The organism is Mesorhizobium sp. WSM3866 (genome assembly GCF_002294795.1).
Lineage (GTDB): Bacteria > Pseudomonadota > Alphaproteobacteria > Rhizobiales > Rhizobiaceae > Mesorhizobium.
Map to the genome: position 1 here is coordinate 57672 of NZ_NSGC01000013.1, position 56461 is coordinate 114132.

At 63.7% G+C, this 56461-nt stretch carries 51 protein-coding genes and 3 pseudogenes (2 of these 54 only partly in view); 41 read left to right on the top strand and 13 right to left on the bottom strand.

Going from position 1 to position 56461, the window contains the following annotated elements; all coding sequences use genetic code 11:
* From CK222_RS25245 to otsB, 7 genes are all read left to right on the top strand, one after another.
* Positions 1-395, top strand: the 3' portion of a protein-coding gene (locus CK222_RS25245; RefSeq protein WP_095802295.1) for an SDR family oxidoreductase. Its footprint begins 334 nt before the window's first position; 395 of the gene's 729 nt are visible here — the last part of the coding sequence; the start codon falls outside the window, past its left edge; the stop codon is at positions 393-395.
* Positions 396-435: 40 nt separating this feature from the next.
* Positions 436-1194, top strand: a complete 759-nt coding sequence (locus CK222_RS25250) for a glucose 1-dehydrogenase (RefSeq protein WP_095802296.1) — start codon at positions 436-438, stop codon at positions 1192-1194.
* 40 nt (positions 1195-1234) lie between these two features.
* Positions 1235-2005, top strand: a complete 771-nt coding sequence (locus tag CK222_RS25255; protein WP_095802297.1) for an L-iditol 2-dehydrogenase — start codon at positions 1235-1237, stop codon at positions 2003-2005.
* A gap of 93 nt (positions 2006-2098) precedes the next feature.
* The gene (locus CK222_RS25260) at positions 2099-3157 is read left to right on the top strand and encodes a glycosyltransferase family 4 protein (RefSeq protein ID WP_095802298.1); all 1059 of its coding nucleotides are present in this window, start codon (positions 2099-2101) and stop codon (positions 3155-3157) included.
* 41 nt (positions 3158-3198) lie between these two features.
* Positions 3199-5361: an amylo-alpha-1,6-glucosidase gene (locus CK222_RS25265; protein ID WP_095802299.1), complete on the top strand. Its 2163-nt coding sequence runs from the start codon at positions 3199-3201 to the stop codon at positions 5359-5361.
* A 188-nt stretch (positions 5362-5549) separates the two neighbouring features.
* Positions 5550-7343: a trehalose-6-phosphate synthase gene (locus CK222_RS25270; RefSeq protein WP_067328827.1), complete on the top strand. Its 1794-nt coding sequence runs from the start codon at positions 5550-5552 to the stop codon at positions 7341-7343.
* A complete protein-coding gene (gene otsB, locus CK222_RS25275; protein WP_095802300.1) occupies positions 7340-8122 on the top strand; it encodes a trehalose-phosphatase in 783 nt (260 codons plus the stop codon). Before CK222_RS25270 ends, otsB begins: the two co-directional genes overlap by 4 nt.
* A gap of 93 nt (positions 8123-8215) precedes the next feature.
* On the opposite strand, the gene CK222_RS25280 is transcribed toward otsB, so the two are convergent.
* Positions 8216-8521 (bottom strand): hypothetical protein, encoded by a 306-nt coding sequence (locus tag CK222_RS25280; RefSeq protein ID WP_095779425.1) that lies wholly within the window; start codon positions 8519-8521, stop codon positions 8216-8218.
* Positions 8522-8748: 227 nt separating this feature from the next.
* Positions 8749-9780, bottom strand: coding sequence for a hydroxyacid dehydrogenase (locus tag CK222_RS25285; protein ID WP_095802301.1), 1032 nt, complete (start codon positions 9778-9780; stop codon positions 8749-8751).
* 138 nt (positions 9781-9918) lie between these two features.
* Between CK222_RS25285 and CK222_RS25290 the strand changes: the two genes are divergently transcribed.
* The 5 genes from CK222_RS25290 (at position 9919) to CK222_RS25310 (ending at position 14793) form a co-directional block, all read left to right on the top strand.
* On the top strand, positions 9919-10992 hold the full coding sequence (locus tag CK222_RS25290; protein ID WP_095802302.1) for a LacI family DNA-binding transcriptional regulator: 1074 nt from the start codon (positions 9919-9921) through the stop codon (positions 10990-10992).
* 77 nt (positions 10993-11069) lie between these two features.
* On the top strand, positions 11070-12059 hold the full coding sequence (locus CK222_RS25295) for a substrate-binding domain-containing protein (protein WP_245433255.1): 990 nt from the start codon (positions 11070-11072) through the stop codon (positions 12057-12059).
* A 112-nt stretch (positions 12060-12171) separates the two neighbouring features.
* The gene (locus tag CK222_RS25300) at positions 12172-13164 is read left to right on the top strand and encodes an ABC transporter permease (RefSeq protein ID WP_066992192.1); all 993 of its coding nucleotides are present in this window, start codon (positions 12172-12174) and stop codon (positions 13162-13164) included.
* On the top strand, positions 13161-13937 hold the full coding sequence (locus tag CK222_RS25305; protein WP_095802303.1) for an ATP-binding cassette domain-containing protein: 777 nt from the start codon (positions 13161-13163) through the stop codon (positions 13935-13937). The genes CK222_RS25300 and CK222_RS25305 overlap by 4 nt, the downstream gene beginning before the upstream one ends.
* Before the next feature lies 1 nt (position 13938).
* Complete coding sequence (locus tag CK222_RS25310; protein ID WP_095802304.1) at positions 13939-14793, top strand: sugar phosphate isomerase/epimerase family protein; 855 nt, start codon at positions 13939-13941, stop codon at positions 14791-14793.
* A 6-nt stretch (positions 14794-14799) separates the two neighbouring features.
* Here CK222_RS25310 and CK222_RS25315 read toward each other — a convergent pair whose 3' ends face one another.
* Entirely contained in the window at positions 14800-16458 is a 1659-nt protein-coding gene (locus tag CK222_RS25315; RefSeq protein ID WP_095802305.1) for a sulfatase-like hydrolase/transferase, read from the bottom strand.
* Positions 16459-16603: 145 nt separating this feature from the next.
* Here CK222_RS25315 and CK222_RS25320 point away from each other — a divergent pair, with 145 nt between their 5' ends.
* From CK222_RS25320 to CK222_RS25340, 5 genes and pseudogenes are all read left to right on the top strand, one after another.
* On the top strand, positions 16604-17593 hold the full coding sequence (locus CK222_RS25320) for a TIM barrel protein (RefSeq protein ID WP_095802306.1): 990 nt from the start codon (positions 16604-16606) through the stop codon (positions 17591-17593).
* Positions 17590-18459: a MurR/RpiR family transcriptional regulator gene (locus tag CK222_RS25325; RefSeq protein WP_095802307.1), complete on the top strand. Its 870-nt coding sequence runs from the start codon at positions 17590-17592 to the stop codon at positions 18457-18459. Before CK222_RS25320 ends, CK222_RS25325 begins: the two co-directional genes overlap by 4 nt.
* A gap of 13 nt (positions 18460-18472) precedes the next feature.
* Positions 18473-19408, top strand: a complete 936-nt coding sequence (locus CK222_RS25330) for a PfkB family carbohydrate kinase (protein ID WP_095802308.1) — start codon at positions 18473-18475, stop codon at positions 19406-19408.
* 55 nt (positions 19409-19463) lie between these two features.
* Entirely contained in the window at positions 19464-20279 is an 816-nt protein-coding gene (gene pcaD, locus CK222_RS25335) for a 3-oxoadipate enol-lactonase (protein ID WP_095802342.1), read from the top strand.
* Positions 20280-20338: 59 nt separating this feature from the next.
* Positions 20339-20500 (top strand): annotated as a pseudogene (locus CK222_RS25340) (4-hydroxybenzoate 3-monooxygenase); the annotation flags it as partial.
* A gap of 13 nt (positions 20501-20513) precedes the next feature.
* On the opposite strand, the gene pcaF reads toward CK222_RS25340, so the two are convergent.
* Genes pcaF through CK222_RS25355 form a run of 3 tightly spaced genes read right to left on the bottom strand, consistent with a single transcriptional unit; the run spans position 20514 to position 23373 of the window.
* The gene (pcaF, locus tag CK222_RS25345) at positions 20514-21719 is read right to left on the bottom strand and encodes a 3-oxoadipyl-CoA thiolase (RefSeq protein ID WP_095802309.1); all 1206 of its coding nucleotides are present in this window, start codon (positions 21717-21719) and stop codon (positions 20514-20516) included.
* Positions 21719-22519: a CoA-transferase subunit beta gene (locus tag CK222_RS25350; protein WP_095802310.1), complete on the bottom strand. Its 801-nt coding sequence runs from the start codon at positions 22517-22519 to the stop codon at positions 21719-21721. Before CK222_RS25350 ends, pcaF begins: the two co-directional genes overlap by 1 nt.
* Entirely contained in the window at positions 22516-23373 is an 858-nt protein-coding gene (locus CK222_RS25355; RefSeq protein ID WP_095802311.1) for a CoA transferase subunit A, read from the bottom strand. Before CK222_RS25355 ends, CK222_RS25350 begins: the two co-directional genes overlap by 4 nt.
* A gap of 182 nt (positions 23374-23555) precedes the next feature.
* On the opposite strand from CK222_RS25355, the gene CK222_RS25360 reads away from it, so the two are divergent.
* From CK222_RS25360 to CK222_RS25410, 11 genes are all read left to right on the top strand, one after another.
* Complete coding sequence (locus CK222_RS25360) at positions 23556-24281, top strand: GntR family transcriptional regulator (protein WP_095802312.1); 726 nt, start codon at positions 23556-23558, stop codon at positions 24279-24281.
* A 2-nt stretch (positions 24282-24283) separates the two neighbouring features.
* On the top strand, positions 24284-25315 hold the full coding sequence (locus tag CK222_RS25365; RefSeq protein ID WP_095802313.1) for an ADP-ribosylglycohydrolase family protein: 1032 nt from the start codon (positions 24284-24286) through the stop codon (positions 25313-25315).
* Positions 25312-26286 carry a PfkB family carbohydrate kinase gene (locus CK222_RS25370; RefSeq protein ID WP_095802314.1) on the top strand — a complete coding sequence of 325 codons (975 nt, stop codon included), beginning with the start codon at positions 25312-25314 and terminating at the stop codon, positions 26284-26286. Before CK222_RS25365 ends, CK222_RS25370 begins: the two co-directional genes overlap by 4 nt.
* 38 nt (positions 26287-26324) lie before the next feature.
* Positions 26325-27389: an ABC transporter substrate-binding protein gene (locus tag CK222_RS25375; protein WP_095802315.1), complete on the top strand. Its 1065-nt coding sequence runs from the start codon at positions 26325-26327 to the stop codon at positions 27387-27389.
* A 28-nt stretch (positions 27390-27417) separates the two neighbouring features.
* Positions 27418-28287, top strand: coding sequence for an ABC transporter permease (locus CK222_RS25380; protein ID WP_095802316.1), 870 nt, complete (start codon positions 27418-27420; stop codon positions 28285-28287).
* Positions 28287-29075: an ABC transporter permease gene (locus CK222_RS25385; protein ID WP_095802317.1), complete on the top strand. Its 789-nt coding sequence runs from the start codon at positions 28287-28289 to the stop codon at positions 29073-29075. Before CK222_RS25380 ends, CK222_RS25385 begins: the two co-directional genes overlap by 1 nt.
* On the top strand, positions 29075-30139 hold the full coding sequence (locus CK222_RS25390; protein WP_095802318.1) for an ABC transporter ATP-binding protein: 1065 nt from the start codon (positions 29075-29077) through the stop codon (positions 30137-30139). Before CK222_RS25385 ends, CK222_RS25390 begins: the two co-directional genes overlap by 1 nt.
* A gap of 94 nt (positions 30140-30233) precedes the next feature.
* Positions 30234-31337: a Gfo/Idh/MocA family oxidoreductase gene (locus tag CK222_RS25395; protein WP_095802319.1), complete on the top strand. Its 1104-nt coding sequence runs from the start codon at positions 30234-30236 to the stop codon at positions 31335-31337.
* A 35-nt stretch (positions 31338-31372) separates the two neighbouring features.
* Positions 31373-32287 carry a sugar phosphate isomerase/epimerase gene (locus CK222_RS25400; protein ID WP_095802320.1) on the top strand — a complete coding sequence of 305 codons (915 nt, stop codon included), beginning with the start codon at positions 31373-31375 and terminating at the stop codon, positions 32285-32287.
* 5 nt (positions 32288-32292) lie between these two features.
* Entirely contained in the window at positions 32293-33387 is a 1095-nt protein-coding gene (locus CK222_RS25405; protein WP_176477739.1) for a fatty acid desaturase family protein, read from the top strand.
* A 45-nt stretch (positions 33388-33432) separates the two neighbouring features.
* Positions 33433-33747, top strand: a complete 315-nt coding sequence (locus CK222_RS25410) for a MocE family 2Fe-2S type ferredoxin (RefSeq protein WP_095802343.1) — start codon at positions 33433-33435, stop codon at positions 33745-33747.
* A 239-nt stretch (positions 33748-33986) separates the two neighbouring features.
* Here CK222_RS25410 and CK222_RS25420 read toward each other — a convergent pair whose 3' ends face one another.
* From CK222_RS25420 to CK222_RS25430, 3 genes are all read right to left on the bottom strand, one after another.
* Positions 33987-34976 (bottom strand): glycosyltransferase, encoded by a 990-nt coding sequence (locus CK222_RS25420; protein ID WP_127334914.1) that lies wholly within the window; start codon positions 34974-34976, stop codon positions 33987-33989.
* Between the two features lie 194 nt (positions 34977-35170).
* Positions 35171-36676, bottom strand: coding sequence for a histidine ammonia-lyase (gene hutH / locus CK222_RS25425; protein WP_095802323.1), 1506 nt, complete (start codon positions 36674-36676; stop codon positions 35171-35173).
* The gene (locus CK222_RS25430) at positions 36673-37674 is read right to left on the bottom strand and encodes an ornithine cyclodeaminase family protein (protein ID WP_095802324.1); all 1002 of its coding nucleotides are present in this window, start codon (positions 37672-37674) and stop codon (positions 36673-36675) included. Before CK222_RS25430 ends, hutH begins: the two co-directional genes overlap by 4 nt.
* 111 nt (positions 37675-37785) lie before the next feature.
* Between CK222_RS25430 and CK222_RS25435 the strand changes: the two genes are divergently transcribed.
* Together CK222_RS25435 and CK222_RS33045 are read left to right on the top strand one after the other, a co-directional pair.
* Positions 37786-39231 (top strand): DHA2 family efflux MFS transporter permease subunit, encoded by a 1446-nt coding sequence (locus CK222_RS25435; RefSeq protein ID WP_095802344.1) that lies wholly within the window; start codon positions 37786-37788, stop codon positions 39229-39231.
* Between the two features lie 5 nt (positions 39232-39236).
* Positions 39237-39335: pseudogene (locus CK222_RS33045) on the top strand (amidohydrolase); the annotation flags it as partial.
* A gap of 126 nt (positions 39336-39461) precedes the next feature.
* On the opposite strand, the gene CK222_RS25445 reads toward CK222_RS33045, so the two are convergent.
* Positions 39462-40460 carry an ABC transporter permease gene (locus CK222_RS25445; RefSeq protein WP_066992267.1) on the bottom strand — a complete coding sequence of 333 codons (999 nt, stop codon included), beginning with the start codon at positions 40458-40460 and terminating at the stop codon, positions 39462-39464.
* Between the two features lie 41 nt (positions 40461-40501).
* Positions 40502-41245 (bottom strand): ATP-binding cassette domain-containing protein, encoded by a 744-nt coding sequence (locus tag CK222_RS25450; protein WP_095802345.1) that lies wholly within the window; start codon positions 41243-41245, stop codon positions 40502-40504.
* 451 nt (positions 41246-41696) lie between these two features.
* Here CK222_RS25450 and CK222_RS25455 point away from each other — a divergent pair, with 451 nt between their 5' ends.
* Both CK222_RS25455 and CK222_RS25460 read left to right on the top strand, forming a co-directional pair.
* Positions 41697-42686: a sugar-binding protein gene (locus CK222_RS25455; RefSeq protein ID WP_066992270.1), complete on the top strand. Its 990-nt coding sequence runs from the start codon at positions 41697-41699 to the stop codon at positions 42684-42686.
* A gap of 171 nt (positions 42687-42857) precedes the next feature.
* On the top strand, positions 42858-43625 hold the full coding sequence (locus CK222_RS25460) for a FadR/GntR family transcriptional regulator (RefSeq protein WP_067328889.1): 768 nt from the start codon (positions 42858-42860) through the stop codon (positions 43623-43625).
* Positions 43626-43643: 18 nt separating this feature from the next.
* On the opposite strand, the gene CK222_RS25465 is transcribed toward CK222_RS25460, so the two are convergent.
* Positions 43644-44582, bottom strand: a complete 939-nt coding sequence (locus CK222_RS25465) for an NAD(P)-dependent oxidoreductase (RefSeq protein WP_095802346.1) — start codon at positions 44580-44582, stop codon at positions 43644-43646.
* A 156-nt stretch (positions 44583-44738) separates the two neighbouring features.
* Here CK222_RS25465 and CK222_RS25470 point away from each other — a divergent pair, with 156 nt between their 5' ends.
* A complete protein-coding gene (locus CK222_RS25470; RefSeq protein ID WP_095802347.1) occupies positions 44739-45635 on the top strand; it encodes an NAD(P)-dependent oxidoreductase in 897 nt (298 codons plus the stop codon).
* A gap of 101 nt (positions 45636-45736) precedes the next feature.
* A pseudogene (locus CK222_RS25475) lies at positions 45737-46506 on the top strand (FadR/GntR family transcriptional regulator).
* A gap of 45 nt (positions 46507-46551) precedes the next feature.
* Here CK222_RS25475 and CK222_RS25480 read toward each other — a convergent pair.
* Positions 46552-46839, bottom strand: a complete 288-nt coding sequence (locus CK222_RS25480; protein ID WP_067328896.1) for a DUF3175 domain-containing protein — start codon at positions 46837-46839, stop codon at positions 46552-46554.
* Positions 46840-47032: 193 nt separating this feature from the next.
* On the opposite strand from CK222_RS25480, the gene CK222_RS25485 reads away from it, so the two are divergent.
* The 7 genes from CK222_RS25485 to CK222_RS25515 all read left to right on the top strand — a co-directional run.
* Entirely contained in the window at positions 47033-48265 is a 1233-nt protein-coding gene (locus tag CK222_RS25485; RefSeq protein WP_067329145.1) for an MFS transporter, read from the top strand.
* Between the two features lie 236 nt (positions 48266-48501).
* A complete protein-coding gene (locus CK222_RS25490; RefSeq protein WP_095802325.1) occupies positions 48502-49584 on the top strand; it encodes a substrate-binding domain-containing protein in 1083 nt (360 codons plus the stop codon).
* Between the two features lie 81 nt (positions 49585-49665).
* The gene (locus CK222_RS25495; protein ID WP_095802326.1) at positions 49666-51915 is read left to right on the top strand and encodes an ABC transporter permease; all 2250 of its coding nucleotides are present in this window, start codon (positions 49666-49668) and stop codon (positions 51913-51915) included.
* On the top strand, positions 51908-52690 hold the full coding sequence (locus CK222_RS25500; RefSeq protein WP_066990523.1) for an ATP-binding cassette domain-containing protein: 783 nt from the start codon (positions 51908-51910) through the stop codon (positions 52688-52690). Before CK222_RS25495 ends, CK222_RS25500 begins: the two co-directional genes overlap by 8 nt.
* Before the next feature lie 192 nt (positions 52691-52882).
* The gene (locus CK222_RS25505) at positions 52883-53911 is read left to right on the top strand and encodes a LacI family DNA-binding transcriptional regulator (protein ID WP_067328901.1); all 1029 of its coding nucleotides are present in this window, start codon (positions 52883-52885) and stop codon (positions 53909-53911) included.
* A 295-nt stretch (positions 53912-54206) separates the two neighbouring features.
* The gene (locus CK222_RS25510; RefSeq protein ID WP_095802327.1) at positions 54207-55331 is read left to right on the top strand and encodes a sugar ABC transporter substrate-binding protein; all 1125 of its coding nucleotides are present in this window, start codon (positions 54207-54209) and stop codon (positions 55329-55331) included.
* Positions 55332-55406: 75 nt separating this feature from the next.
* Positions 55407-56461, top strand: partial view of a sugar ABC transporter ATP-binding protein gene (locus tag CK222_RS25515; protein ID WP_095802328.1) — the 5' portion only. 493 nt of this gene lie beyond the right edge of the window; the window shows 1055 of its 1548 coding nt (coding positions 1-1055); it begins with the start codon at positions 55407-55409; the stop codon falls past the right edge of the window.

Sequence of the window (56461 nt, forward strand, 5' to 3'; positions counted from 1 at the left end):
ACGTCAACGCCGTGTTCCGCACGGTGCACGCCGTGCTGCCGCATATGATCGAGCGGAAGAAGGGCGATATCATCGTCACCAGTTCGGTGGCCGGCTTCGTTCCCGTGGTCTGGGAGCCGATCTACACCGCCTCGAAATTCGCCGTGCAGGCATTCGTCCATACGGTCCGGCGCCAGGTGCTGAAGCACGGCATTCGCGTCGGTGCAGTCGCTCCCGGTCCGGTGGTGACGGCGCTGCTCAGCGACTGGCCAAAGGCCAAGATGGAAGAAGCGCTCGCCGCCGGCAGCCTGATGGAGGCGAAGGAAGTGGCGGACGCCGTGCTGTTCATGCTGACGCGACCGCGCAACATCACCATTCGCGACCTCGTCATCCTGCCGCAGAGCGTGGACATCTGAGCGGCTCGCCGACCGGCCCTCACAGAACGGAACCGCCGCCATGATCCTCGACCGCTTCCGACTGGACGACAGGGTCGCGCTGGTGACCGGCGGCACGCGCGGCATCGGCCTCGCCATCGCGAAGGCGCTCGGCGAAGCCGGCGCACGCGTCGTCGTTGCGGGCCGGACGATGAAGGATGATGCGCGGCAGGAACTCGCGGGCCTCGCCTTCGACTTTCACGCCGCCGAGATGCTGGACGAGAAAGCGCCGGACAGGCTGGTCGCCGACACGCTCGCCAAGGCCGGCCGCCTCGACATCCTGGTCAATAGCGCCGGCATCGCCATCCATGGCGACAGCGGCGACTATCCGGAGGACATCTGGCGGCAGACGATGGCGATCAATGTCGATGCCGTCTTCCGCTGCTGCAGGGCAGCGCTGGCGCCGATGCGGCGCCAGGGAGGCGGCGCGATCCTCAATGTCGGCTCGATTTCCGGCATCGTCTCCAACATTCCCCAGAACCAGGTTGCCTATAACAGTTCCAAGGCGGCGGTGCACATGATGACCAAGAGCCTCGCCAGCGAGGTGGCGGCCGATAACATCCGCGTCAACGCCGTCGCGCCCGGCTATATCGAAACGGACCTTTCGCGCGGCGGCATCGAGAATCCGGAATGGTTCCCGATCTGGCGCGGCATGACGCCGATGGGCCGCGTCGGCCAGCCGGAAGAAGTTGCGGCGGCCGCACTTTTCCTGTGCTCTCCCGCCTCAAGCTATGTGACCGGCGAGGTGCTGGTCATCGACGGCGGCTATACCACACGCTGAGATGGCGCTGAGCTTAGGGCGCTGAGACAGGAGAATTGCGATGAAACTCAAGGACAAGGTCGCCGTCGTCACTGGCGGCGCGCAAGGCATCGGCGCAGCCATCGTGCGCGGTTTCGCCGCCGAAGGCGCCCATGTCGTCATCGCCGATATGGCACTAGACAAGGCGGAAGCGCTTGCGCGCGAGCTCGAAGGCAAAGCTACCGCTCTGCAACTCGACGTGCGCGACCTCGCCTCGATCGAGGCGATGGTCGCTTCGGTGACGAGGACGCATGGCGGGATCGACATCCTGGTCAACAATGCCGCCGTCTTCGACATGGGGCCGCTTCTCGAGATTTCGGAGAAAAGCTTCGACCTGCAATTCTCGGTCAATGTGAAAGGGCTGTTGTTCACGCTGCAGGCGGCGGCCAAGCGTATGGTCGCCCAGGGGCGCAAGGGGAAGATCATCAACATGGCCTCGCAGGCGGGTCGGCGCGGCGAGGCGCTGGTCGCCGTCTACTGCGCCACCAAGGCCGCCGTAATCAGCATCACGCAGTCGGCCGGCCTTGCGCTGATCAAGCACGGCATCAACGTCAACGGCATCGCGCCGGGTGTGGTCGACACGCCGATGTGGGACCAGGTCGACGCGCTGTTCGCGCGCTACGAGAACCTGCCGATCGGCGAGAAGAAGCGGCAGGTCGGGCTGGCGGTGCCGGCGGGGCGCATGGGTGATCCCGACGATTACCGGGGTGCGGCCGTCTTCCTGGCATCGAGCGAGGCCGACTACGTCGTGGCGCAGACGCTCAATGTGGACGGCGGCAACTGGATGAGTTGATTGGCCGAAGCTCGAGGCCTCGCCTGCGACAATCGGGCAGGAACGATCTGGCGGCTGACGCATTTTGGTTCCCATCAACCGTTTGAGGGAACCATGCGCATCGCTCATGTCGCGCCGCTCTATGAATCCGTGCCGCCGAAACTATATGGCGGCACCGAGCGGATCGTGTCCTATCTCACCGAAGCGCTGGTGGAAGTCGGGCACGAAGTGACCCTGTTCGCCAGCGGCGACAGTGAGACCTCGGCGCGGCTGGTGCCCGGCCGCGACCAGGCGATCCGTCTCGATCCGCGGCCGAAAAAGTCCGAGATTGCGGCGCATATGGCGATGCTTTGCCAGGTGCGCGAGCGGGCGGACGAGTTCGACGTCATCCACTTCCATCTCAGCCATCTCGTGCATTTTCCGTTCTTCGAACACATGGCGGGGCGAACGGTGACGACGCCGCATGGCCGGCTCGACTATGTCGACCTGGCGCCGTCCTACAAGCGCTTCCCGCGCTTTCCGATGATCTCCATCTCGCACAGCCAGAAGCGCGGATTGCCCGACGCCAACTGGCTGGCAACGATCCATCACGGGATTCCGGTCGATGCGTATCAGCCCACCTACGATCCCTCGGCCGAGGAACCCTATCTGGCTTTCCTGGGCCGGCTGTCTCGCGACAAGCGCCCGGATCGAGCGATCGAGATCGCGCGGCGTTCCGGTTTGAAGCTTAAGCTGGCGGCCAAGATCGGCGATGACGATCGCGCCTATTTTCACGACGAGATCGAGGCGCTCGTCGACGGCGACCGGGTCGACTATATCGGCGAGATCGCGGAACACGAGAAGGCCGAGTTTCTGGGCAATGCCGCGGGGCTGCTGTTTCCCATCGACTGGCCGGAGCCGTTCGGCCTGGCGCCGATCGAGGCGATGGCTTGCGGCACGCCGGTAATCGCCTGGAACTGCGGCGCCCTGCCGGAGCTCATCGACCAGGACGTGACCGGCTTTGTCGTGGACTCTGTCGATGATGCGGTCGCTGCGACGCCGGCCCTGCTCGAACTCGACCGACGGCAGGTGAGGACGGTCTTCGAAAAGCGGTTTTCAGCCACCAGGATGGCGCGCGACTATCTTGCCGCCTATATGCGCCTGATCGGCATCCAGGAGGCGAGAGCCTCCTGATCGGCATTCTCTTTTGGGCGGGGCAAGCGAAGAGGTGACGAATGACGCAGCTCGACGAGCGCAAGCTCGATCCCGCCGTAGCCCTTGCCTCGCTCGACGAAACAGCGCCGCGGGAGCCTCACCGGCTGTTCGCGCTCAAACAGGGCGATTGTTTCGCGGTCACCGACGCCTATGGTGACATCAGGGGCGCCGGCGACGGTTTCTTTCGCGACGACACCCGCGTTCTTTCCGAGTTCCGCCTGACGATCGGCGGCAGGCCGATGTCGCTGCTCGGCGCTTCGCTCAGCCAGGACAATGTTCTCTTCACCAGCAACCTGACCAACTTGCCGATTCAGAGCGCCGCCGGCCGCGACATTCCGCAAGGCGCGATCCATATCGAGCGCGTCAGGCTGATCTGGCAGGACAGGTTGTTCGATCGCATCACGCTTTCCAACTACAGCCGCGAGCATTCGACCATCGCCATCTCCTTGCATTTCGCCGCCGACTTCCGCGACATGTTCGAGGTGCGCGGCTCGACACGGCCGAAACGCGGAACGGTCCATCTGGCGAAGACCGACAAGGCATCCGTTATGCTCGGCTATGACGGTCTCGACGGCCTGCCGCGCCTGTCGGCAATCTCCTTCTCGCAGGCTCCCGACCATCTGAGCGACAATCGAGCCGACTTCCTGATCGCGGTGACCAAGCGCAGCAGCAAGGTGCTTTATGTCGAGGTGGGCCCGGAAGTTGCCGAAACGCCGAATCGCGACCGGTTCCGGGCCGCTGCCGCACGCGCGCGTTTTGCCATGCGCGCCAAGCGTCGGCATGGCGCCACGGTCCACAGCTCCGGTCGCGTCTTCAACGATTGGGTCGAACGCGCCCGCGCGGATGTCGCGTTGCTTACCACCGAGCTTCCTACCGGGCCTTATCCTTATGCCGGCATCCCGTGGTTCTCCACGGCCTTCGGCCGCGACGGCGTGATCTCCGGCTTGCAGATGCTGTGGCTCAATCCGGGTCTCGCGCGCGGCGTGCTGGCGTTCCTTGCCGAACATCAGGCGACGGAGACGTCGCCCTTCATCGATTCCCAGCCAGGCAAAATCATGCATGAGACGCGCAAGGGCGAAATGGCGGCACTGCGCGAACTTCCCTTCGGCCGCTATTATGGCGGCGTCGACACGACCCCGCTCTACATTCATCTCGCCTGCGCCTATGCCGACCGCACCGGCGACATGGCCTTCATCGACACGCTCTGGCCATCGCTCAAGGCGGCCGCCGAGTGGACGGAAGAGGCAAGCCGGGCAACGGGTTTCGTCACCTACCAACGCGCGGCGGAGTCCGGCCTCGCCAACCAGGGCTGGAAAGACAGCGTCGACTCGGTCTTCCATGCCGATGGCCGCATGCCCAAAGGACCGATCGCGCTGGTCGAGGTGCAAGGCTATGTCTTTGCCGCTTATCGCGGCCTTGCCGCGCTCGCACGCCGCCGCGGCGAGTTTGCCGATGCCGAACATTGGGAGAACCGCGCCGAGGAAATGCGGATCGCCGTCGAGCGTGACTTCTGGATCGAGGATCTAAACTTCTACGCCATCGCGATCGACGGCGAAGGCCAGCCCTGCAAGGTGCGAACGTCAAATGCGGGGCATCTGCTCTATGCCGGGCTGCCGCAGCCGGAGCGTGCCAAGATTGTCGCCGATCAATTGCTGTCGGCTTCCTTCCATTCCGGCTGGGGACTGAGGACGCTTGCGGACGACGCGATCTTCTTCAACCCAATGTCCTACCATAACGGCTCGATCTGGCCGCACGACACGGCGCTCTGCGGTGTCGGCCTCTCGCGCTATGGCGAGCGCGAAAGTGTCGTGCGGCTGATGAGCGGCACGTTCGAGTCGGCCGTGCACTTCAACATGCGGCTGCCGGAATTGTTCTGCGGCTTCACCCGGGCGCCAGGCGAGGCGCCGATCGCCTATCCTGTCGCCTGTCTGCCGCAGGCCTGGTCGGCAGGTTCCACCTTCATGCTGATGCAGGCCTGCCTCGGTCTGGAAATCGACGGTTGGAAAGGCGAGTTGCGCGTCACCCGCCCACGGATGCCTATCGGTATCGACACGCTCACGCTCCGGCATCTGTCCGTCGGCAATAAGACTATCGACCTCACCTTCCAGCGTGTCGGGGACCGCGTCGTTGCCTTCCTCGCCGATCGGCATGAGGGCCTGGTGCCGCTGATTGTGCGGACTTAGACGGGTCGATTGCGCAATTCCGGACGGAAAACCGTTACGAGAGCGGAGTTCCGCAAATGCATCCGGCAGTCGAAAAATGTCGGAACCGACGAGCGCCCTATGCGTTTGCAAACCGGAACCGGCACACCTCTCCGCAGCCGGCAAGAACGAAAACAAAATAGCGGACAGCCGGAGGCAACCTGGCATCAATGGCACAGTATGGCGTCGACCTCTTGTGGGTCCTTATCCTAGCTAGTCTCGGACTCAGCGCTCTCGCGATCTTCGTCTCAATAACCAGGCACCGTCACCAGCATGCAACGGCTGTGAACACGCCCGGTGCGGGCGAGGACGTCGCATCGGAAGCCGCACGCAAGGTGTTGCGCGAATTCGAGAAGAACGGGCAGTCGGTCGACGCCGCCCTCGTCACCTGGTCACCGGAGACGCTGCGCAAGATCCTTGCCGAGGATCTGCCGGACGCACAGGTCATCGTCGTCTCCAACCGCGAGCCCTACATCCACAATGAGGACGAGAACGGCGATGTCGAGCTCGTCGTGCCGGCGAGCGGACTGGTCTCGGCACTGGAGCCGATCACGCGCGCCTGCGCCGGCACCTGGATCGCCTATGGCGGCGGAAGCGCGGATCGTCAGGTCGTCGACCGCCACGACCGGGTACAGGTGCCGCCCGAAAATCCATCTTATGCCCTGCGCCGGGTCTGGCTGACCGATGAGGAATATCAGGGCTATTATCTCGGCTTCGCCAATGAAGGGCTTTGGCCGCTCTGCCACATAGCCTTTACCCGACCGATCTTCCGCGAGTCGGACTGGGCGGCCTACGAGGCCGTCAACCGGAAATTCGCCGAAACGGTGGTTGCCGAGGCGCGCAACGAGAGGCCGATCGTGCTGGTCCAGGATTATCATTTCGCGCTGCTGCCGCGCATGATCCGCGAGCGCCTGCCCGAGGCGATTGTCATCACCTTCTGGCACATCCCGTGGCCGAATTCGGAAGTGTTCAGCATCTGTCCGTGGCGCGAGCGCATTCTGGATGGGCTGCTGGGCAGCTCGATCATCGGCTTCCACACCCAGTTCCATGCCAACAACTTCACCGAGAGCGTCGACCGTTTCATGGAGAGCCGGATCGAACGGGCGGATGCCGCGGTGTCCTATGGCGGCCAGACGACTTTGGTCCACGCCTACCCGATCTCTATCGAATGGCCTGTGCAACTCCTGAAGAGCCTGCCGCCGGTCGAGGAATGCCGCGCGCAAATCCGCGAGCGGTTCGGAATTCCAGCCGACGCCAAGCTGTGCGTCGGTGTCGAGCGCCTCGACTACACCAAGGGCATTCTCGACCGCTTCCATGCGCTGGAGGAACTGTTCATCCGCTACCCTGAAATGATCGGCAAGGCGGTGTTCCTGCAGGTCGCCGCACCGAGCCGGGGCACATTGCCGGCCTACAAGCACCTGCATGAGGAATGCCAGCGGCTCGCCGAGGGACTCAACGAGCGCTACGGCAACGGCAGCTATCGTCCGGTCGTGCTCGTGGCCGAGCATCACTCGCAGAAGGACGTCTACAAGATCTACCGCGCGGCCGACATCTGCCTCGTCACCAGCCTGCATGACGGCATGAACCTCGTGGCCAAGGAGTTCGTTGCCGCGCGCGACGACGAAGAGGGCGTGCTCCTGCTCAGCACGTTTGCCGGCGCCTCGCGCGAACTGCTCGAGGCGCTGATCGTCAATCCTTACGACGCGGCGATGATGAGCGAAGCCATGCGGCAGGCGCTGGTCATGGGGCCCGACGAGCAGCGCGAGCGCATGCGCCGCATGCGCGAGATCGTACGCGACAACAATGTCTATCGCTGGGCCGGCAGCATGCTGCTCGACGCGGCGCGATTGAGGAAGCGCGGCGAGCTCGACCGCGTCACGGCCTTGTCCGACCGCTCGGCAAACACCAACGGCGACAATGTCGTCTCTATCTTCGAACGCAAACAGGCAGTCGGATTCCGATGAACATCCAAGCAGATTTGACACCACCGCTTCCCGAAGGCCGGTGGGCGCTCTTCCTCGATATCGATGGCACCTTGCTCGAGCACGCCGCCCATCCAGATAGCGTCGCGGTCAGCGCGGAGTTGCGTTCGCTGCTGCAAGCGGTCGAGCGCCGGCTGGATGGAGCGCTGGCTTTCATCACCGGCCGCTCTATCGCGGCCGTCGACCGGCTGTTCGAGCCTTTGAAGCTGCGAATCGCCGGCCTCTACGGGCTGGAGCACAGGCTGACACCGGACGGGCAAATCGAGGCCGCCGACGAGCCGGCGGATATGGCTGCACTTGCCGACGAAATCGAGCTGGAGCTGGCAAGCAAGGCCGTCTATGTCGAGCGCAAGGGGCCGGTGCTCGCCATCCACACGCGGGCGGCGCCGCAATTGCTGGCCCGCGCGACGGAACTGGTCGAGACAGCACTTGCCCGGCTGCCGAAAGGCTACCGCGTAATTGCCGGCAATGCCGGTGTCGAACTGATGCCGCTGGAGGCGGCCAAGGGCGCCGCAATCCGGCGCTTCATGCAGCTTGAACCTTTCACCGGACGGCGTCCGGTATTCCTCGGCGACGACACGTCCGACGAAAACGGTTTTGAGACCGTCAATGCCGCGGGCGGGATCTCGATCCGCGTGAGACCGCAGGGCGAGACCGCGGCGCGTTTCGCCATCGCCGATGTCGCCAGCGCGATCGCCTGGCTCGCGGCGAATTTCAATGACGGCTTCGAACCGGCGGACCGCAGCGATCTGGTTGCCTGATCAATCTCGGGAAAAGTGCGTCACGGTCCTTCGTCTGGGATCGCAAAAACGGCCCCACAACGGGGCCGTTTTGTCGGTAGCTGCACTGATTGGTTACTTGCTGCCGCCGTTCTCCTTGACGCTGCTGCAGAACTCCGGATGGCTGTTGGCTGCATTGGCGTTCTTGGCCTCGTCCTCACAAGCCGTCATCATCGCGGTCTGGTCCTCCGGCGACATTGCCTTCCACGCCTTCACGAAGGCGTCCTTGCTGACCATCGTTTTCATGCTGGAGTCGGTGTAGAAGGGCTGCATCTTGGCTGGGTCATCCAGCGCCGACGTGCCGGTTTCGCCAGCGGCGAGAGCCGAGCCGGCGACCATCGAAAGGGTCATTGCGCCAAGGCAGATCATCTTGATGTTCATGACATAAACCTCCTGTTTCTCTGGATCGTTCGAGAAACGATCGTGTCATCAACGGAAGGTCCGGATCAAAGTTCCTCTATTCCCGTGAAATGCAGAAAAAAATTCTGAAGAAAAATGGTCCTGAGAGGGCCGAAACTCTCCGTGGTCCGGCCGTTAAGTTTGGTTGCATTACACTCAGGGCGGCAATCAGTAGCAGGAACGCTAATGTTCCAGGCGACGAGGCGCGATCAGTTCCTGTCGACCGGCTTGGAGCGCATCCGCGAAACGGTCTCTCGCTCGGCGCGCTTGGAGCGCATCGGCGGCAGACCGCGATCGAGGAGGTCCATGTCCTCCAGCACCATGTCGCCCATGCGCTTGAAGGCAACGTCGAGCGCGCCGGCGCGGTGTGCCGAGCGCAGAAAGCCGGAAAGCGAGCGCACCGGGTGGTTCTTGGCCAGCGGCTCCTCGGGAAACACGTCGCTGGCCGCAACGATATGGCCGCTTTTGACCGCTCCCATCAGCGCCGGGAAATCGACGACGCCGGCGCGGCTGAGCAGGATGAAGGCGGCGCCCTGGCGCATCTTGGCGAAAGCGTCGGCGCCGAGAAAACCCTGGTTCTCGCTGGTCACCGAGGCGACGACGAAAACGAAATCGCTTTCCGACAGCACCTTGTCGAGCGAGGCCGGCTCGACGCCATGTTCCACCAGCACGGAAGGCGGTAGCCAGGGATCGAAGACCCTGGTGCGCGTGCGGAAGCCGGTCAGCAGCCGATTGAGAGCGCGGCCAAGATCGCCGAAGCCGATGATGCCGACATCCGAACCTGAGAGGAGTCGCGCCGTCTGGTTGCCGTCGCCGCCCCATAGTTCCTCGCCTTGCCGGAAGGCGAGGTCGGCATCGACGATGCCGCGCGCCAGGTTTAGCGCCATGGCAAGGCCGAGTTCCGCCACCGGCTCCGCGAACACCAGGCCGGTGGTGACGACGTGAATGCCGCGGGCAAACAGCGTCTCATAGGGCATGTTGTTGATGAGATTGGTCTCGACGTTGAAGATGCAGCGCAGCGCTTTCAACCTCTCCAGCGTCTGAGGGGTGATCGGCGGCTGGCCGACGATGTAGCGGGCTTCGGCCAGCACATCTGTCGGCAACTCCGAGACACCTTCCGGCGTTGTCTCGACGATGCGATATTTTTTGCGGAAAAGCGCCAATTGCGGCGGCGTGAAGATCAGGTCGAGCGTGCGCGGTTCGGGTGCGCTGATCACCAGCGGCGAGGCTTTGTTGGACATGATTTTCCTCCCGGCGCGATTGGATCGCATCAATCATATCAGCGTTTTTACTCTCGATGAAACGATTTACAACAGCGAAAAATCGATTTATCGATTATGTTAATGAGAGGGCGACCACTCGCCTCCGGGAGAAGATTAATGGCGCAACAGCAGGCCCAGCAGCGGCGCGCGTCGATCCACGATGTGGCAAGCCAGGCGGGCGTGTCGGCGGCCACTGTTTCCAAGGTTCTTTCCGGCGTCACCACGGTAAAACCGGAAAACGCGCAGCGCGTCCTCGATGCCGTCGAGCTTCTGGGCTACCGCGTCGATCCGCTCGCCTCGGATATGCGCAGGGCCAAGCGTCGCATCATCGGCGCCATCATGCCGGAGTTCGAAAGCGAGTTCTTCGGCCAGATGGTGAGCGAGCTCGAAGGCCTCGCCGAGCAACGCGGCTATACGCTGGTCGCCGCCTCCAGCCGGGAATCGGAGCAACGTGAGAAGGAGATCCTCGCCCGCATGCATGACTGGCGCGTTGCCGGCGTCGTACTGGCGCCGGTGCGAAACGAGCACGGACCGGCGGCTGGTTTCATGAAAGCGAACGGCATGACAGGGGTGCTGATCGACCGCGTGCTTGCCGATGACGCCTTCGACACGGTTTCGGCCGACAGCGCGGCGGCAAGCGCCGAGGTGGCGCGCGCGCTGGTCAGCCAGGGCCATCGCCATGTTCTTGTGGTCGGTCTCGGCCAGCAGGCGGCGACCGTGCGCGCCCGGCTCGAAGGGTTTCGCAAGACGGCACTTGAGCTTGCGCCCGACATCAGGGTCGACGTCGTACTCTGCGAAAGCGATGTCGGGCCCTTGCGGACGCTGCTTCGCGATTATTTCAGCCAGCGGGAAGACGGCGGCGACAGGCCTACGGCGGTCTATTCGCTCTTCCTGAAGGGCACGCTGGTGGCGCTTTCGGAGTTTCGGCGGCGCGGCTGGCATTGCCCAAACGACATCTCGCTGGTCGGCTTCGACGACGCCGAATGGATGCAGGTGACGTGGCCGGCGATCGCCGCGGTGGTGCAGCCGGTGCGCGAGATCGCCGCCAACGCAATGGAGGTTTTGTTTCGCAGGATCGGAGGCGAGCGCGGTCCGCCGAGGGCGCGGCTCGAACCTTGCAAGGTGTTCATGCGGGAATCCGTTGGCTCGCCAGGCAGCGTCCCGCATTCCGGGGGAGGAGACCGACAATAACCCCCATTGTCGAAAACGGAAGAAGAGTGCCGGCCCTGGCCGAGGCATCCGGCGCAAAACAACAAACGGAGGATGGAATGACATCGCTTTCCACAAAGATAAATCGATTTACTCTCGCGTTGGGCGTAGCGCTTACGTTTGCCGCGGTCGGCGCTGCTAAGGCCGAGGACGGCGAATATGGCGTGCTGATGAAGACCTTGGCCAATCCGTTCTGGGGCGCGATGGCGCAGGGCGTCGCCGACGGCGCCAAGGAGGCCGGCGTGAAATACTTCCAGCAGGCGGCCGAAAGCGACCAGGCGGCCGAGCCGCAGCTCAACCTCTGCAACACGATGCTCGAGCGCAAGCCGGTGGCGATGATCACCGCCGCCATCAACTCGACCAACCTCTTGCCCTGCCTGAAATCGGCGCAGGATGCCGGCATCAAGATCGTCGATCTCGACAACAATCTTGACCAGGCGGTTCTCGACAAGGAAGGCGTCAAGGTCACCTTCCATATCGGTTCCGACAACGTCGCCGCGGGTGCGCAAGGGGCCGAATATCTCGTCTCCAAGCTTGGCAAGGACGCCAAGGGTCCGGTGCTGGTGATCGAGGGTCTCTCAGGCAACATCACCGGCGAGAAGCGCGCCAAGGGCTTTGCCGACAAGCTCAAGGAACTGGCGCCGGGGTTCGAGGTGGTCGCCTCGCTGCCGGGCGATTGGGATCGCGGCAAGGCCGCCTCGATCGCCACCGACACACTGACGGCGCATCCCGATCTGGTTGCCATCTTCTGCGCCAACGACGGCATGGCGTTGGGCGCCGTGGAATCGGTCTACGCCGCCGGCAAAGGCGAGCAGGTGACGATCATCGGCGTGGACGGCAATGTCGACGCCGTGAAGTCGATCAAGGAAGGCCGTCTCAACGCTTCCGTCGCCCAGCTTCCTTATCTCGTCGGCAAGCAGGCGGTCGAGAACGTCAAGAAGGCGCTGGCCGGCGAGAAGGTCGAGGAAAGCATCGCGGTGCCCACCCTGGTGCTGACCAAGGACGTGCTCGACGCCGGCAAGGAGCCGATGCTGCAATACGTGAAGTAGCAAGAGAAGGGACTAGGGGAGTAGGTCCGTAGGGGAGTAGGAAGAGGAAGGTTTGCACTTCCTAGACTCACTTCCCTATTCCCCTAGTCCCCTACCCAGAAGGGTGAAAACCATGGCTTCCGAAACGGCGCAGCCCGGGTTTTGGGCTCGGGTGCAGCGCGCATCCGTCGAGAGGCTCCACATCAGGCTGGAGTCGCTGCTGGTGCTTGTGCTGCTGAGCGCGGCGATGGCGCTTTTGTCGCCTTTCTTCCTGTCGCTCAGCAATTTTCTCAACATCCTGCTCGCGACATCGACGATCGGCGTGCTGGCGATCGCCGCGACCTTCGTCATCGGTTCCGGTGGGCTCGATCTGTCGCTGGGATCGGTCATGGGGCTCGCCGGCGTGGCGGGAGCCTTCGTCGCCGTTAATCTCGGCTGGCCGTCGGTGTTCGCGGTGATCGCCTGCATTCTGGCCGGAAGTATCGCCGGCTACATCAACGGCCAACTGGTCACCCGCGCCTTCGTGCCCGCCTTCATCGTCACGCTCGGCATGCTGGGCCTTGCGCGCGGGCTGGCGCTCGTCATCTCGCAGGGCAGGGCGATCTACGGCCTGCCGCCGGAGATCGTCTATATCGGGCAAGGGAGGCCGCTCGGCATTCCGATGCCGGTCATCATCTTCGTGCTGACGGCGATCGTCGCGCATACGGTGCTTGCCTATACGCGCTTCGGCCGACACACTTTGGCGCTTGGCGACAGCGAGGGCGCGGCGCGCGCCGCCGGCATCCGCGTCGAGCAGCATCGCCGCATCATCTACACGCTCTCCGGCGCGCTCGCCGGGCTTGCGGGTCTCTTGTTCACCGCCCGCGTCAATGCGGGCGACCCGACCGCCGGCATCAACTACGAACTCACCGCGATCACCGCGGCGATCATCGGCGGCACCAATCTGTTCGGCGGCCGCGCCTCGATCCTCGGCACCATGATCGGCGCGCTGATCATGGGCGTGCTGCAGAACGGGCTGACATTGCTTGCCGTGCAGTCCTACTACCAGCAAATGGCGATCGGCGCGGTGCTGATCCTAGCGGTCTTCATCGACCAATATCAGGTGCGGAAGGAGTCGCGCGTATGACCCTGCTTTCGCTCCACAAGATCCGCAAAAGCTTCGGGGCGGTCGACGTGCTGCATGGCGTCGACCTGTCGGTCGCAGCCGGCGAGGTGGTCGGGCTGGTCGGCGACAACGGCGCCGGCAAGTCGACGCTGATGAAGACCATCACCGGCATCTACCGCGCCGACACCGGCTCGATCGAGTTCGACGGCAAGGACATCCTCGCCCTCGACCCCGGCCAGCGGCGCCGGCTCGGCATCGAGATGATCTACCAGGATCTGTCCTTGGCCAAGCAGCAGGACGTGGCCTCCAACATCTTCCTTGGCCGCGAGCCGACGAAAAGGCTGCTCGGCCTCTTCCCCGGCTTTGTCGACAAGACCGAGATGGATCGGCAGGCGGCGCGGATGATCGAGCGGCTCGGGGCGCACTTGCCGTCGATCAGTCGTTCCGTCGGCTCCTTCTCCGGCGGCCAGCAGCAGACGGTGGCGATTGCGCGGGCGCTCACCTTCAGCCCGAAGCTCGTCATCATGGACGAGCCGACGGCGGCGCTCGCCGTGCGCGAGGTGCAGAGCGTGCTCGATCTCATCCGGCGGCTGAAGTCTGAAGGCATCGCCGTCATTTTGATTTCGCACCGGCTGAACGACGTGCTGTCGGTCACCGATCGCATCGTCGTGCTGCGCCACGGCAGGGCGGATGCCGATCTCGTCACCGCCAAAACCAACATGAACGAAGTCGTCAGCCGCATCGTCGGCGGCGGCGACACGGCCGCCGCGGCGGCGCACGAGCAACGAGGCTGATATGAATGTTTTCGGACTGCACACTTTCGCCATCGCCCCGGTCTGGGATCTGGCCCGCATCGAGCCGCAGATGGACCGGCTGAAGGAGCTCGGCATCGGCCTCATGGAAATCCCGCTGCTCAGACCCGAGGAGATCGACACCAAGCGCACGCGCGGTTTTGCAAACCATTATGGCGTGCAGCTCATTCCCTCGCTCGGCTTGCCGCACGCGCTCGACGTGGTGGAGCGGCCGGAAGAGGCGCTCGACTTCCTGCAGCCGGCCTTCAACGTCTGCAACGAGGTGGGCGCCGAGGCGCTCGGCGGCGTCACCTATGGAACGATCGGCAAGACCACCGGCCGGGCGCCGACGCAGCGGGAGATCGACGGCATGTGCCGCTTCCTCGAAAGGGCGGCAAAGTCGGCGAAGGCCCGCAGCCTGAAGCTCGGCATCGAACCCTGCAACCGCTACGAGACGCATCTGATCAACCGCGGCATCGACGCGGCGCGCATCATCGAGCGCATCGGCGCCGACAACATCTTCATCCATCTCGACACCTACCACATGCATATCGAGGAAGAGAGCTTCGCGGCCGGCTTCGAGGCGGCGGCGCCCTTCCTCGGCTATGTGCATGTGTCGGAGGCCAATCGCGGCGTGCCGGGGCGCGGCATGCTGAACTGGGCAGCCTGCATGAAGGCGATCGCCGACATCGGCTATGAGGGCCCGATCACGCTCGAAAGCATGAACCATGTCGACGTCGACATCGCCGGCGGGCTCGCGGTATGGCGCCCGGTAGCGGAAGACCCGCGCGACGTCATTGAGGTTGGGCTGCCCTTCCTGCGCGAGGAAGCGAAGAAGGCGGGGCTGACACTCGGGTAACGAAAGCTAGTTGCCCCGGCGCGTCAGCCAGCGGCGACGCGCCTCCAGCTGTTCGGTGAGTTCGGCCTCGTGCCAATAGCCGATGAGCACGCCGGAGCCGATGATCGGGTCGAAATGGCCGACCTTGTCGTCCATCTCCGTCAGCCACTCGTCGGGGACGGTAATGCGATTGTTGGGCAGCGCCAGCCAGCGCATCAGCATTTTGCGCAGCCGCTCGATATCGCCGGCGGCCGACGGCTCGCGGCCGAGGTCGCGCAATTCGCCCGGGTCGTTGTGGAGATCGAAGAACATCGGCTCGACACCTTCGCCATGGACGAGTTTGAAGCGGCCGTCGGTGATCATGTAGAGCTTGCAGCCCGACACCGGCATGGCGAGCCTCAGCCGCGCCGCATCGCCGCTGTAGTCATATTCGCTGATGCCATAGTTGCGCAGGCTCTTCCGCTCACCCGAAGTCAGCGACAGCAGCGAGCGGCCTTCGAGGACATGCGGCTTGGGCCTGCCGCCGAAATAATCGAGAAAGGTGGGCGCGAGATCGATCATCTCGACCAGCGCGTCCGACGTGGTTCCTCTTGTGACGTCGGCTTCCGGACGAGGATCGTAGACGATCATCGGCACCTTCACCGCGACGTCGTGGAACAGGTATTTCTCGCCGAGCCAATGGTCGCCGAGATAGTCGCCGTGGTCAGAAGTGAAGACGACAAGCGTGTTCTTGAATAGGCCGCGCTTCTCCATGAAGTCGAACAAATGGCCGAGCTGATCGTCGATCTGCTTGATCAGGCCCATGTAGCAGGGAACGACCGTTTCGCGGACCTCATCGCGCGAGAAGTTCTTCGAGTACCGCTCCTGCTGGAAGGCCTCGAAGATCGGGTTTGGCGAGACGCGCTCGGCTTCGCTGCGAACGGGCGGCTGGATCTCCGCCTTGCCGTACATGGCGTGGTAGGGCGCGGGCACGATATAGGGCCAGTGCGGCTTGATGTAGGAAAGATGCGCGCACCAGACTTCGCCCTTGGCCTCGGCGTCCTCAATGAAGCGCATGGCGCGGCGCGTCATGTAAGGCGTCTCGGAATGCTCCTCCGGAATGCGCGCCGCCTTGTCGGCATGGACGAGCAGCCAGCCGTTGAAATTCTCGCCATTCTCGCCTTCGCCGGAATTCGCCCAATGCTCCCAAGGATTTTCGGCCTCGAAGCCGTGCTGGCGCAGATAGGAGTCGTAGGCCGGATCGGGGTCGTAGCTGGTCGAGGGGTGCAGGCCGTCATCGCGCTCGAACGGCTCGAAGCCGCATTCCGCGACACGCACGTCGATGACGGAATCCTTGGCGATGCCGAGGCGCTCCATCCCTTCCTCGTCGGCCTTCATATGTGTCTTGCCGATGAGCGCACAACGCACGCCGACCTCGCGCAGATGGTCGCCCAGCGTCGGCTCGCCGACTCTGAGCGGCACGCCATTATGCGTCGAGCCGTGCGAGCGGACGTAGCGGCCGGTATAAGCGCTCATGCGCGAGGGGCCGCAGACCGTCGATTGCACATAGGCATTGGTGAAACGCACGCCGCGGCTGGCGAGCCGGTCGATGTTCGGCGTCGTCAGACTCTTGTGCCCGGCGCAGCTCAGATAATCGAACCGCAGCTGGTCGCACATGATGAAAAGGACGTTGCGTTTCGAGGTCATTGCTGCCCGTCGGAATGGTTCTCGAACCCGGTAATGCCAGAACAATCAGCGCATGCCAGCCAGGGCAACCAGCCTGTACAGCTCACCAGAGAATTTTACAAAATCATTTTTTCATGTGAAGTCTCAGGCATCCCAAGGATCCCAAATGACATCCCACCGTTTTGCCACCCGTCTCAATTCCTTCGCCTCGCGGCCTGAGGCGGAGTGGGCCGGGCTTACCGGGAAGCCCTCGGTGCTGCAGATGGCGGCGCGGGCGGCTAAGGTCGAGGGGCTCACCGATCTCGACCTCAACTTTCCCGACCATATCGGTGAAAACCCCAGGGAAATCGCACGGAGGCTTGGTGATCTCGGGCTTTCCATCAATGGCTTCGCGATGCGCTACTATTCCAATCCCGCCTTCAAGCTCGGCGCGTTCACCAATCCCGATCCGGCAGTGCGGCGTGAAGCCATCGACCTCACCAAGGCTGGCATCAATGCGACGCGAGAGGCGGGCGCCGGTCTCATGACATTGTGGCTGGGGCAGGATGGTTTCGACTACGCTTTCCAGGCCGACTACGCGACACTTTGGCAACACGAAATCGACGGTATTCGTGAAGTTGCGGCGCATGACCCCGATTGCGCCATCAGTCTCGAATATAAGCCGAACGAGCCGCGCTCCTATTCGCTGATGCCGGATGCCGCGACCACGTTGCTGGCGATCCGCGAGGCCGGCCTGCCCAATCTGGGCGTCACCCTCGACTTAGCGCATGTTCTTTATGCCGACGAGCAACCGGCCTTTGCCGCCGCTCTTGTCGCCCGTCACAGCAGGTTGCTCGGCGTTCATCTCAACGATGGCTACGCGAAGCGCGACGACGGCCTGATGGTCGGCGCCGTGCACACGCTGCAGACCATCGAGCTGCTGCGCCAGATACGCAGGGACGGCTACGCCGGTGCCATCTATTTCGACACCTTTCCGGACATGACCGGTCTCGACCCGGTGCGCGAATGCGAGGTCAACATCGCCACCGTCAAGCGCATGTTGCGGGTCGTCGAGCGGCTGGAGCGGGACAATCGGTTGGCGGCTGCCCTCGACGGGCAGGACGCGGTTACCTCGCAGGCTATCGTCCAGGAAATCCTGCTCGGAGCTGCAGGATGACGTCCGCGGATCTCCGGGCCGTGGGGCCGCGCATCCGCATGATGATGCCGCATCTCACACCGCTGGAGGCAAAGGTGGTGGAAACCGTGTTCGGCCGCCGCGGATTCGACGAGACGATCCCTTTAAAGGAGATCGCTGACGAGGCCGGCGTCTCCGAGGCGATGGTGGTGAAGATTGCCAAGAAGCTGGGCTTCTCCGGCTATCGCGACTTCCGGACGGCCGTCTGCGAATACAGCCGCTCGCCGACCGCCGAGATGCACCGGGAACTCTCCGTCGACGACAGTTCGGCCGAGATCGTGCAAAAGGTCTTCCGCACTTCGATACAGGCGCTGGAGGAAACGCTGGCGATCCTTGACATCGGCGATTTCGACCGGGCCGCCGACCTCATCCATCGATCCAGAAATCGCGACTTCTATGGCGTCGGCGGTTCGGCTCAGATCGCCCGGGACGTCTCGCACAAGTTCCTGCGGATCGGCGTCCGCGCGGCGGTTTACGACGATTCCCACATGATGCTCATGTCGGCGTCGCTCCTCGGCGCCGAAGACATTGCCGTCGGCTTTTCCCATTCCGGCAACAGCAGCGCGGTGATTGATGCCGTTCAGCTCGCCAAGAAGAACGGCGCCCGCACGCTTGCCATAACCAACTACGCCAACTCGCCGCTGGCAGCCGAGGCGGATGTCGTGCTCTGCTCGACCGCGCGGGGGTCGCCGCTGATGGGCGAGAATGCGGCCGCCCGTATCGCCCAGCTCAACATCCTGGATGCGCTGTTCGTCGCGGTGGCGCAGCGCGACTACCAGGCGGCGGAGCACAATCTCGGCCGCACCATGTCGGCAGTGACCTCGAAACGGCGAGACAAGTACAGATGAAAGATCGTCGCGGATGAGTGTTGCTTCAGCGGGGCTGGTGGCCGTGTTCGGCGGCCTGCATTACGACATCCTGGTCGACGCACCGGATCGTCCGCGCAAGGGCGAGACGGTGACCGGTTTCGGATGGCAGCCGAAATGCGGCGGCAAGGGCGGCAATCAGGTCCTGTCGGCGGCGCGTGCGGGTGCGAGGTCGGCGATGATCGGCGCCGTCGGCGACGACGATTTTGGCTGCGCGCTCCTCGCCAATCTCAGCCGCAGCAATGTCGAGCACCGCTTCGTGCGAGTGGAACCGGGCATCCGATCAGGCATGAGCGTTGCCATTTTCGACGACGATGGCGACTACGGCGCGGTGATCGTTTCCGGCAGCAATCTGACACTCGGCGAAAAGGATGTCGCGGCGGCCGCCGGTCTGCTCGCGCAGGCTGAGGTGCTGTTGCTGCAGAACGAAGTGCCGGAAATCGCCAACATCGCTGCCGCGCGCGCGGCGAAGGCTCACGGCTGCTACGTCGTGCTCAACGCGGCGCCGGCCCGGCCGCTGCCCGCCGAACTCACCGGGCTCGTCGACATCGTGATCACCAACGCCATAGAGGCGGAGTTCCTGGCCGGCATTCCGGTCGTCGACACGCTTGAAGGCGCAGCTGAGGCAGCGCGGCAATTGGCAATCGTTTATCCGGCTGCAATCGTCACCGCCGGCGGCGATGGCGTCGCCTATCACGATCGCGATGGCCGCGCCTTTGCGCTCGCTGCCATTCCGGTGAAGGTGGTCAGCACCCATGGCGCAGGTGACGAATTCGTCGGTGCCTTTGCGGCTGCGCTTGCTCGCGGCGAGCCCACCGAGGCCGCCATCGCCGCCGCGAATGCCGCCGCCGCCCTGCTGGTCTCGACCCCAGAGGCGGATCGCCAGACGCCCCCTCAAAAGATCCAAGATGGCGTGCACCGTCCAGAGTAGCCTCGGTTTACCGATCTAGACAACTGGTGCAATGTTGGTTTGGAGGATCGAGATCGTGCCATTCGTCAGTATCGGCGGCATTACGTTGCACCATCGCCTTATCGCCGGGACGGCTGCTGCGCGCCCGATCATCTTCATCAATTCGCTCGGCACCGACTTCCGGATCTGGGACGATGTCGTCGCACGGCTTGCCGGTGAGATGCCGATGCTCGTCTATGACAAGCGCGGCCACGGGCTTTCCGACATCGGCAGCGGCGTGCGCTCGATCGACGACCATGTCGACGATCTGAGCGCGCTCATCGATTGCTTCGGCTTCCAGAAGGTCGTGCTTTTTGGCCTGTCGGTCGGCGGCATGGTCGCGCAGGGGTTCTATGCACGGCGGCCCGAACTCGTCGAAGCGCTGATCCTCAGCGACACCGCGCACAAAATAGGTACCGCCGAGAGCTGGAACAGCCGCATCGCGACGGTCGAGCGTGACGGCATCGAGGCGATTGCCGATGGCATCATCAAGGTGTGGTTCACGCCGGATTTTCATGCCAACCGCGCCGCCGAGCTTGCCGGTTGCCGCAACATGCTGACCAGGCAGGCGCTGCCGGGTTACATCGGCACGTGTATGGCGGTTCGCGATGCGGATTTCACCGACAGCGCGCGCCGCATCGCGGTGCCGACGCTCTGCATCGTCGGCGACCAGGACGGCTCGACGCCGCCCGATCTCGTGCGCTCGCTTGCCGACCTGATCCCCGGCGCGCGCTTCGAGGTGATCCGCGGCGCCGGGCACATTCCCTGCATCGAGCAGCCCGACGCGCTCGTCGCCCTGATCCGCGCCTTCGTCGCGTCGTTGCCTGAGGGAAAGCATCTCCATGGGCGATGACGCAAACAATACCAACCGATCCCGGACCGGGCTCGAGGGCGACGCATCGCATCGATTGCGAGGCGGTGCGCTTCTCCTGGTGGATGACGACGATCCTTCACCGCTTCCCCGAGGCGGGTGAGTTCGGTCAGCGCATCCAGGAAGCCGAGCTCAATTATCTCGTACACTCCAACGCCGCCTCGACCGCGCTGGCGGAGAACTATGTCGGCCTGCCTTACTGAGCGGGCCGAGCCGTCAGACCCGTTCCAGTGCAATCGCAATGCCCTGGCCAACGCCGATGCACATGGTGGCCAAAGCGCAGCGTCCGCCGCGCTCGCGCAGCTCCAGCGCCGCCGTGCCGGTGATGCGCGCGCCCGACATGCCGAGCGGATGACCGAGCGCGATCGCGCCGCCGTTGGGGTTCACATGCTCCGCCTGCTCGGAAATTCCGAGTTCGCGCAGCACGGCAACGCCTTGCGAGGCGAAGGCTTCGTTCAACTCGACGACGTCGAATTGGTCAGGCCTCAAGCCGAGACGGGCGCAGAGCTTTTTGGTTGCCGGCGCGGGACCGATACCCATGATGCGCGGCGCGACACCGGCAACAGCACCGCCGAGAATGCGGGCGATCGGCGTCAGGCCATGTTTCCTGGCCGCCGCTTCGGAGGCCATGATCAGCGCAGCAGCACCATCATTGACGCCGGAGGCATTGCCGGCGGTCACCGTGCCGCCCTCGCGGAACGGCGTCGGCAGCTTGGCCAGCGCCTCGATGGTCGTGCCGGCGCGGGGATGCTCGTCCTTCGAGACGACGATTGGCTCGCCCTTTTTCTGCGGGATCGCCACCGGCGTGATCTCCTTCGCCAGCCGGCCATTGGCCTGCGCCGCAACAGCCTTGTCCTGGCTGCGCACGGCAAAGGCGTCCTGGTCGGCTCTGCTGACCGAAAACTCCTCGGCGACGTTCTCGCCGGTCTCCGGCATGGAATCGACGCCGTACTGCTTCTTCATCAGCGGGTTGACGAAGCGCCAGCCGATGGTGGTGTCGTAGATCTCGGCATTGCGCGAGAAGGCGGTGTCGGCCTTCGGCATGACGAAGGGCGCGCGGCTCATCGATTCCACCCCGCCGGCAATCATCAGCTCGGCCTCGCCGGCCCTGATGGCCCGGGCGGCGATGGTGACGGCATCCATGCCCGAGCCACAGAGCCGATTGATCGTGGAGCCCGGAATGTCCTGGGGAAGGCCGGCCAGCAGCAACGCCATCCGCGCCACGTTGCGGTTGTCCTCGCCGGCCTGGTTGGCGCAGCCAAAGACGACGTCGTCGACCGCGGCCCAGTCGACGCCCAGGTTGCGCTCGACCAACGCCTTCAGCGGAATGGCGGCGAGATCGTCGGCTCGCACCGAGGATAGCGCGCCGCCAAAACGGCCGATCGGCGTGCGGATGTAGTCGCAGATGAAGGCATCAGTCATTATGCAGCTTTCCCTTTGGCGGTACCCGCATGCGCGGCCTTGCTGCGCGCCTGCAAATTGCGCAATGTCTTCAGCTCGAGTTCCGTCGGCGCCGGCGTCTCGTCAAGCGCCTCGGCAAACTTTGCTTCCCAGCCACAGGTCGCCTGCACCTCTTCGCGGGTGACGCCGGGATGCAGCGACACAACGGTGAATTCCTTGGTGACACGGTCCGGCTTCCAGACGGCGAGGTCGGTGATCAGCAAGGTCGGACCGGCGGTGTCGATGCCGAGCCGCTTGCGGTGGTCACCGCCTTCGCCATGGCCGAAGGAGGTGAAGAAGTCGATCTTTTCGACCATGCCGCGCTTCGACTGCGCCATGGTGATGTAGACCTCTCGCGAGGAGGTGGCGATTTCCGGCGCGCCGCCGCCGCCGGGCAGCCGCGTCTTGGGATGCGCATAGTCGCCGATGACCGTAGTGTTGATGTTGCCGAATTTGTCGAGCTGGGCGGCGCCAAGGAAGCCTATCGAGATGCGGCCGCCTTGCAGCCAATAGCGGAACATCTCCGGCACCGCGACGGTGGTGACCGCCGTCTCGCACAATTCGCCGTCGCCGATCGACAGCGGCAAAATGTGGGGCGCGGTGCCGATGGTGCCGCTCTCGTAAATCAGCGTGATGTCCGGCGCATGGGTCAGCCGCGCGACATTGCAGGCGGCCGACGGCGCCCCGATGCCGACAAAGCAGACATCGTCGTTCTTCAGCGCACGGCTGGCGGCGATCGTCATCATCTCGTTGGGGGTGAAGCCCAGATCATTCTCGCTCATGCGGCTTTCCTCAGATGCTCGACGCGAGCCGCGAAGTCGTCTGCGCTGCTCTCGATGACGTTCTTCTGCATCCATGCCTGGAAGCGGTCGCGGTCGGCGGCGATCTCGTCCCATTCGAGATAGGCGGAGTTGTCGCGCTCGTAATAGCCATGCGTGTAGGACGGATGGGAGCCGCCCGGGACGATCGAGATTGCCGCGATCGTCCAATTCGGCAGCACGGTGAGATTGGGGTGGAGATCGTCGAAACTGTCGACCACTTCCTCGACCGTCACTACGGCGCGTTTGGCGGCGAGCACGGCCTCCTTCTGGATGCCGATGATGCCCTCGACCAGCACATTGCCTTTGCGGTCGGCCTTCTGCGCGTGGATGAAGGTGACGTCGGGCCGGATCGCCGGAACGGCGGCCAGCACCTCGCCGGTAAACGGGCAGGTTATGGACTTGATGTTTGCATTGACGGCGGCAAGGCCTGCGCCGCGATAGCCGCGGAACACCGCGCAGGGCAGGCCGGCGGCCCCCGCCTCATAGGCGTTGGCCATGCCGGCGTGGCTGTGCTCCTCGACCTCGATCGGCCGCGGAGAGCCGTTCTCGATGGCGTCGCGAACGCGCCTGAGCAGGCCGACGCCGGGATTGCCGAGATAGGAGAAGACGATCTTCTTGGCCATGCCCATGCCGATCATCTGATCGTAGATCAGGTCGGGCGTCATGCGGATCAGCGTCAGGTCGCGAAAGCCCTGGCGGATTGCCTCATGGGCCGCGGCGGTCGGGATCAAATGGGTGAAGCCCTCGAAGGCGACCGTATCGCCATCGTGCAGAGTCTCCGCAACGGCCTTTTTCAGCGGCAGAAAGTTGACCATCGTCCATTGCTCCGGAGATCAAGGTTCATATCGGAGCATATGAGAGCGCCCCTCTCGCGTCACTATGAGGATGCCTGCAGTCAGATGAGGTGCAGCGCAAAACATCCGGACATGGCCGTTGACGCTTCGTCTCAGATACGCTAATGAACAGGATTATACAGGTTCATTGAACAGGTATCTATATGGCCCGTCGCGCGACGCAACTCACTCCCGGCACGGGCAAGCCCGAGCAGATCGCGACGGTTCTGGAGCACGAGATCCGCTCAGGCGTGCTCGGCTTCGGCGATCGCCTGCAGAGCGAGAACGAGCTCGTCCAGCGCTTCTCGGTCAGCCGCAACACGGTTCGCAAAGGGCTGGAAGAGCTTTCAAGCCGCGGCCTCATCACCACCAAGGTCGGCATCGGGTCCTTCGTCACTTTCGACGGCATGCCGGTCGATGACGCGATCGGCTGGTCGCGCGCGCTCGCCAATGCGGGCGCCAATGCCGAAACCCGGACGCTTAGGCTCGAGATCATCGAGGATGCCGAGCTCGCGGCAAAGCTCGGTGTCGAGAGCTCGTCTTTCATCGCCGTCGATCGCGTCCGTACCAGTGCCGATGACGGCCATGCGATCTCGATCGAACGCAGCCGCCTGCCACTGTCGCCCGAGCTGGAAGACGTGCCGCTGCGCGGGCTTCGCGAAGGCTCGCTGCACCAGACGCTGCGCGGGGCAGGGCTGGTGTCCGACCATGGCGAGGAGTGGGTCGACATCGAGATGCTCAGCGCTGCTGATGCCGCCATCCTCGATTGCGCGCCGGGCACGCCGTTCCTCAGGACGCGGCGGCTGACGCGCGCCGCCGACGGCCGCGCCATCGAATTCGTCACCAGCCTGCTCAACCCGGCGCATTTCGCGCTGCATCTGGAGTTCTGAGCATGGCGGCCGACGCGATCGACCGGGCGATGGGCGCGCTGATCGGCGGCGCGCTTGGCGATGCGCTGGGCATGCCGACACAGCTTCTGTCGCCCGCCCGCATCGCCGAGCTCTATGGCCATGTCGAGGGTTTCGTTGCGCCCGCCGTCGACCATCCGGTGTCGAAGGGGCTGCCGGCAGGTGCCATCACCGACGACACCGAGCAGGCCCTGCTGCTCGGCCGCATTCTGGTCAGCTCCGGGAATCGCTTCGACCATGCGCGATGGGTCAACGCGCTGCTCGACTGGGAGCGCGACGTCAAGGCGCGTGGCAGTTACGACCTGCTTGGACCGTCGACCAAGCGGGCCATCGACGCCATCAATAACGGCGTGCCGGCGGAAGAAGCGGGGCGAACTGGCGACACCAACGGCGCCGCGATGCGGATTGCGCCGGTCGGCATTATGATCCGCCCGGAGCCGCTCGATGCCCTGGTTCTCAAAGTCGCGGAAACCTGCCGGGCTACGCACAATACGTCGATTGCGATTGCCTCCGCAGCCGCAGTTGCTGCCGCGGTCAGTCTCGGTGTTTCGGGCGCCGACTGGCGCGCTGCTTCCGGCCATGCCGTCGCGGCGGCAAAGCTTGGTGCCGCGCTCGGTCACTGGGTCACCGGCGGCGACATCGCCGAACGCATCCTCTGGGCGCAGGAACTTGTGCGCGGGAAGCGCGACAAAGAGGCGATCCGGTTGATCGTTGACCTGATCGGCACGGGGGTCGCCAGCCAGGAGTCGATTCCTGCAGCATTCGCCGTGCTGGAGGTTGCCAACGGGGATGCGTGGCGAGCGGCAGTGATCAGCGCCAATCTCGGCGGCGACACCGACACCATAGGCGCCATCGCCGCGGGCATGGCGGGCGCCTGTTCGGGCCTGTCGGGCCTGCCGCAAGATCAAATCCCGGGACTGAAGGGCATCGATCTCGCGGAGGTCGAGCCGTTGGCCAATGATCTTGTCGCGGCGCGCATGGCGAAGGCCCGTGGCGGCAAGGAGGACGCCGCATGAGCGGGCGCCTCGTTCATGTCGGCAGCGCGGTGGTCGACTATGTATATCGCATCGACGCTCTCCCGGCGGCGGGCAGCGAAAAGACCGCGACGAGCTATTCGCGCGTCGCCGGCGGCGGCTTCAACATGATGGTCGCGGCGAGCCGCACCGGCATGAAGGTGGTGTTCGGCGGACAGCTTGGCATCGGGGCAGACGGCGACTTCCTGCGCGCGGCTTTCGCCGCTGAAGGCATCGAGACCCTGACGCCGCCGTCACCCTTGATGGACAGCGGCAATTGCGTCGCCATGATCAGCAGCGATGCGGAACGCACCTTCGTCTCATGGCCGGGCGCGGAGAGCGTGCTGACACCGGACATGATGGTGCCCGTCCAAGTCATTCCGGGCGATTGGGTTTTCACCTCCGGCTATACGTTGAGCTACCCTGGCAGCCGCGAAGCGCTCGCCGACTGGATCGAGGCGCTGCCGGAGGAAGTTCCCGTAGTCTTCGATCCGACGCCTGTGATCGGGGAGATTCCGCGCCCGATCCTGGAAAGGGTGCTTGCCCGCACCGACTGGCTGAGCTGCAACGCCGACGAGGCCGCCGCAATAGCCGGCCGTGGCGACGCGCAGACCGTCGCGATCCGGCTTCTGGCCGAACACTGCCCGAAAGCCGCGGGCGTCGTGATCCGCGCCGGCGCGCACGGCTGCCTTGTGCGGCTGGCAGAAGGCGGCACGCGCGCGATCCCCGGTTTCGCGGTCAGCGCCGTCGACACCAATGGTGCCGGCGATACGCATATCGGCGCCTTCGTCAGCGCATTGTCGCGAGGGCTGTCGCCCTGCGAAGCGGCGCGCTATGCGAACGCCGCGGCGGCCCTTTCCGTCACCCGTCATGGCGGCTCGTCCGCGCCGACCGACAGTGAGATCCAGGAATTCCTAAGCCATCGCGATCAAGGAACGATAGCGCATGGCCGGGAGGACGCGACTGCAACTTAACAAGCCCATCAACCGGGCCAACAATGAGAGGAAAAGACATGCGCATGCCCAGACTGACCGCTTTTCTGACGGCGACCGCCGTCTTCGTCTCAGCATTCACGTTTGCCGCCCAGGCCGCCCAGGAAGTGCATGTGCTCAACTGGAAGGGCTACGGCGCCGACGAGCCATGGGCGGTCGCCAACTTCGAGAAGGCGACCGGCTACAAGGTCGTCAATGACTTCTTCAACTCCGAACAGGAGATGCTGACCAAGCTGAGGACCAATCCCGGCCTCTACGACGTCGTCATGATCAACGCCGCCTTCAACGACCAGGCGATGGCCGGCAAGCTGATCCAGCCGATCGATACGTCGAAGCTCTCCAACTATGCCGATATTGCCAAGGACAAGGCCGGCTCGCCGATGCTGAACCATGACGGCAAGGTCTATGGCGTGCCGTGGGTATGGGGCCTGACCGCTCTAGCCATCAACGAGAAGTCGTTCGACAAGCCGCCGACGAGCATCGCCGAGATGTGGGATCCAGCACATAAGGGGCGCGTCATCATCCGCGACGACGCCGTCGAGGCGGTGCAGTTCGGCGCCATCGCATCGGGGCAGAACATCAACGACATCAAGGATATGGGCGCGGTCAAGGCGAAGCTCACCTCGCTGATGCCGCAGATCAAGACCTTCTGGAGTTCGGAGAACGACTGGAACCAGATGGTTGCCTCCAACCAGATCGATATCGGCACCTATTGGAGCGGCTCCGCCGACCGCGCCAAGACGCATTTCAAGCTGCCGGTCTCGCTGGTCATCCCGCAGGAAGGCGCCGTCGCCTGGCTGGACGCCTTCTCCATCCCGGCCGGTTCCAAGAACGTCGCGGGCGCCGAGGCCTTCATCAACTACATGATCGACCCGAAATTCTATGTCGAATGGGTCACCAAGGTCGGCGCGCCGGTTTCGGCCAACACCAAGGCGGTCGAGGCACTGCCCGAGGACGCCTTCAACCGAAAGGTCATGGGCAGCCCAGAGGTCGCCAAACGTATCCAGTTCCAGGCGCCGGTCACGGATGAGCAGCGCGAGAAATACCTGGCACTTTGGCAGGAGCTGAAGGTCAACGTGAAATAGCTGGCGTCTTACGGGGAGGAGAGAAATCATGGCTGAGCAGCTCGCGACCGGTCCACGCCGCGGACTGCGGCCAGCCCTGCCGCTTCTGCTTCCCGCTTATCTGTGGCTGACGGTGGCGATCTTTCTGCCGCTGTCGGCCATGGTGTTCTTCTCCTTCATGACCGATCTGCCGCTGGCCGGGAAAGAGTGGTGGTTCACGCTTGGCAACTACGCCGCCTTCTTCTCGCAAAGCCTTTATCTGACGCTTCTTCTGGCCTCGCTGCGGCTCGGGCTCGAGGTCACGCTTTGGTGCGTCGTTATCGGCTATCCGGCGGCTTACGTGCTGGCGAAGGTTCTTAAAGGCCGCAGCCGCGAGGCGATCTTTCTGCTGGTCATCCTGCCTTTCTGGTCGAACGGGCTGGTGCGCATCTTCTCCTGGGCCATGGTGCTGCGTGAGGGCGGCATTCTCGACACCACGCTCAATGCCGTCTTGCCGTTCAAGATCAATATCGATCTCATGTATTCCTACCCGGCGGTCATCATCGGCCTGGTGCACTCCTACGTGCCCTATATGGTGCTCACCTGTTACCTCACGCTGCAGGCGATCGACGACTCGCTGATCGAGGCGGGCCGCTCGCTCGGGGCTTCGCGGCTGCAGGTGCTCAAGCGGGTGATCATCCCGCTGTCGATGCCCGGCCTGATCGCGGGTGCGGCGCTGATCTTCGTGCCGGTCGTGGGTTCTTTCATGGAGCCGCGCATCCTCGGCGGCCGCACCAGCACTTTCTACGGCACCGTCATAGAGGACCAGTTTGTTGCCGTCTTCAACTGGCCGCTGGGCGCGGCGCTCTCCTTCATCCTGCTTGCCGTAGTGCTGGTCATCCTGGCGCTCGCGGCACCGGTCTTGCGGAGGGCCGGCTGATGGCGACGACGCGCATTCTGGAGTGGGTCGGGCGCTTTTACATCTTCCTGTTGCTCGGCTTCCTTTATGTGCCGATCATCATCATGGCGCTGATGTCGTTCAACGCCTCGCCTTTTTACCAGCTGCCGTTCGAGTGGACGACGGACTGGTATGCTTCGCTCTGGCAAAACGACCAGCTGATCGCGGCGACCTGGAACAGCATCGAGATCGCGATCATCACCACCGTCATCTCGACGGTGCTCGGGTCAGCCGCCTCGCTAGCGCTCTATCGCTACGTATTCCGCGGCAAGAAATTCCTGCAGGCGCTGCTGTTTCCGCCGATCGCCATTCCGTGGCTGATCACCGGCACCGCGATGCTGATCTTCTTCTTCGGCATCGGCATCGGTCGCGGGCTCATCGCCATCCTGCTCGGCCATGTCGCGCTGGCGCTGCCCTACGTCATCGTCGTCGTGTCCGCCCGCCTGCAGACCTTCGCGCCGGAGCTGGAAGAAGCGGCGCGTTCGCTCGGCGCCAATCAGTGGCAAGTTACCGTGCGCGTAACTTTGCCCTGGATCATGCCTGGCGTGATCGCCGGCGGACTGTTCGCATTCGCTGTCTCCTTCGACCAGTTCGTGGTCTCGTACTTCCTGTCGACGCCAGGCCAGACAACGCTGCCGGTCGAAATCTACGCCGCGATCCGCAAGGGATTCACGCCCGAGATCAACGCGGTGTCGACCATCATCATCGTGGTGTCGATGGCGCTCATGCTGCTGACGGCGCGCTTCTTCAAATTCGGTGGAGAGAAATAATGGCCGGCGTCCAGGTATCGAACGTCTCCCGCAGTTTCGGCGCGCACAAGGCGCTGGACCATGTCTCGATCGACTTTCCGGACGGTGGCTTCTATGCGCTGCTCGGGCCTTCGGGCAGCGGCAAGACCACGCTGCTCAGGCAGATCGCCGGCTTCGACTTTCCGGATACCGGCCGCATCGCCATCGGCGGCGAAAGCGTCGAGCGCGTGCCGGTGGAGAAGCGGCGCATCGGCATGGTGTTCCAGAACTACGCGCTCTTTCCCAATATGAGCGTCGCCGACAATGTCGCTTTCGGCCTTTCGGTGCGCGGCGAGCCGAAGGCGACGGTCGCTACGGAAGTGCAGCGGGCGCTGGATCTCGTGCAACTCGGCAAGCTCGGCGGCCGGCGGCCGCACCAGCTCTCGGGCGGCCAGCGGCAGCGTGTGGCGCTGGCGCGCGCCATCGTCACCAAGCCGCGCGTGCTTTTGCTCGACGAGCCGCTCGGCGCGCTCGACAAGGCGCTGCGCGTTGACATGCAGATCGAGCTGAAGCGCATCCAGCGCGAGGTCGGCATCACCACCATCTTCGTCACCCACGACCAGGAAGAGGCGCTGACGATGAGCGACCGCATCGGCATATTGCGCGACGGCCGACTGGTGCAGGAGGGGCCGCCCGAGGAGATCTACGACAGGCCGCAAAGCGAGTTCGCCGCGACCTTCCTCGGCGACGCCAACATCTTTCGCGGCGATGCGACCGGCAACGGCATCAGGCTGCCCGACGGTACAGCAATCGCCGCTGCGTCGGGTGCGTCTCTCTCGGCCGGCGCCAAGGCGAGCTGCGCCGTGCGGCCCGAGCGCATCCAGATTTCAACCGGCTCTGCAACGTCCGAGGCGGGATATGCCAACACGGTCAGGGGCCAGGTTTCAAAACGCATCTTCGCCGGCAACAACAGCACCTATTTCGTCGACCGCGATGGACAGACGGTGAAGGTCATTGTCCAGAACACCGGCGCCGAGCGGCTGGCCGAAGGCCAAGAAGTGATGCTCAGCTGGTCGCCGGAGAGCACGGTGCTGATCGCCGCGTAAGCCGGATCCCCGGTCCCTGATGGGAAATGATGGCGCGGCCCTTGGCTGACCGCCTGATCCTGGCGTTAAATCCAGTCCTCGACGGGAGGAATGGATGGCGAGCATGGATTTCGAGCCGGACGTGAAAGTCCGGGTCAAGGAGTACCGGATCGGCTGCATCGGCGCCGGCATGATCATGGCCGAGTGCCATCTCGCCGCCTACGCGCAAGCCGGCTTTCCGGTGGTGGCGATCGCCTCACGAACCAGGACGAATGCCGAAAAGGTCGCCGGCCGCTGGGGCATTCCGACCGTCTGCGATACGCCGGAGCGGCTGATCGAAGACAGCCGCGTCGAGATCGTCGACCTTGCCTTCCCGCCGGACCAGCAGCCCGCGCTGATGCGCCATGCACTGAACCAGCCGCACATCAAGGCGATTCTGGCGCAGAAGCCGCTGGCGCTCTCGGTCGAGGAAGCGGTGAAGCTGCGCGACGAGGCGGCGGCCTCCGGCAAGATCCTCTCGGTCAACCAGAACATGCGCTACGACCAGTCGATGCGCGTCTTGAAGCAGATCATCGATAGCGGCGCGCTGGGCGAGATCGTCTTCGCCGAGATCGACATGCATGCCATCCCGCACTGGCAAACCTTCCTCGCCGGATATGACCGGCTGACGCTCGCCAATATGAGTGTGCACCACCTCGACGTGCTGCGCTTCCTGTTCGGCGACCCTGACGAAATCACGACGCTGACGCGCAGGGATCCGCGCACCAAGTTCGAACATTCCGACGGCATCACCGTTTCGACGCTGCGCTTTCCCTCCGGCGTGCTCGCGGTGTCGCTGGAGGACGTCTGGTCCGGCCCGCGTCAGGAAGGCTATTCCGACGACCAGCACATCGACTGGCGCGTCGATGGCACCAAGGGTGTCGCCAAGGGCACGATCGGTTGGCCGAAGGGCGTCGCCTCGACGCTGACCTACGCCTCGACAGAGACGACCGGCGGCAAATGGGTCAGCCCGAGCTGGGAGACGATGTGGTTTCCGCATGCCTTCATCGGCGTCATGGAGCAACTGCAATATGCGCTCAAGACCGGCACGCCGCCGGCGCTTTCCGTTGCCGACAACGTCAACACCATGGCGCTGGTGGAGGCCGGTTACCGGTCGATGGCGGAGGGCCGCACCATCAGGCTGTCCGAAATCTCTGTCGACCAGGCGACTAAGAAATAGGGCAATTGAATCGCTTATCGGGAGGACTTCACCTCATGATGCAGGCAGGTATCTTCACAGGCTATTTTCCGTATGAGCTCGAGGAGGTCGCCAGGCGCATCCGAGCGCTCGATTTCAACACCGTGCAGCTCGACCTGCATTTCAAGGATATCGACCTGTCGGCCGGACAGATCACCAGGGACAAAGCGAGGCGGGTGCGCGATACGTTCCGCGACCACAACCTGCCGGTTTGCTGCGTGTCCGGCTACACGAACATCATCCACCCGGACAGGGCCGAGCGCGAGCTGCGGCTTGCCTATCTGAAGGAGATCATCCGGAACGCACGCGATTTCGGCTCGCCTTACGTGATCTCGGAAACCGGCACCTACAACACCGAATCCGACTGGGTGCATCATCCGAAGAACAAGACCGAGGAGGGTTTTGAGGAGTGCCGCGAGGTGATCTCGGATCTTGCCCAGACCGCCTACGACCACGGCGCGGTGTTCCTGCTCGAAACCTACGTCAACAACGTTGTCGGCTCGGTCGAGGAGACGGTCAGGATGTTCGCTCAGGTCGATCATCCCGGCCTCGGCCTGTTGATGGACCCGACGAACTATTTCGAGGCGCACAACATCGACCGCATGGATCAAGTGCTGAACCAGGTGTTCGACACGCTGACGGACAAGATCAAAATCGCGCATGCCAAGGACGTGAAGCGTTCGGGCGGCGACAAGACGGAGAAGCATGCCGATATCGGCGACGCGGAGGCGCATGAGGGGCTGACCTTCCGCGGCGTCGGCGAGATCGAACTGCCGGCGCCGGGGCTCGGCGTGCTGAATTACGATCTCTATCTCAAGCGTCTCAGCGAAAAGCACCCGAACATCCCGGTAATCATCGAGCATCTCGACGAGGAGGACGTGCCGCGCGCCAAGAAATTCCTCGACGGGAAATTCCGCGCCAACGGGCTTTAATGACGATGACGACCACCGGTACGAAGCGCGACTACAGCCTTGTCGGAGAGAGCACGCGGCTTGCGATAGAGACCGGACTTGCATCGGCCGAGTGGTACCACACCGACGTGCCGCGCAAGGTGATGAAGGAGCTGATGCAGCGTTGCGACGGGCCGGCGATCCGCGATAGCGTCATCTGGATCTCGGCGATCCTGGGCTCAGCCGCCGGCATTATCTGGTTCTGGGGCACGTGGTGGGTCGTGCCATTCATGTTCGTCTATGGCGTGCTCTATGGCTCGTCGAGCGACTCGCGCTGGCACGAATGCGGGCACGGCACCGCGTTTCGCACGCGCTGGATGAACGATGTCGTTTATCACATCGCCTCGTTCATGCTGATGCGCAACCCGGTGCAGTGGCGCTGGAGCCATGCCCGTCACCACACCGACACGATCATTGTCGGCCGCGATGCCGAGATCGCCGTTATGCGGCCCCCGGACCTCATCAAAGCTGCGCTCGCCTTCACGGGCATTCTCGACTTCCGCTATTCGCTGCCCACGCTGGTGCGCCAGGCCTTCGGCAAGCTGTCGGACGACAAAAAGAGCTACATTCCGGAGATGGAGCAGCACAAGGCGGTGATCGCGGCGCGCTGGCACATCGCGGTATACGTCGCGACGATCGCTGTCGCGATCGCGCTTAGGTCATGGATACCGCTGGTGCTGATCGGCTTGCCGCGGCTCTACGGCACCTGGCACATGGTGACGACCGGCCTGCTGCAGCATATCGGGCTGGCCGACAACGTCACCGACCATCGGCTCAACACGCGCACGGTTTATATGAACCCGATCAGCCGGTTCATCTACTGGAACATGAACTACCATGTGGAGCATCACATGTTCCCGATGGTGCCCTACCACGCGCTGCCCAGGCTGCATGAGCTGGTCAAGCACGATTTGCCGGAGCCGAACCCGTCGATGTGGCATGCCTATCGCGAGGTCTGGCCGGTGCTGCTCAGGCAGCTGAAATACGAGGATTATTACCTCAAGCGCGAATTGCCGCCGACGGCCAAGCCTTACCGCGGCGAATTCCACGATCTCGATATAATTGCAGCGGCTGCCGAATAAGGTCGGTGCGCGCGGCAGTTGCGCGAACCCACAGGAGAAGAGAAGATGCCGGAGTGGGTCGAAGCGTGCGCGGTGGGCGACGTGGACGAGGAGGACGTGATCCGCTTCGACCATGGCGGCCGCACCTTCGCGATCTACCGCTCGCCTGACGGCGAGTTCTTCGCCACCGACGGTTTCTGCACGCATGAAAAGGCGCATTTGGCCGACGGGCTGGTGATGGACGACATCATCGAATGCCCGAAGCATAATGGCCGCTTCAACTATAAGACCGGCCAGGCCAAGGGCGCGCCGGTCTGCGTCAACCTCAAAACCTATCCAGTCAAGATCGAGGCCGGCAAGGTGATGATCGATATCGGTTGAAGGCAAGCGGCGCATCGCGGCATTCTCGGAATATGTCGGCGACGTCAACAGCGGTGCCTATCCGGAAGACCGGCACATCGTGCATATGGATCCGACGAGCTCACGCTTTTCATGAAGAAAGTGGACGCAAGAGCCTGAACGGGCACTGCGATGGGTCTGCCTGGTTCGCCGCCAAGTGCGACAGGTATAGGGCCGGCCTCGCGGCCCGAGCCGGCAAGCTTTCGTCGAGAGATCGGCGCCTATTTCCGTAGCTTGACCACGCCCATCAGGACCTCCGGATAGGTTGCGGCCATCATCCCCTGATCGGCCTGCGCGGCAAAAATGGCGGTGCACCGTTCGGCGCTGAATCGGAAACGGCGTCTGTATTTTTCCTTGTTGAGAATGATCCCGGAGAGGCCGTCGAATTTGCGGAGCAATCGCTTGCGCAGACCTCTCGTCCAGAGCGGACGCTTGAACCGATCGAGCCAGGGCGTATCTTTCGCCAGGTTGCGATAGATCGCCATCGCGGCGAGTTCCACTCCTTCAGGGCTTGGCCACCACGGCTTTCCGAAGGTGAAATGACGCGCGAAGGCTCTACTGAAGGGTATCTGGCTGGAATAGTTGGTCTGCAGATTCCAGAGCGGATGCATCGTTTGCCAGCGTCCGGCAAACGCTATGTTGAGCGCTCCCTGATCGAGCTTCGGTACCCGCCGCAGCGCCAGTTCGCGCGCCCGCTCCAAGAGCCCCTCGGCGCGGATCATTGGCATGTTCAGCACCAGTATGCCGGCGTTGAAATGCGATGAGCCGGGCTCCATCTCAAGAGACTCACGGCAGCTCGGATCGAAATAGGTCTGTTCGTCATGGGCCGCCAAGAGTGGGGCATTCAGTTCAACATCGGCCAAGTCGGTGATCGATCGGTTGAAGATAACATCGGTGTCCACATAGACGAGCCTGTCGTAGGGCTCGAATACCGCCAGCTTGTCGGCAAGCAGGCGAATGTAGGTTGCTACGCTGAGGTGACCGGGATCGAAATCGAATTCCTTCATGAGATCGGACACGTCGACGATCTTGACGGCAGCCCCGAGCAATCGGTCCGCGACCGGCAAATCCTCAGTTCCGGCGCCGATATGAAGGATGAAACCGTCGATAGGCGCAGATACGTCCAGTATGCGCCGCGCGCCCAGAACAGCGTATGGGAAATTTTTTGCGTCTGCCGCCAAGACGAAGCAGGAACGATGCAATTGAGCCACCCCTTATATGCCCTTGGCTCTTCATATCCGAACTCATCGTGCAACCCAAGAGGGTGCCGAGGGCGCCGTCCGGCGGGCCCATAAGCGGCGGAGCCCGGCCATCCGATTCGGGGCGAGCGGCCAGTTGGCCTGAGGGTTGGCTTGGGCGGGTGGTGATCTCGATCGTCCGCAACGATGCGGTGCCCTGATCTCGTTTAGTCGAGCAGTATTTGGTGCACCGCAGGGAGCCAATACCCGTCGGCGAGCACCGCATGGAGCGCATCGGCATGGGATCCGAGCGGCCGGTCTTCCTTAAGCGTCGGCACATGGGCGCGGACGGCCGCGTGGATCGCGCTGGTGGCCGGCGCAAGTGTCAGACCTTCGCGAAGATCGACGGCCTGTGCGGCGGCCATAAGCTCCAGGGCGATCAGCCGCCGCCACAGTACGATCATCTCGACGCATTTGGCGACGGCGAGGGGAGTCTGCGTCGCATGATCCTCAACACCTTCGGACACGGGCAGGAAGTCGAGCATCACCGGATTGGCCTTGTGGCGGATGGCGGCCAGGATCGCCGTCACCGTCTTCTGCAGCGGCACGAAGCCGGCGGACGCGCCGCCGATTGGCGACAGATATTTCGGCAAGCCGTGGCGGGTTGAGCCGGTGAGCTGGATGAAGCGCGCGGCCGACGCCGCCGCGCATTGCGCAATCGCCAGACCTAGCGTCTCGAAGGCGAGCGACAGCGAGGCGGTGTGGAAATTGCCGGTCGACAGCACGAGTGAGTCGTTGGCGAGCACCAGCGGGTTGTCGGCGGACGCGTTGAGCTCGATCTCGACCGTGAGCCGGGCATGGTCGATCGCCTGGATGAGCGCGCCGTGGATCGAGGGCATGCAGCGGATCGACAGCGGATCCTGAAGGGTGGTCGGCGCGGGCGTCCCGTCGCGGGTGAGCAGGTCGCGCAACGCCTTTGCCGCTACCTGCTGGCAGGCGGCCGGCCGCGCCAGATGCAGGCGCGGGTCAAGGATGGTGCGGTTGGCCCCGAACGCTTCCATGGTGAGCGCGCCGGCCTGCTCCTGCTGTTCGAGTGCCGACAGCGCGTCGACGAGCGCCAGCGCGCCGGCGCCGGTAGAAACCGCGGAAGCGTTGATCAGCGACAGACCATCCTTCGGTGCCAGGCTGACTGGCGCAAGCCGCGCCATCATCAGCGCCTTTGCCGAAGGCATGCGCCTGCCCTGATAGTCGGCATCGCCTTCGCCGATCAGCGTGTGGGCTATCGCGGTCATCAGCACCAGGTCGCCGGCGCCGATCGAGCCCAGCGACGGCATCACCGGATGGATGCCGGCGTTGAGCAGATCGACAAGCGCGGTGAGGACATGCGGCGACAGGCCGGAGCCGCCGGCGGAAAGCATGGCGATGCGGGCAAACATTGCGGCGCGCACGAGCTGGGCGGGCAATGGGTTTCCCACCGCAGCTCCGCGTCCGTCGAGAAGCTGGCGCTGGAAGGCACCGGCATCGCCTTCGACAGCCGTGCCGAGATTGGCGCCCAGCCCGGTGTTCAGCCCATAGATCTGCTGGCCGCCGGCAGCGGCGTCATCGAGGACCTGGCGGGCCTTGCCGAGTTTCTCGATGACCGCCGGCGTGATCTCGACCTTGCCTGCACTGCGCGCTACGGCGGCCACGTCCTCGATGCTGACGCCGGCGCCGGTGAGAACGAGCGGGGTCATGCGAAACGCAGCCTCTGGCCGATGCCTTGTTCCGCGGCTTTGGCCAGCATCGCCTTGCCGAGCGCGATGTCGGAGAGCGACAGACCCCGATGCCAGAACAGGATCGTCTCGCCGTCGCTTTGCCGGCCCGCTTTGTGCCCGGCAGCGATCTGGCCGAGCTCGGCATGCAGCGTCGCCTCGCTCAGCCGTCCCGTCTCGACATGGGCGCGCAGCGAGCCGAACTTGCCGCCCTTGCACTGAGCCCAGTCGTCGACGACGATCTTTTGCATGATGTCGGTAAGCGAAAGCTCCACCGCGCTCATCGTGCCATAGGGCACGACCAGCGCGCCGCGCTTGATCCAGGCGGTCTTGAGCAGGGGTTGCGGTTCCGGTAGCCGCGAGGCTTCGACAACGATGTCGGCGCCTTCCACGCAGCTCTTCCAGTCGGCAACGGCGACAACCGGCTTGCCGAGGTCGGCGGCAAGCTTCGCGGCGAAAGCGTCGCGGCTTTCGGGGCGGCGCGAATGGACGCGGATCTCGTCGAAGTCGAACAGGTGATCGAGCAGTCGCACGTTCCAGTAGGCGGTGCCGCGCGCGCCGATGTGACCGAGCACCCTGGATGATTTCTTCGCCAGATGCTTGGCGCCGATGGCGGTGACCGCGCCGGTGCGCATATCGGTGATGACGGTGGCGTCGAGGATGGCGCGTGGCGCGCCGGTGCGCGGGTCGAACAGGTTGAGTATGCCGAATTCGGACGGCAGGGCGTGCAGGTAGTTGTCGACATAATCGCCGACGATCTTGACGCCGGCCGCATCGAGCGGCGCCACATAGCCGCGCAGCACGTTGAAATGACCGCGGAAGGACGGATCCGGCTCAAGATGGACGCGCGGCTCGATCACCGTCTGGCCCTTGCCCTGGGCGACGAGCCCGGCCTCGACGGCGCCGATGATCTCGGCATCGCTCAGGCCAAGGGCTTCAATGTCGAGAGCATTGAGGTAGTCGATATAGATCGGCTTCATGCATTTCCCTCGTCCGGCCCGCGCTCATCCATAACAGGCGGCGGGGCGACACGAAAGTTTGTTGGATAAGCTCTGGACTGGTTCAGCCTTATGCTGTTCAACCGGCGCGTCATGACCAGCATCCCCGACAATGAGGCCGTATCCCAGCTCGTGCCGACGGCGGCGCGCCAGGCGCGGCGCGTCGCGCTGATCGTTGCCGTCGCCTTTTTCATGCAGTTGCTGGATTCGACGATCATCTCGACGTCGCTGCCGCAGATGGGGCAGTCTTTCGGCGTGCCGGCAGTGGCGATGAGCATCGGGATCACCGCTTACATGTTGACCATGGCGGTGTTCGTGCCGTTGTCGGCCTGGCTTGCCGACCGGTTTGGCGCGCGCAACATTTTCCTCGTCGCGATCGGGCTGTTCACGCTGGCGTCGATCGCCTGCGGCTACTCACAGAGCCTGACGCAATTCGTTGCCGCCCGCATCGTTCAGGGCCTCGGCAGCGCCTTGATGACGCCGGTCGGCCGCATCCTGGTGCTGCGCAACGCCGCCAAGTCCGAATTGCTTGCCGCCACGGCGCTGATCACCTGGCCGGCCTTGTTCGCGCCGGTGATCGGGCCGATGCTCGGCGGCTTCATCACCACCTATCTGTCCTGGCACTGGAACTTCTTCATCAACGTTCCGCTCGGCCTCGCCGGGCTGCTGCTTGTCGCGCGCTTCGTTCCGGGCGATCGCGAATCCGAGACCAGGCCGCTCGACTGGCCGGGATTCTTCCTCACCGCGCTCGGCCTCGCCGCGATGCTCTATGGGCTGGAACGGCTTGCGCATCCCGAGGATGGCATGCTGCCGACAGTGGGCCTGGTTGCCGCCGGCGTCGCCGTCGGCTGGTTCGCCGTGCGGCACTTGCGGCGGGTGACGCATCCGCTGCTCGACCTGTCCCCCTTCAAAGTGCCGACCTTCGCCATCTCGACGCTCTCGGCGGGCACGATCTTCCGCGTCGCCATCAACGCCACGCCGTTCCTGCTGCCGCTGCTCTTCCAGGTGGGCTTCGGCATGCGGCCGGTGGACGCCGGCCTGCTGATCCTGGCCTACTTCCTCGGCAACCTCGGGATGAAAGCGGTGACCACGCCGACGCTCAGACTCTTTGGCTTCCGCCGGGTGCTGGTGGTCAACGGGGTGATTGCCTCGCTTGCAATCGCGGCGTGCGGCGTGATTTCGCCGCAGACACCGCTGGCACTTGTCGTGGCGTTGATGCTGGTCGCCGGTCTGACGCGCTCGATGCAGTTCACGGCGCTCAACACGCTTGCCTTCTCGGATATCGGCGCGCCGCAGCGCAGCTCGGCCGCGACTTTGTCCAGCATGCTGCAGCAGGTGGCGATGCTGTTTGGCGTGGCCGTGGCCGCGGCGATCCTCAACCTGTCGCAGATCGTGCGCAGCGGCGCGGCGCCCAACCTAATAGACTTCAGGATCGCCTTTTTCGCGATCGGCCTGATCGGGCTGGTGGCAGCGCTGCGTTTCCTGACCCTGCCGGCCAGTGCGGGTGCAGAGGTCTCAGGCCATACCGGGCGGGACTGAAATGGGCTTGGAAGGCCGGCCTGCGCACGCCCGCGGCGGCACCGAACTTCTACGGCAAACTGTCGGGGCTCGGCACTTTTGTGCATCGCAATGACCCGGAGCTCATCGCCTCTGGCCCCGTCAAGGCGTGGAGGAATGACGGCCGCTCCGCACCGACCAGCTGGGCGGATTTTCAGACTGAGCAGGGGTCTCCCCTTCTCCACAAGAAGGGAGAAGGGAAGGTTTGCTCTCTAATCGCTGCGCCTAAAATTACGGATGCGGTCGAACAGCACCGCCAGGATGATCGCGCCCCCGATGAAAGTGCCTTGCCAAAAGGCGTTGATACCGAGCAGGCCGAGGCTGTTGCGGATGACCTCGATCAGGGCGGCGCCGACGATGGCGCCGAACGCGGTGCCGACGCCGCCGGCGAGGTCGGCGCCGCCGATGACGGTCGCGGCAATCACCTGTAGTTCCATACCGTTGCCGAGATTAGTGGTGACAGCGCCTAGCCAGCCGGTCTGGATGATGCCGGCCAGACCCGCCGAGAGCGCTGAGATCATATAGACCGCGACCTTGATCTGGCGCACCGGAACACCGGTCAGCGTGGCCGCATGCTCATTGCCGCCGATGGCGAAGATATGCCGGCCGAACTTGGTCCAGCGCAGGATGAAGCCGGTGATCAACGCCAAAAGGATCATGTAAAGCACCGGATTGGCGATGCCGAACACCCAGGCGCCGCCGCCCAGCGCCAGAAGCTTGTCGTGGTCCGGCCCGAACTGGAAGACGACGGTGTTGTTGGAGGCGACCATGGCGAGGCTGCGCGCCACCGACAGCATGCCGAGCGTCACCACGAAGGGTGGGAAACCGAGATAGGCGATGAGCACCCCGTTGAAGGCGCCGATGGCTAAAGCGGTGACGATCGAGGCCAGGATGCCGATTTCGATCGAATAGCCGGCATGCATGGTGACGGCCAGCACCATCGAGCACAGGCACAGCACCGAGCCGACCGACAGGTCGATGCCGCCGGTGATGATGACGAAAGTCATGCCGAGCGCCACGATGGCGACGAAGGTGATGTTGCGGGTGATGTTGAAGAGGTTCTTCTGCGTGGCGAAAGCGTCGGTCGCGAAGGACAGGAACAGGCAGGCGAGGATAACCGCGATCACCACCCAGAAGGTCTGGTTGGCAAAGAGCCGTGAGAAGAATGTGTGCTGCTTCTGCGCGATCGTCTGGTCAAGGGTGACTGCCATTATCGACCTTTCCTGAGGCGTTGGACGCCTGATCCACGCGATTACGCAACCTGTTCGATGGCGCCGGTGATCAGCCCGGTGACTTCCTCGGGCGAGCTCGAGGCGATCTTCTTGTCGGCGACTTTCCTGCCGCGCCGCATGACGATGACGCGGTCGGCGACATCGAAGACGTCGGGCATGCGGTGGCTGATCAGCACCACGGCGATGCCCTGGTCACGCAGATGGCGGATCAGGTTCAGCACCTCCGCGACCTGTCTCACCGAGATCGCCGCCGTCGGCTCGTCCATCAGCACGATCTTGGCTTGCGACAGCATGGTGCGGGCGATCGCCACCGCCTGGCGCTGGCCGCCAGACATCTGCTTGACGAGGTCGCGCGGCCGCGTCTCGGATTTCAGTTCGGCAAAGAGCTGGCCGGCGCGCTTGTACATCGCGGCATAATCGAGAATGCGGAAGGGGCCGATGCCGCGGCGCAGTTCCCGGCCGAGATAGACATTGGCGGCGGCCGTCAGATTGTTGCAAAGCGCCAGGTCCTGATGGACGATCTCGATGCCGTGCTGGCGGGCCTCGGCCGGCTTGTGCAGGATCAACTCCTTGCCGTCCATATGCATCGTGCCGTGGCTGGGGCGGAAATTGCCGGCGATCATCTTGACCAGCGTCGACTTGCCGGCGCCGTTGTCGCCCATCAGGCCGACGACCTCGCCGGCCTCGAGCTTGAACGAGACGTCGTTCACCGCCTGGATGGCGCCGAAATGCTTCGAGATGTTGGCGAGTTCGAGAACCGACACCAGCCTTAAGCCTCCCCGTTTTCGTCCCTCGACTGCCTTGCCATAATTGCCGGCGCCGCAGGGGCCTCGCGCCTCCAACTCCTCCCGAGCAGGTGCGATAGACTCATTTAGGCAAATGCGGCCATGGGCGTCAATCAATTGTCGGGCGATTAATTTCGAGTCCCGTCGAAAAATCGGTTTTGTAGGACAAATTGGAATTGACGTTGGCAGCGAGCCGTTATTAGCTAGCATTGGAGGAAGAGTTTTTCCGTCGCGAAATCGCTGCTCGGCGTGACGCGATGGGCAAGATTCAGGATCCGGCCGGCGCCCATTCGAGCTGGAACGGATCGGCAAATGCTTGTCGGCCCGGCTTGAGACACGAACTTTCGAGCCTATTCCGCGTGTTGCTTGCATCCGGGCCGATCGGTGTGGCGGGCACGTCGTGTCCGTCTGTTTTCAAGGGAGGACTGATATGAGGAAATCACTTTTGCTCGCCGCCGTCGCCGCCATGGCGCTGGGCGCCGGGCCGGCTTTGGCCAAGAAACAGCTCGTGATTGTCGTAAAGGGCCTCGACAACCCGTTCTTCGAAGCCATCCATCAGGGCTGCGAGAAGTGGAACAAGGAGAACGCCAGCTCCGAATATGAATGCTTCTACACCGGCCCGGCATCGACCTCGGACGAGGCCGGCGAAGCCCAGATCGTGCAGGACATGCTGAGCAAGCCGGACACGGCCGCGATGGCGATCTCGCCGTCCAACGCGCCGCTGATCGCGCAGACGATCAAGAGCGCCAATCCATCGATCCCGATCATGACGGTCGATGCCGATCTCGCCAAGGAAGACGCCGCGCTTCGCAAGACCTATCTCGGCACCGACAACTATCTGATGGGCAAGCGAATCGGCGAATACATCAAGAAGGCCAAGCCGAATGGCGGCACGATCTGCACGATCGAGGGCAATCCGGCCGCCGACAACATCCTGCGCCGCGCGCAGGGCATGCGCGATGCGCTGTCGGGCAAGGAAGGCCTGCCGGCGCTCGCCGGCGAAGGCGGCTGGACGGAAGTGGCGGGTTGCCCGGTGTTCACCAATGACGACGGCGCCAAGGGCGTGCAGGCGATGACCGACATCCTGGCCGCCAATCCGAAGCTCGACGCTTTCGGCATCATGGGCGGCTGGCCGCTGTTCGGCGCTCCGCAGCCCTATCGCGACCTGTTCAAGCCGATGGCCGACAAGATCGCCAAGAACGAGTTCGTCATCGGCGCCGCCGACACGATCGGCGACGAGGTGGCTATCGCCAGGGAGGGCCTTGTGACCGCACTGGTCGGCCAGCGGCCGTTCGAAATGGGCTACAAGGCGCCGTCGGTGATGCTCGACCTCATCCAGGGCAAGAAGGTCGACGATCCGGTCTTCACCGGCCTCGACGAATGCACCAAGGATACGGTCGACACCTGCATCCAGAAGTAGGCTTCGATCCCCGGGGCGCCCTTCGAAGGGCGCCCCTCCACCTTTCGCCAGGACTATGGGCGCGGCCTTGCCGGGGCGGCGGAGCCAAGAGTTTTTGCGCCAGAATTTTCTTATCCCGGCAGAGTTTTTGCGGGCGTCTTGGAGCCCGCGACAGGAGGCACCGGAAGGCGGATGCCACGGGAAAAGTCTGGAAAGCGCTTAGCCGAGCCTGCACAGCCGGCCACGATACGACGACCCGAGGCGACGCGGATCGCCGGCCTCAGCGTGCACGCATCGCTCGCCGGCGAGATCGGCCTCAGGATCGTGCGCGGCGACTATCCGCCCGGAACTGTCCTGCCCAACGAAGCCAAATGGTCGGAAACCTTCAATGTCAGCCGCTCGGCGGTGCGCGAGGCCATCAAGATGCTGATGGCCAAGAGCCTGCTCGCGTCCCGCCCCAAGATCGGCAGTTGGGTCGAGCCGAGGGAGCGCTGGAACCTGCTCGACCGCGACGTGCTCGCCTGGTACGCGACCTCGCCTGACCGCGAGGTGTTTCTCAGAACGGTGCAGGAGTTCCGCCATATCATCGAGCCTGAGGCGGCCGCCTTCGCGGCGCTGCGGCGCTCCGACGAGCAGATGGTCGAAATCAGCCAAGCGTGCCGCGAAATGGGGGAGGCGGCGCATATCCAGGAGCGCACGCGCGCCGATACGCGGTTCCATCTCGCCATCCTGCGCGCCTCGGGCAATGAGCTGCTGGTGCCGCTAGGCGTACTGATCGAATCGGCGCTCGATCATCTCTTCATCTTCGTCACGCGCGAGCACAGCGACCAGCGGCGGGCCCAGTCCCTGCACGAGGCGATCGAGCGAAACATCCGCCTGCAGCGCCCGGCCGCGGCGAGAAGCGCGGTGCACAGGCTTCTCGCCAATACCGACGAGGTGATCGAGCTCTCGAGACGCTGACAGGCTTGGCCGCGGCTTTCAGATCGTCTGCTTTTTGCCGCCCTTCGACGGCATCAGGTCGACGCCGTTGAGCTTGCCGATATGGATGGCCAGCATCGGCACATACTGCTCGGCCGGCCCCGCCGCGAAGGCGGTCGCGAACGAATTCTTGGTGGCGTTGCCAAGCGGATTGGCGATGCCGGCAGCGCCGGCCATCGATTCCAGATAGGTCAAATCCTTGAAGGCATTGGCGATGGAGAATTTGTGGGCGTCGCGGTCGCCTTCCAGCGTCCAGCGCATGAAGGTCTGGTAGAAGCCGCAATCCATGCGGCCGTTGCGGATCACGCTGTCGAAGCGGGGCGGCGAGATGCCGACCTTCTGCGCCAGCGCCAAGGCTTCCGAATAGATCGCCGCGTAGCCGAGCGAGATGAAGTTGTTGAGCAGCTTCATGCGGTGGCCGTCGCCGGTGTCACCGATATGGACGATGCGGCCGGCCCAGGTTTCGATCACCGGCTTCAACCGTGCGAACACCGCGTCGGGCGCGCCGACCATGGCGTCGAGCGTGCCTTCCCAGGCCTCCTTCGGCGTGCGGCTGAGCGGCGCGTCGACATAGTCGACGCCGAGCGCCCTGAGTTCGGCGGCCAGCGCGACGGTGGAGACGGGGTCGGATGTCGAGCAATCGACGACCACGCAGCCTTGCTTCAGACCTTCCTTCAGCCCGCCGGGGCCGCGGATGATCGCCTCGACCTCACGCGAGCCGGTGACGCAGATGAAGACGATGTCGGAGGCCGCTGCCACTTCTTTGGACGTGGCCACTTCCTTTGCGCCGCGGCCGAGCAGGTCATCCGCCGGCTTGCGGTTCTTGCGGCCGAGGAAGGTGAGCGGATAGCCCTTGTCGACGATGTTCTTGGCGATGCCATGCCCCATCAGGCCGAGGCCGATGAAACCGATGTTTTCGCGGGCAGCGGTGGTGGTCATGTCGTTTCGTCCCTGTCTTTCCTGATGGTCGGCGCCGGCGCGACCGGCCGGCGAGCTTTGCTGGAGAAGGTTTTCGCGGATCGCGGTTGGCAGGCCGTTGCTGAATGCCATATTGTCTGACAATACACACAATCCTTGAGAAATGTGGAGAGCAAAATGACGAAGCGGATCATGTTCACCGGCGGCAGCGGCAAGGCCGGCCGCCATGTCGTGCAGTATCTGGTCGAGCATGGCTGCCAGGTGCTCAACATCGACACCAAGCCGCTCGACAACCCGAAGGTGCGCACGCTGATCACCGACATTACCGACAGCGGCCAGGTGTTCAACGCGCTGTCGAGCTATGCCGGGCTGCATGAATTCGATCCATCGCTGCGCGCACAGCCGGTCGACGCCGTGGTGCATTTTGCCGCCATCCCGCGGATCATGATCACCCCGGACAACGAGGTGTTCCGCATCAACGCGATGGGCACCTACAACGTCATCGAAGCGGCGGTGAAACTCGGCATCCGCAAGGTGATCATCGCCTCCAGCGAGACGACCTACGGCCTGGTCTTCGCCAACGAGCCGCGCAACCCGACGCATTTCCCGCTCGACGAGGACTATGACGTCGATCCGATGGACAGCTACGCCCTGTCCAAGATCGTCAACGAAAACACAGCGCGCGCCTTCGCGCTGCGCAGCGGTTTCGACATCTATGCGCTGCGCATCGGCAACGTCATCGAGCCGCATGAATATGCGCTGTTCCCGAAATGGTTTGCCGATCCCGGTTTCCGCAAGCGCATTGCCTGGAGCTATATCGACGCCCGCGATCTCGGCCAGATCGCCTTGCGCGCCATCGAGAAGAATGGGCTGGGCTACCAGGTGTTCAACGCTGCCAATGACGAGACCTCGTCCGATCTGCCGACGGCCGAGCTCCTGAAGCGTTTCTATCCAGGCGTGCCGGTGAAAGCCGAGCTCGGTGAATTCGAGACGCTGCTGTCCAACCGCAAGGCGCGGGACGTGCTCGGCTTCCGCCCCGAACACAGCTGGCGCAAATACGTCAAAACAGCGTGAGGGCCGACAAACATAGGTTGAGCTGTGCACAGCGCGGCGTCTGGCGGCAAAGCCGGCCTTGCCGCGCTTGACAGCTTCTGAAAACCGGACTTTCTGGGCATATGCGGGACGCAAAGCCGAACAACGAAAAAAGGCCGACGAAAGCGGCATCCGCCGAGCGTATGGCTGGCGTTCGCCGGCCGGACGCGCCGCGCATCCCTGGCGCCAGCGTGCATACCTCGCTGGCCAGCGAAATCGGCCTTCGGATCGTGCGCGGCGACTATCCCCCGGGCACCATCCTGCCCAACGAAGCCAAATGGTCGGAGACTTTCGACGTCAGCCGCTCGGCGGTGCGCGAGGCGATCAAGATGCTGATGGCCAAGAGCCTTCTGGCATCACGTCCGAAGATCGGCAGCTGGGTTGAGCCGAAGGAGCGCTGGAATCTGCTCGACCGCGACGTGCTTTCCTGGTACGCGACGTCGCCGGATCGCGAGGTGTTCCTGAAGACGGTGCAGGAATTCCGCCACATCATCGAGCCCGAGGCGACGGCTTTTGCCGCAATGCGGCGCACCGATGAGCAAATGGCCGAGATCAGCCAGGCCTGCCGCGAGATGGGCGAGGCGACCAATTTGCAGGACGCGCCGACACCCGCTTCCACTTGGCCATTCTCCGGGCCTCCGGCAACGATCTCCTAGTGCCCCTGGGCGTCCTGATCGAATCCGCCTTCAATCATCTCTTCGCCTATACGACACGCGAGCTGGACGATCTGCAGCACGCCCAGAAACTGCACGAAGCGATCGAGAGGAACATCCGGCTGCAGCGGCCGGATGCGGCGCGCAACGCCGTGCGCAAGCTGCTCGCGAATACCGACGACGTCATCCGCTCGCGCTAAGGCCTACCGATACCCGGGTGAGGCCCGGTCCGACCTCGACAAGTCTTAGTCTTCCTTCTCGCGCCCGAAAGCGACGCGCAACTCGTCCTTGGCCTTTTCCAGAACTCGCTTGCGCTTCTCCGGCAGGTTCCTGCCGGCGCGGTTGATGTAGAAATTCAGCATCGACATCGCCGACCGGAACGGCTCCGCCTTGCGGCGATGGCTGTGCTCAGCCGAGCGCTTCAGCGAGATGGCGATCCTCTTGGCATCGTCGGATTCGAAAATGTGCTCCTCGAGATCCAGCGCATCGCTGTGCGCGGTCACTTCGGCCGACCATTTTTTCCTGGCGGTCATGGCGAACCTCCTTCCTGGGGCACAACTCCCCTTGGGCACAACGCTCTCTTGGGGGAAAAACTCTGGGCGGCATGGCCGGTTCCCGATTTCTGGAGCCACGGATTTGTCCCTTGTGGCGCTGCTCGGCACCGGGAATGCGCCGATACTTGGGGTGGAAACCGCCCGATCACCAACAAGCGCGGACAGGAAAGGTGTGACGACAACCGTCTCCAGCCGGGCAGATGGCCCCAGCATCGACAGCGCCTATGCATGGATACGGCTCGGCGTCTCGATGCTTTTGTCGACGATCGGCGGCGCCGGCATGTGGGCGGTGGTCGTCGTTCTGCCCGCCGTGCAGGCCGAATTCGGCGTCGACAGGGCCGCGGCTTCGATGCCTTATACCGCGACCATGGTCGGCTTCGCCGCCGGCAATATGCTGGTCGGACGCGCCATCGACCGCATGGGTTACTGGATCCCGGCGCTCGTCTCTGCGATTGCGCTCGGCGCGGGCTTCCTGCTCGCCTCGCTGACCAGCTCGATCCTTGCGTTCACCCTTGTCCAGGGGCTTCTGATCGGACTCGGCACATCGGCGATCTTCGGCCCGCTGATCGCCGACATCTCGCACTGGTTCAACCGGCGCCGCGGCGTCGCGGTGACCGCGGCCGCATCCGGCAGCTATCTTGCCGGAGCAGTCTGGCCGACGGTGATGCCCTATGTCATGCAAGGCGAAGGCTGGCGGTTCACCTATGCCGCGATCGGCATCTTCTGCCTCGCTACCATGGTGCCGCTGGTGCTGATGCTGCGCCGCGGCGCGCCGCTCGAAGCCACCCATGGCTCGCCGGGAAGCCGGCCGACGCAGCCAATCTCGCTGCCGCCGGCGGCGTTGCAGATGCTGCTGGTGATTGCTGGCTTCGGCTGCTGCATGGCGATGTCGATGCCGCAAGTGCATATCGTCGCCTATTGCATGGATCTCGGCTACGGCGTCGCGCGCGGCGCCGACATGTTGTCGATCATGCTGGCGGCGGGCGTTGTCAGCCGCATTGGCTCAGGTTTCCTCGCCGATCGCATCGGCGCGGTGAAAACTTTGATCATCGGCTCGGCGCTGCAATGCTTGTCGCTGCTGTTCTATATTCCCTTCGACGGGCTGGCTTCGCTCTATGTGGTGTCGCTGGTGTTCGGCCTCTCGCAAGGCGGCATCGTTCCCTGCTATGCGATCATCGTGCGCGACTACATGCCGGCCAAGGAAGCCGGCCAGCGCGTCGGCATCGTCCTGATGGCGACGATCTTCGGCATGGCCGTCGGCGGCTGGATGTCGGGCTGGATCTACGATCTAACCGGCTCCTATGCCGCCGCCTTCCTCAACGGCATCGCCTGGAACTTGGTCAATCTCGCGGCGATTTTGCTGCTTATGTGGAAGGCGAGGCGAGGCGCGGAAGCGCCAGCCTGATTTCCGCCGGCAACCCTGGCCATTGCAAGCTTGTCTACCGGCGCAAAGGGAGGGGTCAGGTGGATAGTCGTCCGTGCTCTTTCGCATGACGTCGCGTCCGAATACTGGGTGCAGCAAGCTATTTACTTGGAAAGGCTTTCGGCGGAATATCGCGAAAGTGGGAGGAAGCACTCGGAAAATCTCCTGAATAATGCGCTCGAACGGCTTCCGCCCGTTGAATGCAAGGGAGGATAATCATGAGACGTACTTTCCCGCTCGCGGCATCCGCCGCGGCGTTGTTGCTCGGCGTGCCCTCCGCCTTCGCGCAGTCCGGCGGCGTCGAGAAAGCAGTCGGCGGCTACAGCTTCGAGGAAGCCGCAAAGGAAGCCCCCACCACCAAGGATTTCCATTCGGCCGATGGCCATCTCACCTTCGCCATCGTCACACATACGGCCGGCAACGGTTTCTTCGATCCAGTCTATGTCGGCGCAACCGCCGCCGGCAACCTGATCGGCGCCAAGATACTGCTGCTCGGCTCGGAATCTCCGACCGACGACCCGGCCCGCGAGATCGAAATCCTGAATCAGATCGTGCAGGATCCGACGATCGACGGGCTGATCATGACAACGCCCCAGGTCGGCGCCTATAACGACATCGTCAAGGCTGCCGCGGCCAAGGGCATACCGGTAGCAACGACCAATTCCTTCGACGGCACGATCCTCGACCGCAGCGGCATCAGCCACACCGGTCAGGACGCCTCCGCCGCGGCGATCGCCGGCGAGGCACTCGTCAAGTGCCTGGCGGACAAGGGTATCGAGAAGGGCTCGATCGTTCTGCCGTCATCGACCGCGATGGGCAACATCGAGGTGAACAATCGCGTCACCGCGGCCTTCAACGCGATCGTCAAAGGCCTGAAGGATGCCGGCAAGCTCGAGGCCTTCAAGGTCGACGCAGGTCCCGAGAACACCGGCATCGACACCAATCCGAACGATCCGGTGAACGGTATCGTGACGCTGTTCGAGTCGCGCGGTGACGTTGTCGGCGCCTTCGCCGGCAACAACGTGTTCACGCCAGCGCTGGCCAAGGCCGTCGCCCAAACCGGAAAGACCGGCAAGATCTGCGCCTATGGGTTCGACCTCGGTCCGGCGCAGCAGGATGCGTTGAAGAGCGGCGACCTGACCGGCGCGCTCGGGCAGCAGCCCTTCCTGCAGGGCTTCTATCCGGTCATGCAACTCTATCTGCAGATCGATCGCGGCATCGCGGCCGCCAATCTCGACACGCGCGCCCAACTCGTGACGCAGGAGACCGTTGGAAAGGTCGGCAAGCGTTTCGAGAACTGAATGTCAAAGCGCCACTGAACCCGGCGCGGGAGGGCTGGTATCCTCCCGCGCGTTTCGACCATCGGAACCCCTTATCAAAGAATGCCCGCTGAAGCTCTCGTTCGTCGCCTTCCATCCCAGCTCGTCGGCGGCTGGGAAATGGGATTGCTCGCCCTGCTGGCGCTGATCTATCTCGCCGGCGCTGCCGTCAATCCGGCGTTCTTCGGCTCGCCGGAGGCGTTCCATGCACTGCTTCGCGATACCTCGCGGGTCGCCATCATCGCCGTCGGAATGACCTTCGTCATCATCAACAAGGACCTCGACCTTTCGGTCGGTTCCATCTACGGCCTGGTGGCCGTCGTTTTTGCGAGGCTGTTCGCGCCAAGCTTCGCCGATCTCGGCATCGTCATGTCGGTGACCGTCTGCGTCCTTCTTGGGATGTTGATCGGCCTCGTCAATGGCGTGCTCGTTACCATCCTAAAAGTGCCGGCGTTCATCGCCACCTTGACCACGCTTCTGATCGGCCGCGGCTTCGTCCTCGCCTTGACGCACGGTCAGGCGATCTACTATCCAGGAAAAGCGAAGGAGGCCCCGCTCTTCTTCCATCTCGGCGAGACGAACGTCTTCGGCTTCAACAACCAGATCGCAATCTTCGCGATCGTTGCCGTGATCGGCGCCTACGTGCTCGCCAACACTCGCTGGGGCTACGAAACCTTTGCGACGGGCGGCAACGAGCAGGCAGCAGTCTATGCTGGCATACCGACGAACTGGGTGCGCATCCGTGCCTATCTGCTCTCGTCGCTCTGTGCCGCCGTTGCCGGCCTCCTGTCGGCCGCTCAGGACAAGGGCGTGACCCCGCTTTACGGCGTCAGCGGCGAACTGACCGTCATCGCCGCGGTGATCATCGGCGGCGCTTCCATTCTCGGCGGTCGCGGCCGCGTCGCCGGGTCCTGCCTCGGCGCCACGCTGGTCGTTCTGCTGGACAAGGTGCTGCGCGAGGGTTTGCCGATCACGCGCACCATCAAGATCGGCGAGGAGGAGGTGACGGTCAACGCCGTCTACTCCCTGCCAGTAGGCGCGGTGCCGGTCTTCCTCGGACTGCTGCTTGTCATCGCAGTGCTGATCGAACCCTATCTCATCCGCCGCCAGGTCGCGGCGCGCCTCTGGGCATGGCTGCGCGGCAGGCCGCCGCCGCCGGCCTTCGAGATCGGCGGCGTCGCACTCGAGGGCGTGGTGACCAAGGGTGCGATGGCGACCGACATCGCATTGTCGGCGACCGGGTTCGGCAAGTTCCTCGCCCGGCGCGATGCCCTCGCCGTCATCCTGACAGTGGTGCTGTGGCTCACGGGTCTTTTCCTCAGGCCGGATTACTGGTGGAACCTGTCCAACACTTTCGCGATCTTGCTCAACTATACGGAACTGGCGCTGATCACGGTCGGGCTTACCTACGTCATCGCGGCCGGCGATATCGACCTCTCCGTCGGAGCCGTCCTGGCGCTCGCCGGCAGCGCGGCGGCCTATTTCCTGAAGGTCCTGGGTACCGACCCCGTCACCGCTGTCGCGATGGGCCTCCTTGCGGGAATGCTTGCCGGCCTCGTCAACGCTGTCGTCGCCGTTGGCTTGAAACTGCCGGCCTTCATCGCAACGCTTGGCATGTTCTACATCGCCCGCGGCCTCGCGGCCTGGTTCGTCGCCGGGCAGCAGCTTACCGGCTGGCCGGAGGGCTACAATTTGCTCGGCCGCAAGGTGAATGACATCCTCCTTTACTTCAGCATCGTGCTTCCGGATGGCATCCTCAGAACACTGGCCGAGGTGGTCAGCGTGCAGACGGTCTGGATGATCTTCGTCGCCGGGATTGCCGGTGTCGTGCTCGCCTACACGCCGTTCGGGCAAAAGGTCTATGCAACCGGCGGCAACATCCGCGCCGCCGCCTATGCCGGCATCAACACCAACCGGGCGCGCTTCATCTCGCTCATGCTGGCGGCGTTCTGCGCGACGATGGCCGGGATCATCAACGTCGCCTATTTCCGAAGCTTCAACCCCGTTGCAGGCCAGTTCCGCGAACTCGACGCCATCGCGTCGGTGATAATCGGCGGCGGGTCGATCTTCGGCGGCTACGGCACCATGCTGGGTTCTCTGGCCGGTGCAGCCGTGATCACACTCGTTAGGGCCCTCCTGCAGCTCAATGTCCAGGGCTTCAGCATGCCGCAGCATTGGATCAATGTCTTCATCGGCGTCATCCTCATTGTCGCGGTGCTGATCGACATCTGGGTGCGCCAGGCCAATATCTTCGGTCGCCTGCGAGCCCGCCTCGCGCGAGGCGCACGAACCCGGGAAACCATTCATGCCTGATGCTGCGTTGCCTCAACCGATCGTGGAAATGCGAAGCATCGAAAAAGCCTTCGGTGCCGTTCAGGCGCTTCGGAAAGTCGATCTAGTGCTCTATCCCGGAGAGATCCTTGGACTGGTCGGCGACAACTCGGCCGGCAAGTCGACGCTCATGAAGATCCTGACCGGCGCCTATCAGCGCGACGCCGGCGAAATCCTCGTCGCCGGTCAACCGGTGCACTTCAAGAGTCCGCATGAGAGCCGCGATGCGGGCATCGAGATGATCTACCAGGATTTCGCTCTTTGCGGAAACATGGATGTCGGCCAGAACATCTTTCTCGGCCGCTGGCCGCGCAAAGGCCCTTTCGTCAATCGCCGCAAGATGTACGCGGAAGCCGATAGCGTGCTGAAGCGGCTCAAGGTGGACGTGAACTCCGTTTTCCAGAAGGTCGAGAGCCTGTCGGGCGGTCGCCAGCAATCCGTGGCGATTGCCCGCGCGATTTCGTTCGAGCCACGCGTCGTGATCCTCGACGAACCGACCGCCAATCTCTCGGTGATGGCGACCGCGCGGCTCCTCGAGACCATGCTGGAACTGAAAAGGCAGGGTGTTGCCCAGATCATCATCTCGCATCGGCTGGTCGACATTTTCGCCGTAGGCGACCGTGTCATGGTGCTCAAGCGCGGCGAGAATGTCGGCGACCGTCATGTCAGGAACACCGACGAGCACGAGGTCCTTGAGATCATCGTCTCCGGCACGCGGGAGCAGGCGCTTACGGCCGATCAAGCGAGGGCGGTCTGACCACCGAGGCATTGACCCCGGGGTTTATCGCCTCTGCCGGGGGTCGGCTGAACCAAAATTCGTCGGCTTGACAACGGCCATGGCCTGCGCGACCCAACCAGAATGGGACGGGCTGCGAAACATGGTTGCTGTGGCTAAACTGTTGATCGTCAACTCGCCGCTGCGCTCCTTTCGTGCAAAAAGGACAAGGCGGTGACAAGGCCGCGCTCGCGGCGCGGCGGCGGCCGCCCGACCATCGCCGACGTGGCGCGCAAGGCGGGCGTCGGCGCGATCACCGTGTCGCGTGCGCTGCGCGAGCCTGGGCGGGTCTCGGAAGATCTGCGCCGGCAGATACAGGTCGCCGTCGACGAGCTCGGTTACATCCCGGACCCCAATGCGCGCGCATTGGCTTCGGCGCGCGCGGAGGTCTTCGGCGTGCTGGTGCCGTCGCTCACCAACAATGTCTTTGCCGAAGTGGTGCGCGGCATCTATGACAGTCTTTCGGACAGCCCTTTCCGCATCCAGATGGGCAATACCCACTATTCGGGCCTGGAAGAGGAGCGGCTGCTGCAGCTGTTCGCCTCGCAGCGCCCGGCGGCGCTTATCGTCGCCGGCATCGACCAGACGCCGCAGTCGCGAAAGCTGCTGGAGACGGCCGGCTGCCCGGTGGTGCAAGTGATGGAAACCGGACACGATCCGGTCGATATGCTGGTCGGCTTCTCGCATTTCGACGGTGGCCGCGCTGCCACCGAGCACCTGATCGAGGCAGGTTATCGGCGCATCGGTTTCATCGGCGCGCGCATGGACCCGCGCTCGCAGCGGCGCCTTGCCGGCTATCGCGCGGCCATGGAGTCGGCCGGCCTGTTCGATCCCCGCCTGGTCACCACCACGCCGCTACTGTCCAGCGTGACGCTCGGGCGCGAGCTTTTGCGCGATGCTCTGGCCAAGATGCCGTCGCTCGACGGCGTCTTCTGCAACAATGACGATATCGCGCTGGGGGTCTTGTTCGAATGTCGCCGCGCCGCCATCGCGGTACCGAAGGCCATCGGCATCGTCGGCTTCAACGACCTCGACATGATGCAGGCGGCGTTCCCGTCGGTCACCAGCGTTCGCACGCATCGTTATGAAATCGGACGGCAGGCAGTGGCGATGGCGCTGGCGGCGATTGCGGGCCGGAGGCCCCAGCAGAGGGTTGTCGATCTCGGTTTCGAGCTCATTCGCCGCGAGAGCACCGCACGTTGAAACACGCAAAGACGACTGTGCAAATGCCGGTTTACTACCTTGCATGGTAGCGCTACCATCTTCTGCGTCGAGCAATAAGATGGCAGACGCGAGGCGCTGTTTATTATACATAAGCAAACAGTCCGTACTTGTTTATTATGTATAATATGATAGTTTGCTGAATTGCCCTCAGGCGAGGCAAGAGGAGGCAGCGGGCGGCAAAGGTCGGCCGGCAGGCGATTGGATGCGGCAGGAGGTGCCGGCCAAAACGCCAGGACTTAATCAACAAGCAGAACTGCAACTGGGAGGAATACTGATGATCAAGTCACTTGTTGGCGGTGTGGTTGCCGCCACTGCATTTGTCATGCTGAGCTCGTCGGCGATCGCCGATCCGGAAATCGTCAAAGGGCCCTCGGCCGAGCCCGACTGCTTCGCGCCCTGGGCGGCCGACACACAATTCTTCAAATATCCGAAGAAGGAAGGGCCCTATCGTATCGCGCTCGCGAACGGCTACATCGCCAATACCTGGCGCATCCAGATGATCCAGACGGCCAAAGCCTATGCCGCGCAGCCGGACGTCGCCAAGAAGCTGAAGGAATTCAAGGTGGTATCGACCGGCGAGGATGTGCCGGCGCAGATCTCGGCGATCAATAACTTCATCGATTCCGGCTTCGACGCGATCGTCGTCAACGCCCAGAACCCGACCGCGTTCGGGCCTGTGATCAAGCGCGCCAAGGAAGCCGGTGTCATCCTGGTTGCCTTCGACAACATCCTCGACACCAAGGACGCCATCAACGTCAATGTCGACCAGAAGGGGCTCGGCGAATTGTGGGGCAAATGGCTGGTCTCGCACGTTCCGAACGGCGGCAAAGTGCTTGAGGTGCGCGGCGTCGCGGGTACCTCCGTCGATACCGACCGGCACAATGGCATTCACAAGGTTCTCAACGCGTCGGGCAAGAAATGGGACGTCACCGAGGTCGTCGGCAAGTGGGACGACGGCGTGGCGCAGAAAGCCACGGCCGACGCGATCGCCACCAGCGGACCGTTCGACGGCATCACAGGGCAAGGCGGCGATACCGGCATCGTGCAGGCTATGATCGACGCCAAGCATCCGTTCGTGCCGTTCGGCGGCGAGACGGAAAACGGCTTCCGCAAATTCTGCGCGGCGCATGCGGCGGACGGGCTGAAATGTTCGTCGGCCGGTACCGGCCCGGCGCAGGTTGCCGTTGCCATCAAGACGGCGATTGCCGCGCTCGAAGGCAATGTCGTGCCGCAGTCGGTCAAGCTGCCTTTGGCCATCGTCGAGGATCCGAACTTCAAGGCAGGGCAGGACTACTTCCCCGATCAGTCCGACAATTTCTTCGTCGGCAATTCCTTCCCGACCTGCGGCATCAATTTCACCGCGCAGGAAATCATGGGCCAGACCAAGGAAAACAAATAGTCTGACGGACCGGCGTCGCGGAAGCCGCGACGCCGGCCGCTTGATGCCAATCACGAACTGGCCTGGGGAGGGCTGATGAACGGCGCGGCTCCGCTCTTCCGCATGGAAGGCATATCCAAGCGCTATGGCGGCGTGCGCGCCCTGGAAAAGGCCGATCTCACCGTCACGGCCGGCAGTATCCACGCCATTCTCGGTGAGAACGGCGCCGGCAAATCGACTTTGATCAAGGTCATGGCCGGTGTCGTTGCGCCGGATGAAGGTACCATGACCCTGGACGGCCGCGAGGTGACATTTGCTTCGCCCGCCGCGGCAAACCAGGCCGGCATCGTCTGCATCTTTCAGGAGCTGTCGCTCATTCCGGAGCTGAGCGTCGCCGACAACATCGTCATATCCGATCCGCCGAAACGCTTCGGCATGATCGACCGCAAGGCGCAACGGCGCCTCGCGGAACAGGCGCTTGCCCGCGCGGGTGCCGCCGATATTCACCCCCTGGCGCTGATCAAGGACCTGCCGCTCTCGCGACGACAGATGGTCGAGATCGCCAAGGCGTTGGCCAGGAAGCCGCGCATCCTGATCCTCGACGAAGCGACGTCGGCGCTGACCGCCGCCGATGTCGCGAAGGTCTTCGAGGTGCTGAAGCGGTTGCGCCAGGAAGGGCTGGCGCTGCTCTATATCTCCCACCGAATGAACGAGATCTCCGAGCTTGCCGACCAGTGCACGGTGTTTCGCAACGGCCGCAATGTTGCCAGCTATCGGGCTGGATCGAAGAGCGACAACGAAGTCGTCGAGCTGATGATCGGCCGAGAATACAGCCACATCTTTCCGCCGAAGCCGACCAGGCCCCAGACGGTTGCGGCTCCTGTGCTGGAGGCGCGCAACCTGTCCTGGAGCGATAGGCTGGACAATATCTCGCTCTCGGTTGCGGCCGGCGAGGTCGTAGGATTGGGCGGGCTCGACGGGCAGGGTCAGCGTGAGCTGCTGCTGGCGTTCTTCGGCGTTCTGCGAGGTCTTTCCGGGCAGATCCTGGTCGACGGCAAGAAGGTTTCGATTGCCAGCCCGGCAGCCGCCAGCGATGACCGTATCGGCATGGCGCTGATCCCGGAAGACCGCAAGACGGAAGGGCTGATGCT

What these genes read in the sequence shown, in the direction of transcription:
- CK222_RS25510 (WP_095802327.1), top strand. Translation starts at nt 54,207, where the DNA reads ATGATCAAGTCACTTGTTGGCGGTGTGGTTGCCGCCACTGCATTTGTC.
- CK222_RS25365 (WP_095802313.1), top strand. Translation starts at nt 24,284, where the DNA reads ATGGCGGCCGACGCGATCGACCGGGCGATGGGCGCGCTGATCGGCGGC.
- CK222_RS25250 (WP_095802296.1), top strand. Translation starts at nt 436, where the DNA reads ATGATCCTCGACCGCTTCCGACTGGACGACAGGGTCGCGCTGGTGACC.
- CK222_RS25465 (WP_095802346.1), bottom strand. Translation starts at nt 44,582, where the DNA reads ATGACCACCACCGCTGCCCGCGAAAACATCGGTTTCATCGGCCTCGGC.
- CK222_RS25320 (WP_095802306.1), top strand. Translation starts at nt 16,604, where the DNA reads ATGACATCCCACCGTTTTGCCACCCGTCTCAATTCCTTCGCCTCGCGG.
- CK222_RS25280 (WP_095779425.1), bottom strand. Translation starts at nt 8,521, where the DNA reads ATGAACATCAAGATGATCTGCCTTGGCGCAATGACCCTTTCGATGGTC.
- CK222_RS25390 (WP_095802318.1), top strand. Translation starts at nt 29,075, where the DNA reads ATGGCCGGCGTCCAGGTATCGAACGTCTCCCGCAGTTTCGGCGCGCAC.
- CK222_RS25495 (WP_095802326.1), top strand. Translation starts at nt 49,666, where the DNA reads ATGCCCGCTGAAGCTCTCGTTCGTCGCCTTCCATCCCAGCTCGTCGGC.
- CK222_RS25410 (WP_095802343.1), top strand. Translation starts at nt 33,433, where the DNA reads ATGCCGGAGTGGGTCGAAGCGTGCGCGGTGGGCGACGTGGACGAGGAG.
- CK222_RS25405 (WP_176477739.1), top strand. Translation starts at nt 32,293, where the DNA reads ATGACGACCACCGGTACGAAGCGCGACTACAGCCTTGTCGGAGAGAGC.
- CK222_RS25480 (WP_067328896.1), bottom strand. Translation starts at nt 46,839, where the DNA reads ATGACCGCCAGGAAAAAATGGTCGGCCGAAGTGACCGCGCACAGCGAT.
- CK222_RS25395 (WP_095802319.1), top strand. Translation starts at nt 30,234, where the DNA reads ATGGCGAGCATGGATTTCGAGCCGGACGTGAAAGTCCGGGTCAAGGAG.
- CK222_RS25500 (WP_066990523.1), top strand. Translation starts at nt 51,908, where the DNA reads ATGCCTGATGCTGCGTTGCCTCAACCGATCGTGGAAATGCGAAGCATC.
- pcaF (WP_095802309.1), bottom strand. Translation starts at nt 21,719, where the DNA reads ATGACTGATGCCTTCATCTGCGACTACATCCGCACGCCGATCGGCCGT.
- CK222_RS25350 (WP_095802310.1), bottom strand. Translation starts at nt 22,519, where the DNA reads ATGAGCGAGAATGATCTGGGCTTCACCCCCAACGAGATGATGACGATC.
- CK222_RS25290 (WP_095802302.1), top strand. Translation starts at nt 9,919, where the DNA reads ATGGCGCAACAGCAGGCCCAGCAGCGGCGCGCGTCGATCCACGATGTG.
- CK222_RS25400 (WP_095802320.1), top strand. Translation starts at nt 31,373, where the DNA reads ATGATGCAGGCAGGTATCTTCACAGGCTATTTTCCGTATGAGCTCGAG.
- otsB (WP_095802300.1), top strand. Translation starts at nt 7,340, where the DNA reads ATGAACATCCAAGCAGATTTGACACCACCGCTTCCCGAAGGCCGGTGG.
- CK222_RS25490 (WP_095802325.1), top strand. Translation starts at nt 48,502, where the DNA reads ATGAGACGTACTTTCCCGCTCGCGGCATCCGCCGCGGCGTTGTTGCTC.
- CK222_RS25305 (WP_095802303.1), top strand. Translation starts at nt 13,161, where the DNA reads ATGACCCTGCTTTCGCTCCACAAGATCCGCAAAAGCTTCGGGGCGGTC.
- CK222_RS25260 (WP_095802298.1), top strand. Translation starts at nt 2,099, where the DNA reads ATGCGCATCGCTCATGTCGCGCCGCTCTATGAATCCGTGCCGCCGAAA.
- CK222_RS25330 (WP_095802308.1), top strand. Translation starts at nt 18,473, where the DNA reads ATGAGTGTTGCTTCAGCGGGGCTGGTGGCCGTGTTCGGCGGCCTGCAT.
- CK222_RS25270 (WP_067328827.1), top strand. Translation starts at nt 5,550, where the DNA reads ATGGCACAGTATGGCGTCGACCTCTTGTGGGTCCTTATCCTAGCTAGT.
- CK222_RS25310 (WP_095802304.1), top strand. Translation starts at nt 13,939, where the DNA reads ATGAATGTTTTCGGACTGCACACTTTCGCCATCGCCCCGGTCTGGGAT.
- CK222_RS25385 (WP_095802317.1), top strand. Translation starts at nt 28,287, where the DNA reads ATGGCGACGACGCGCATTCTGGAGTGGGTCGGGCGCTTTTACATCTTC.
- CK222_RS25370 (WP_095802314.1), top strand. Translation starts at nt 25,312, where the DNA reads ATGAGCGGGCGCCTCGTTCATGTCGGCAGCGCGGTGGTCGACTATGTA.
- CK222_RS25295 (WP_245433255.1), top strand. Translation starts at nt 11,070, where the DNA reads ATGACATCGCTTTCCACAAAGATAAATCGATTTACTCTCGCGTTGGGC.
- CK222_RS25460 (WP_067328889.1), top strand. Translation starts at nt 42,858, where the DNA reads ATGCCACGGGAAAAGTCTGGAAAGCGCTTAGCCGAGCCTGCACAGCCG.
- CK222_RS25380 (WP_095802316.1), top strand. Translation starts at nt 27,418, where the DNA reads ATGGCTGAGCAGCTCGCGACCGGTCCACGCCGCGGACTGCGGCCAGCC.
- CK222_RS25325 (WP_095802307.1), top strand. Translation starts at nt 17,590, where the DNA reads ATGACGTCCGCGGATCTCCGGGCCGTGGGGCCGCGCATCCGCATGATG.
- CK222_RS25300 (WP_066992192.1), top strand. Translation starts at nt 12,172, where the DNA reads ATGGCTTCCGAAACGGCGCAGCCCGGGTTTTGGGCTCGGGTGCAGCGC.
- CK222_RS25315 (WP_095802305.1), bottom strand. Translation starts at nt 16,458, where the DNA reads ATGACCTCGAAACGCAACGTCCTTTTCATCATGTGCGACCAGCTGCGG.
- CK222_RS25445 (WP_066992267.1), bottom strand. Translation starts at nt 40,460, where the DNA reads ATGGCAGTCACCCTTGACCAGACGATCGCGCAGAAGCAGCACACATTC.
- CK222_RS25255 (WP_095802297.1), top strand. Translation starts at nt 1,235, where the DNA reads ATGAAACTCAAGGACAAGGTCGCCGTCGTCACTGGCGGCGCGCAAGGC.
- CK222_RS25470 (WP_095802347.1), top strand. Translation starts at nt 44,739, where the DNA reads ATGACGAAGCGGATCATGTTCACCGGCGGCAGCGGCAAGGCCGGCCGC.
- CK222_RS25355 (WP_095802311.1), bottom strand. Translation starts at nt 23,373, where the DNA reads ATGGTCAACTTTCTGCCGCTGAAAAAGGCCGTTGCGGAGACTCTGCAC.
- CK222_RS25435 (WP_095802344.1), top strand. Translation starts at nt 37,786, where the DNA reads ATGACCAGCATCCCCGACAATGAGGCCGTATCCCAGCTCGTGCCGACG.
- CK222_RS25360 (WP_095802312.1), top strand. Translation starts at nt 23,556, where the DNA reads ATGGCCCGTCGCGCGACGCAACTCACTCCCGGCACGGGCAAGCCCGAG.
- CK222_RS25375 (WP_095802315.1), top strand. Translation starts at nt 26,325, where the DNA reads ATGCGCATGCCCAGACTGACCGCTTTTCTGACGGCGACCGCCGTCTTC.
- CK222_RS25265 (WP_095802299.1), top strand. Translation starts at nt 3,199, where the DNA reads ATGACGCAGCTCGACGAGCGCAAGCTCGATCCCGCCGTAGCCCTTGCC.
- CK222_RS25430 (WP_095802324.1), bottom strand. Translation starts at nt 37,674, where the DNA reads ATGAAGCCGATCTATATCGACTACCTCAATGCTCTCGACATTGAAGCC.
- hutH (WP_095802323.1), bottom strand. Translation starts at nt 36,676, where the DNA reads ATGACCCCGCTCGTTCTCACCGGCGCCGGCGTCAGCATCGAGGACGTG.
- CK222_RS25285 (WP_095802301.1), bottom strand. Translation starts at nt 9,780, where the DNA reads ATGTCCAACAAAGCCTCGCCGCTGGTGATCAGCGCACCCGAACCGCGC.
- CK222_RS25455 (WP_066992270.1), top strand. Translation starts at nt 41,697, where the DNA reads ATGAGGAAATCACTTTTGCTCGCCGCCGTCGCCGCCATGGCGCTGGGC.